This is a genomic window from Saccharopolyspora griseoalba (assembly GCF_042665275.1).
GTDB classification, from domain to species: domain Bacteria; phylum Actinomycetota; class Actinomycetes; order Mycobacteriales; family Pseudonocardiaceae; genus Saccharopolyspora; species Saccharopolyspora griseoalba.
The window spans coordinates 1-56,048 of the sequence record NZ_JBHTCJ010000001.1 but is presented as its reverse complement, the minus strand read 5'-3'; the positions used below and the strand labels follow the sequence as shown (position 1 = coordinate 56,048).

The 56,048-nt window shown below is 72.4% G+C and carries 54 protein-coding genes (1 of these 54 running past the window's edge); 19 read left to right on the top strand and 35 right to left on the bottom strand.

Annotated elements, in window-relative coordinates:
* A protein-coding gene (locus ACFQRI_RS00270; RefSeq protein WP_380662710.1) for a Gfo/Idh/MocA family protein crosses the window boundary here: on the bottom strand, positions 1-760 show its 5' portion. Its footprint begins 260 nt before the window's first position; only the first 760 of its 1,020 coding nucleotides appear in the window; the start codon lies at positions 758-760; its stop codon lies off the left edge, out of view.
* Positions 761-816: 56 nt separating this feature from the next.
* Between ACFQRI_RS00270 and ACFQRI_RS00265 the strand changes: the two genes are divergently transcribed.
* The 3 genes from ACFQRI_RS00265 to ACFQRI_RS00255 all read left to right on the top strand — a co-directional run bounded on the left by ACFQRI_RS00265 (position 817) and on the right by ACFQRI_RS00255 (position 3,781).
* A complete protein-coding gene (locus ACFQRI_RS00265) occupies positions 817-1,860 on the top strand; it encodes an ROK family transcriptional regulator (protein ID WP_380662708.1) in 1,044 nt (347 codons plus the stop codon).
* A gap of 347 nt (positions 1,861-2,207) precedes the next feature.
* The gene (locus tag ACFQRI_RS00260) at positions 2,208-2,612 is read left to right on the top strand and encodes a hypothetical protein (protein ID WP_380662706.1); all 405 of its coding nucleotides are present in this window, start codon (positions 2,208-2,210) and stop codon (positions 2,610-2,612) included.
* Positions 2,613-2,836: 224 nt separating this feature from the next.
* Positions 2,837-3,781: an endonuclease/exonuclease/phosphatase family protein gene (locus ACFQRI_RS00255; RefSeq protein WP_380662704.1), complete on the top strand. Its 945-nt coding sequence runs from the start codon at positions 2,837-2,839 to the stop codon at positions 3,779-3,781.
* Positions 3,782-3,953: 172 nt separating this feature from the next.
* Here the strand turns inward: ACFQRI_RS00255 and ACFQRI_RS00250 are convergent, their stop codons facing one another.
* The 13 genes from ACFQRI_RS00250 to ACFQRI_RS00190 form a co-directional block, all read right to left on the bottom strand.
* Complete coding sequence (locus ACFQRI_RS00250; RefSeq protein WP_380662702.1) at positions 3,954-5,336, bottom strand: MFS transporter; 1,383 nt, start codon at positions 5,334-5,336, stop codon at positions 3,954-3,956.
* 137 nt (positions 5,337-5,473) lie between these two features.
* On the bottom strand, positions 5,474-6,145 hold the full coding sequence (locus ACFQRI_RS00245; RefSeq protein WP_380662700.1) for a dienelactone hydrolase family protein: 672 nt from the start codon (positions 6,143-6,145) through the stop codon (positions 5,474-5,476).
* A 13-nt stretch (positions 6,146-6,158) separates the two neighbouring features.
* Positions 6,159-7,790 carry a thiamine pyrophosphate-binding protein gene (locus ACFQRI_RS00240; RefSeq protein ID WP_380662698.1) on the bottom strand — a complete coding sequence of 544 codons (1,632 nt, stop codon included), beginning with the start codon at positions 7,788-7,790 and terminating at the stop codon, positions 6,159-6,161.
* A gap of 17 nt (positions 7,791-7,807) precedes the next feature.
* Positions 7,808-8,584 carry an SDR family oxidoreductase gene (locus ACFQRI_RS00235; RefSeq protein WP_380662696.1) on the bottom strand — a complete coding sequence of 259 codons (777 nt, stop codon included), beginning with the start codon at positions 8,582-8,584 and terminating at the stop codon, positions 7,808-7,810.
* An 11-nt stretch (positions 8,585-8,595) separates the two neighbouring features.
* The gene (locus ACFQRI_RS00230) at positions 8,596-9,345 is read right to left on the bottom strand and encodes a 3-oxoacyl-ACP reductase family protein (RefSeq protein WP_380662694.1); all 750 of its coding nucleotides are present in this window, start codon (positions 9,343-9,345) and stop codon (positions 8,596-8,598) included.
* Complete coding sequence (locus ACFQRI_RS00225) at positions 9,342-10,130, bottom strand: alpha/beta fold hydrolase (protein WP_380662692.1); 789 nt, start codon at positions 10,128-10,130, stop codon at positions 9,342-9,344. Before ACFQRI_RS00225 ends, ACFQRI_RS00230 begins: the two co-directional genes overlap by 4 nt.
* Positions 10,127-10,909: an aspartate dehydrogenase domain-containing protein gene (locus tag ACFQRI_RS00220; RefSeq protein ID WP_380662690.1), complete on the bottom strand. Its 783-nt coding sequence runs from the start codon at positions 10,907-10,909 to the stop codon at positions 10,127-10,129. Before ACFQRI_RS00220 ends, ACFQRI_RS00225 begins: the two co-directional genes overlap by 4 nt.
* The gene (locus ACFQRI_RS00215; protein ID WP_380662688.1) at positions 10,906-11,841 is read right to left on the bottom strand and encodes a VOC family protein; all 936 of its coding nucleotides are present in this window, start codon (positions 11,839-11,841) and stop codon (positions 10,906-10,908) included. Before ACFQRI_RS00215 ends, ACFQRI_RS00220 begins: the two co-directional genes overlap by 4 nt.
* A 13-nt stretch (positions 11,842-11,854) precedes the next feature.
* Positions 11,855-12,904: a Rieske 2Fe-2S domain-containing protein gene (locus ACFQRI_RS00210; RefSeq protein WP_380662686.1), complete on the bottom strand. Its 1,050-nt coding sequence runs from the start codon at positions 12,902-12,904 to the stop codon at positions 11,855-11,857.
* On the bottom strand, positions 12,901-13,131 hold the full coding sequence (locus ACFQRI_RS00205) for a recombinase-like helix-turn-helix domain-containing protein (RefSeq protein ID WP_380662684.1): 231 nt from the start codon (positions 13,129-13,131) through the stop codon (positions 12,901-12,903). The genes ACFQRI_RS00210 and ACFQRI_RS00205 overlap by 4 nt, the downstream gene beginning before the upstream one ends.
* A 29-nt stretch (positions 13,132-13,160) precedes the next feature.
* Positions 13,161-13,427, bottom strand: a complete 267-nt coding sequence (locus ACFQRI_RS00200; RefSeq protein WP_380662682.1) for a hypothetical protein — start codon at positions 13,425-13,427, stop codon at positions 13,161-13,163.
* 12 nt (positions 13,428-13,439) lie between these two features.
* Positions 13,440-14,384 carry a PDR/VanB family oxidoreductase gene (locus ACFQRI_RS00195; protein WP_380662680.1) on the bottom strand — a complete coding sequence of 315 codons (945 nt, stop codon included), beginning with the start codon at positions 14,382-14,384 and terminating at the stop codon, positions 13,440-13,442.
* Positions 14,385-14,406: 22 nt separating this feature from the next.
* Positions 14,407-14,925, bottom strand: coding sequence for a cupin domain-containing protein (locus ACFQRI_RS00190; protein ID WP_380662678.1), 519 nt, complete (start codon positions 14,923-14,925; stop codon positions 14,407-14,409).
* Positions 14,926-15,145: 220 nt separating this feature from the next.
* On the opposite strand from ACFQRI_RS00190, the gene ACFQRI_RS00185 reads away from it, so the two are divergent.
* Entirely contained in the window at positions 15,146-16,624 is a 1,479-nt protein-coding gene (locus tag ACFQRI_RS00185) for an aldehyde dehydrogenase (RefSeq protein ID WP_380662676.1), read from the top strand.
* Positions 16,625-16,675: 51 nt separating this feature from the next.
* Here ACFQRI_RS00185 and ACFQRI_RS00180 read toward each other — a convergent pair whose 3' ends face one another.
* Positions 16,676-17,212, bottom strand: coding sequence for a MarR family winged helix-turn-helix transcriptional regulator (locus ACFQRI_RS00180; RefSeq protein ID WP_380662674.1), 537 nt, complete (start codon positions 17,210-17,212; stop codon positions 16,676-16,678).
* Between the two features lie 264 nt (positions 17,213-17,476).
* Entirely contained in the window at positions 17,477-18,382 is a 906-nt protein-coding gene (locus ACFQRI_RS00175; protein WP_380662672.1) for an SDR family oxidoreductase, read from the bottom strand.
* 129 nt (positions 18,383-18,511) lie between these two features.
* On the opposite strand from ACFQRI_RS00175, the gene ACFQRI_RS00170 reads away from it, so the two are divergent.
* Together ACFQRI_RS00170 and ACFQRI_RS00165 are read left to right on the top strand one after the other, a co-directional pair.
* A complete protein-coding gene (locus ACFQRI_RS00170) occupies positions 18,512-19,252 on the top strand; it encodes an enoyl-CoA hydratase family protein (RefSeq protein WP_380662670.1) in 741 nt (246 codons plus the stop codon).
* A 48-nt stretch (positions 19,253-19,300) separates the two neighbouring features.
* The gene (locus tag ACFQRI_RS00165) at positions 19,301-20,356 is read left to right on the top strand and encodes an NAD(P)H-dependent flavin oxidoreductase (protein WP_380664542.1); all 1,056 of its coding nucleotides are present in this window, start codon (positions 19,301-19,303) and stop codon (positions 20,354-20,356) included.
* A gap of 49 nt (positions 20,357-20,405) precedes the next feature.
* Here the strand turns inward: ACFQRI_RS00165 and ACFQRI_RS00160 are convergent, their stop codons facing one another.
* Genes ACFQRI_RS00160 through ACFQRI_RS00150 form a run of 3 tightly spaced genes read right to left on the bottom strand, consistent with a single transcriptional unit; the run spans position 20,406 to position 23,597 of the window.
* Entirely contained in the window at positions 20,406-21,569 is a 1,164-nt protein-coding gene (locus ACFQRI_RS00160; protein WP_380662668.1) for an acetyl-CoA C-acetyltransferase, read from the bottom strand.
* 40 nt (positions 21,570-21,609) lie between these two features.
* The gene (locus ACFQRI_RS00155; protein WP_380662666.1) at positions 21,610-22,419 is read right to left on the bottom strand and encodes an SDR family oxidoreductase; all 810 of its coding nucleotides are present in this window, start codon (positions 22,417-22,419) and stop codon (positions 21,610-21,612) included.
* The gene (locus ACFQRI_RS00150; protein ID WP_380662664.1) at positions 22,416-23,597 is read right to left on the bottom strand and encodes an acyl-CoA dehydrogenase family protein; all 1,182 of its coding nucleotides are present in this window, start codon (positions 23,595-23,597) and stop codon (positions 22,416-22,418) included. Before ACFQRI_RS00150 ends, ACFQRI_RS00155 begins: the two co-directional genes overlap by 4 nt.
* A gap of 103 nt (positions 23,598-23,700) precedes the next feature.
* On the opposite strand from ACFQRI_RS00150, the gene ACFQRI_RS00145 reads away from it, so the two are divergent.
* From ACFQRI_RS00145 to ACFQRI_RS00120, 6 genes are all read left to right on the top strand, one after another.
* Positions 23,701-24,591, top strand: coding sequence for an enoyl-CoA hydratase (locus ACFQRI_RS00145; protein ID WP_380662662.1), 891 nt, complete (start codon positions 23,701-23,703; stop codon positions 24,589-24,591).
* Positions 24,588-25,772: an acyl-CoA dehydrogenase family protein gene (locus ACFQRI_RS00140; RefSeq protein WP_380662660.1), complete on the top strand. Its 1,185-nt coding sequence runs from the start codon at positions 24,588-24,590 to the stop codon at positions 25,770-25,772. The genes ACFQRI_RS00145 and ACFQRI_RS00140 overlap by 4 nt, the downstream gene beginning before the upstream one ends.
* The gene (locus ACFQRI_RS00135; protein ID WP_380662658.1) at positions 25,769-26,749 is read left to right on the top strand and encodes an acyl-CoA dehydrogenase family protein; all 981 of its coding nucleotides are present in this window, start codon (positions 25,769-25,771) and stop codon (positions 26,747-26,749) included. Before ACFQRI_RS00140 ends, ACFQRI_RS00135 begins: the two co-directional genes overlap by 4 nt.
* Entirely contained in the window at positions 26,746-27,852 is a 1,107-nt protein-coding gene (locus tag ACFQRI_RS00130) for an acyl-CoA dehydrogenase family protein (protein ID WP_380662656.1), read from the top strand. The genes ACFQRI_RS00135 and ACFQRI_RS00130 overlap by 4 nt, the downstream gene beginning before the upstream one ends.
* A gap of 124 nt (positions 27,853-27,976) precedes the next feature.
* Positions 27,977-28,849, top strand: coding sequence for a CoA transferase subunit A (locus tag ACFQRI_RS00125; RefSeq protein WP_380662654.1), 873 nt, complete (start codon positions 27,977-27,979; stop codon positions 28,847-28,849).
* Positions 28,846-29,646 carry a CoA-transferase subunit beta gene (locus ACFQRI_RS00120; RefSeq protein WP_380662652.1) on the top strand — a complete coding sequence of 267 codons (801 nt, stop codon included), beginning with the start codon at positions 28,846-28,848 and terminating at the stop codon, positions 29,644-29,646. Before ACFQRI_RS00125 ends, ACFQRI_RS00120 begins: the two co-directional genes overlap by 4 nt.
* A gap of 199 nt (positions 29,647-29,845) precedes the next feature.
* On the opposite strand, the gene ACFQRI_RS00115 is transcribed toward ACFQRI_RS00120, so the two are convergent.
* The 3 genes from ACFQRI_RS00115 to ACFQRI_RS00105 form a co-directional block, all read right to left on the bottom strand.
* Positions 29,846-30,466 (bottom strand): TetR/AcrR family transcriptional regulator, encoded by a 621-nt coding sequence (locus tag ACFQRI_RS00115; RefSeq protein ID WP_380662650.1) that lies wholly within the window; start codon positions 30,464-30,466, stop codon positions 29,846-29,848.
* Positions 30,467-30,737: 271 nt separating this feature from the next.
* Positions 30,738-31,508 (bottom strand): SDR family oxidoreductase, encoded by a 771-nt coding sequence (locus ACFQRI_RS00110; RefSeq protein WP_380662648.1) that lies wholly within the window; start codon positions 31,506-31,508, stop codon positions 30,738-30,740.
* A 180-nt stretch (positions 31,509-31,688) separates the two neighbouring features.
* Entirely contained in the window at positions 31,689-32,336 is a 648-nt protein-coding gene (locus ACFQRI_RS00105; RefSeq protein WP_380662646.1) for a GntR family transcriptional regulator, read from the bottom strand.
* Between the two features lie 82 nt (positions 32,337-32,418).
* Here ACFQRI_RS00105 and lhgO point away from each other — a divergent pair, with 82 nt between their 5' ends.
* Positions 32,419-33,663 (top strand): L-2-hydroxyglutarate oxidase, encoded by a 1,245-nt coding sequence (lhgO, locus tag ACFQRI_RS00100; protein ID WP_380662644.1) that lies wholly within the window; start codon positions 32,419-32,421, stop codon positions 33,661-33,663.
* A 111-nt stretch (positions 33,664-33,774) separates the two neighbouring features.
* Here lhgO and ACFQRI_RS00095 read toward each other — a convergent pair whose 3' ends face one another.
* Together ACFQRI_RS00095 and ACFQRI_RS00090 are read right to left on the bottom strand one after the other, a co-directional pair.
* Positions 33,775-34,869, bottom strand: coding sequence for an acyl-CoA dehydrogenase family protein (locus tag ACFQRI_RS00095; protein WP_380662642.1), 1,095 nt, complete (start codon positions 34,867-34,869; stop codon positions 33,775-33,777).
* The gene (locus ACFQRI_RS00090; protein ID WP_380662640.1) at positions 34,866-36,044 is read right to left on the bottom strand and encodes an acyl-CoA dehydrogenase family protein; all 1,179 of its coding nucleotides are present in this window, start codon (positions 36,042-36,044) and stop codon (positions 34,866-34,868) included. The genes ACFQRI_RS00095 and ACFQRI_RS00090 overlap by 4 nt, the downstream gene beginning before the upstream one ends.
* Positions 36,045-36,323: 279 nt before the next feature.
* Between ACFQRI_RS00090 and ACFQRI_RS00085 the strand changes: the two genes are divergently transcribed.
* The 3 genes from ACFQRI_RS00085 to ACFQRI_RS00075 all read left to right on the top strand — a co-directional run bounded on the left by ACFQRI_RS00085 (position 36,324) and on the right by ACFQRI_RS00075 (position 39,875).
* Complete coding sequence (locus tag ACFQRI_RS00085; RefSeq protein ID WP_380662638.1) at positions 36,324-37,106, top strand: enoyl-CoA hydratase/isomerase family protein; 783 nt, start codon at positions 36,324-36,326, stop codon at positions 37,104-37,106.
* Positions 37,107-37,185: 79 nt separating this feature from the next.
* Positions 37,186-38,841, top strand: a complete 1,656-nt coding sequence (locus ACFQRI_RS00080; RefSeq protein ID WP_380662636.1) for a class I adenylate-forming enzyme family protein — start codon at positions 37,186-37,188, stop codon at positions 38,839-38,841.
* Complete coding sequence (locus tag ACFQRI_RS00075) at positions 38,838-39,875, top strand: phosphotransferase family protein (RefSeq protein ID WP_380662634.1); 1,038 nt, start codon at positions 38,838-38,840, stop codon at positions 39,873-39,875. Before ACFQRI_RS00080 ends, ACFQRI_RS00075 begins: the two co-directional genes overlap by 4 nt.
* Before the next feature lie 260 nt (positions 39,876-40,135).
* Here the strand turns inward: ACFQRI_RS00075 and ACFQRI_RS00070 are convergent, their stop codons facing one another.
* Positions 40,136-40,690 (bottom strand): GNAT family N-acetyltransferase, encoded by a 555-nt coding sequence (locus tag ACFQRI_RS00070; protein WP_380662632.1) that lies wholly within the window; start codon positions 40,688-40,690, stop codon positions 40,136-40,138.
* Between the two features lie 256 nt (positions 40,691-40,946).
* Between ACFQRI_RS00070 and ACFQRI_RS00065 the strand changes: the two genes are divergently transcribed.
* Both ACFQRI_RS00065 and ACFQRI_RS00060 read left to right on the top strand, forming a co-directional pair.
* Positions 40,947-41,954, top strand: coding sequence for an NAD(P)-dependent oxidoreductase (locus ACFQRI_RS00065; RefSeq protein WP_380662630.1), 1,008 nt, complete (start codon positions 40,947-40,949; stop codon positions 41,952-41,954).
* Positions 41,951-43,033, top strand: a complete 1,083-nt coding sequence (locus ACFQRI_RS00060) for a DUF1015 family protein (protein WP_380662628.1) — start codon at positions 41,951-41,953, stop codon at positions 43,031-43,033. Before ACFQRI_RS00065 ends, ACFQRI_RS00060 begins: the two co-directional genes overlap by 4 nt.
* A 51-nt stretch (positions 43,034-43,084) precedes the next feature.
* Here ACFQRI_RS00060 and ACFQRI_RS00055 read toward each other — a convergent pair whose 3' ends face one another.
* From ACFQRI_RS00055 to ACFQRI_RS00035, 5 genes are all read right to left on the bottom strand, one after another.
* Entirely contained in the window at positions 43,085-43,960 is an 876-nt protein-coding gene (locus ACFQRI_RS00055) for an NAD(P)-dependent oxidoreductase (protein WP_380662626.1), read from the bottom strand.
* A gap of 127 nt (positions 43,961-44,087) precedes the next feature.
* On the bottom strand, positions 44,088-45,425 hold the full coding sequence (locus ACFQRI_RS00050) for a GntP family permease (RefSeq protein WP_380662624.1): 1,338 nt from the start codon (positions 45,423-45,425) through the stop codon (positions 44,088-44,090).
* Positions 45,426-45,552: 127 nt separating this feature from the next.
* On the bottom strand, positions 45,553-45,807 hold the full coding sequence (locus tag ACFQRI_RS00045) for a hypothetical protein (RefSeq protein WP_380662622.1): 255 nt from the start codon (positions 45,805-45,807) through the stop codon (positions 45,553-45,555).
* 283 nt (positions 45,808-46,090) lie between these two features.
* A complete protein-coding gene (locus ACFQRI_RS00040; protein WP_380662620.1) occupies positions 46,091-47,242 on the bottom strand; it encodes a damage-control phosphatase ARMT1 family protein in 1,152 nt (383 codons plus the stop codon).
* A gap of 175 nt (positions 47,243-47,417) precedes the next feature.
* On the bottom strand, positions 47,418-48,395 hold the full coding sequence (locus tag ACFQRI_RS00035) for a class I fructose-bisphosphate aldolase (RefSeq protein ID WP_380662618.1): 978 nt from the start codon (positions 48,393-48,395) through the stop codon (positions 47,418-47,420).
* A 464-nt stretch (positions 48,396-48,859) separates the two neighbouring features.
* Between ACFQRI_RS00035 and ACFQRI_RS00030 the strand changes: the two genes are divergently transcribed.
* Positions 48,860-49,495, top strand: a complete 636-nt coding sequence (locus ACFQRI_RS00030; protein WP_380662616.1) for a TetR/AcrR family transcriptional regulator — start codon at positions 48,860-48,862, stop codon at positions 49,493-49,495.
* A 110-nt stretch (positions 49,496-49,605) separates the two neighbouring features.
* Here the strand turns inward: ACFQRI_RS00030 and ACFQRI_RS00025 are convergent, their stop codons facing one another.
* The 5 genes from ACFQRI_RS00025 to ACFQRI_RS00005 form a co-directional block, all read right to left on the bottom strand.
* The gene (locus ACFQRI_RS00025) at positions 49,606-49,947 is read right to left on the bottom strand and encodes a LytTR family DNA-binding domain-containing protein (RefSeq protein ID WP_380662614.1); all 342 of its coding nucleotides are present in this window, start codon (positions 49,945-49,947) and stop codon (positions 49,606-49,608) included.
* A 362-nt stretch (positions 49,948-50,309) separates the two neighbouring features.
* Positions 50,310-51,995, bottom strand: a complete 1,686-nt coding sequence (locus tag ACFQRI_RS00020; RefSeq protein ID WP_380662612.1) for a PQQ-dependent dehydrogenase, methanol/ethanol family — start codon at positions 51,993-51,995, stop codon at positions 50,310-50,312.
* A gap of 14 nt (positions 51,996-52,009) precedes the next feature.
* Complete coding sequence (locus ACFQRI_RS00015; RefSeq protein ID WP_380662610.1) at positions 52,010-52,471, bottom strand: MSMEG_3727 family PQQ-associated protein; 462 nt, start codon at positions 52,469-52,471, stop codon at positions 52,010-52,012.
* Between the two features lie 780 nt (positions 52,472-53,251).
* Complete coding sequence (katG, locus tag ACFQRI_RS00010) at positions 53,252-55,477, bottom strand: catalase/peroxidase HPI (protein WP_380662608.1); 2,226 nt, start codon at positions 55,475-55,477, stop codon at positions 53,252-53,254.
* 30 nt (positions 55,478-55,507) lie between these two features.
* A partial coding sequence (locus ACFQRI_RS00005) for a LytTR family DNA-binding domain-containing protein (RefSeq protein WP_380662606.1) occupies positions 55,508-56,048 on the bottom strand: 541 nt, incomplete at its 5' end.

Below are 56,048 nucleotides of genomic sequence, written 5' to 3'. Positions count from 1 at the left end.
CCTCGCTGACGTAGGCCGACCGGGAGCCCAGCACGCGGAACCGCGGTCCGCTCTGCGCGGCGGTGGAGCTGCCCCACAGGTGCGACCGGACCCCGCTGCGGTGGGTCAGCGCCACGAACACGTCGTCGTCGACCTCGACGCCGGGGCGCCGCCGGTCCACTTCGGCGTACACCCGCGCGACCGGGCCGAACAGCTCGACGGCCTGGTCGACGAGATGCGCGCCGAGGTCGTAGAGGACGCCGCCCGCCTCCTCGGGCGCGCCGAACTCGCGCCAGTTGTCCCAGACGTCCGGCATCCACCGCTCGAAGCGGGACTCGAACCGCGCGACGTCGCCCAGCGCGCCCTCCTCGATCAGCGCGCGGACGGTGCGGAAATCGCTGTCCCAGCGCCGGTTCTGGAACACGGTCAGCGGAACGCCGGCCGATTCGGCGGCTTTCCGGACGCGCTGCGCGTCCTCGACCGTCGCGGCGAACGGCTTGTCCACCACGACCGGGACGCCGGCCTCGATCGCCTCGAGGGCGAACCGCACGTGCGTGCTGTTCGGCGTGGCGATCACCACCAGGTCCAGCTCGGCGGCGAACAGGTCGGCGGCGCTGTCGAGCAACCGCGCCTCGGGATGAGCGGCCCGCGCGTGCGCGCGGCGCTCGGCATCGCGCGTGACGATCGCCGACAGCTCCAGGCCCGGCGTCGCTTCGATCAGCGGCGCGTGAAACACCCGCCCGGCGATCCCGTAGCCGAGCAGTCCAGTCCGAAGGGTCATGGCGGCGAAATTACGCAACAGTGTTTCGTAATGTCAAACCGTGCCATAATCCGCCCGTGCCGAACTTGCGCTACCTGCGCGGCTACAACGACGCCGTCGTCCTGGAGCACGCCCGGTCGGGCTCCCTGACGCGGGGCGAGCTGGCCGAGCGCAGCGGACTGACACCGCAGGCGGTCTCCAAGATCGTCAACCGCCTCGTCGCCGACGGGCTGCTCACCAGGTCCGGCACCCGCAACGTCGGCGTCGGCAAACCCCGCACCCTGCTGTCGCTGGTCCCCGACAGCAGGCTCGCGCTCGGAGCGCAGGTGGAGCGCGACGAGCTGCGCGTCGTGCTCACCGACCTCACCGGCGCGATCGTCGAAAGCGCCACCGCGCCGCTACCGCCGTCCTTCGACCCGGAGACCTTCGTCGACGTGCTCGCCGAGCTCGTGGACAAGCTGGGCGCCGACGACCGCGTCCTCGGCCTCGGCATCGGGTTCCTCGGGCCGCTCGACCACCGCACCGGGGTGGTCCACTACCCGACCAACCTCGCCGGCTGGCAGGACGTCCCGCTGCGCGCGCTGGCCGAGCAGCGCCTCGGGCTGCCCGTGGTGGTCGACAAGGACACCACCGCCGCGGTCGTCGCCGAGAGCTGGCGGCGAGGCGAGCAGCTGCGCGACGCCGCGCTCGTCTTCGTGGGCACCGGCATCGGCATCGGCCTCCTGCTCGACGGGAGGGTGCACCGCGGCCAGCGCTCCAACGCCGGCGAGCTCGGGCACACCACGGTCCAGCTCGACGGTCCGCCGTGCGCGTGCGGCCGCAACGGGTGCGTGGAGGCGGTCCACAACCGCGCGGTCGCCGACGGCGAGCCGGCGTTCGCGGCCTCGGTCCTGGCGACGGCCGTCGCGGACCTGGTGCAGCTGCTCGACATCGACCACGTCGTCCTGGCGGGCCGAGCGGTGCTGGCCGCGCCGGAGCTGTACCTGACCAGCGTGCGCGCGACGACGACCCAGGACGCGCGCCCGCCTGCCGAGATCGAGGTCACCGCGCTCGGCGACGACCTCGTCGCCGCAGGTGCCGCGATGCTGGTGCTCAACGAGTTCTACGGACGCCCGCGCTGAAGGGGCGAACCCCTCGGGTGTTTCGGGGCGCCTCTCGCGATCGGTGAGCACCAGCCGGTTTCGAACCACCTTCGTCCGCTTCGGCCGACTTCCGAGCGGCGGACTGCCGCCGCAGCTCAAGCGGAATCGATGATTCCGAATCGGACGGTCGGGAACACCTGGCCCGTCACGACTTTCGCGCACCTTCCTGCCGACCCGCCGCCAACCGAACTGCCAGCAATGTCCGAAATGTAACGCTGCTCGCCTCCCGAGCGATGAGCCCATCGCAATGATCACGCCGGCGGATCGGGCGGTCGGACCGACCTCCGCCCGAGCTCGCCGGCCTTTCCAATCGGGAGCACCCAACGATGAGCAGCTTGAGCTTCGACAGCCAGACCAGCGCCCGCGCCGACTTCAGCGCGGACGCTGATTTCGATGCCGAAGCACTCGCCCGCGCCGCTTCCTCGGTCGAGGCCGGGGACGACTCCGAGGTTCGGCTGACGAGCGCTTCCGAGAGCGACTTCGAGGCCGAGGCGAACGCCACCGCCGACGCCGAGTTCGAGGCCTGCGCCGCGGGTTCCGGCGACGCGGTGTTCGGCACCGCCGAACCGATCATCGCCGACGGCGACCTCCAGGGCGATGTCGCCGGCGGCGCGGGAACCGAGTTCGACGGCGGCAGCGAGCTGAGCGACTTCGGCGAGTCCGCGGTCGCCGGCAGCGCTGACTTCGCCGCGGAGGGGACGGCGGACGCCGACGCGTTCCTCCTCGTCTGACGCGGCGCCGACCGCCCGCGCTGCGCCCCGCTTCCACTCGCGCAGGAGCGGGGCGCAGCGCTCCTCGGCCGGTCGAGCGCACGCGCGGCACGGCGATCCGGAAGGATTTCCACCGCACGAGATGCGGCAATTCAGCTGATGTTTCCCCGGCATCCCTTGGTCCGCCCCGCCCCGGCTCCTAGCGTGGCTCGCGAACGCCGTCGGCGAGGTTGAGGAGCCGTGCCGTGGTCAGAGTGGCGACCTGGAACCTGGAGAACCTGTTCCGCCCGGGCGGCGAATCAGGGCCGGACACCGACCAGCAGTACCAGGAGAAGCTGCGGTCCCTGGCCGGCACGATCACCACGATGAACCCGCAGGTGCTGGCCGTGCAGGAGGTCGGCGACCCCGATGCCCTGGACGACCTCGTCGGCCGGCTCCCGGGGCGGTGGCACACCGCGCTGGCCGCACCCGACGGGCGCGGCATCCGCGTCGGGTTCCTCTCCCGGTCACCGCTGGCCGACGCCGAGGAGGTCGCCGAGTTCCCCGCGGAGCTGCCCGACGTGCAGATCTCCGATGACGGCGAGACCACGCGCCGGATGAGCCGACCGCTGCTGCGGGCCCGCGTCGAGGTGGACGGCGCCGAGCTGACGCTGATGACCTGCCATCTGAAGTCAAAGCTCCTGACCTACCCCGGTGGCCGGTTCACCCCGCGCGACGAGGGCGAACGCGCGCGCTCGGCCGTCTACGCGCTGAACCGCCGCGCGGCCGAGGCCGCCACCGTGCGCACCGACGTCAACGCCGTCCTGGAGGGCCGCGGCCAGGACCGAGCCGCGATCGTGCTCGGCGACCTCAACGACACCCAGCACGCGGCCACCACCGCGCTGCTGCAGGGCCCGCCCGGCTCCGAGATCGGCACCGGCGGCTTCGAACGAGCCGACGACGGCGACGGCGCGCGATTATGGAACCTCGCCCCGCTGATCCCCGAGGGCGAACGCCACTCCCGGACCTACCGCAGCCGGCCCGAGCTCATCGATCACATCCTGGTCAGCCACGCGCTGGTCACCTCCGTCGAGACCGTGCGCACCCTCGACACCGAACCGGGGTCGGTGACCGACCGCCCCGGCGAACGCCGCAACGAACCGAGCTCCGATCACCGCCCGGTTCTCGCCGACTTCACCCCGCCCGCCTGACCCGGCGCCCTCGCCGCACCGCGCCCCGAGCTGCCGGGCTCGGGGCGCGGCCGATCGCCGGTCGGGATCCGTCCGAGGACGCGGCCCGGCCGCCGTTCCAGGTGCCGGGCTCAGCTCGCACCGCCGCGGGTTCGGCCGAGCAGCGCAGTTCCCCGAACGGCTCCCGAGGCCGTCAGGGCGAGAGCTCCTCCAGCGTGCGGCCCTTGGTCTCCTCGGCGAACAGCAGCGTGACCACCGTGCCGATCAAGGTGATCCCGCCGATGGTGAAGAAGACCGCGGACAGGTCCGTTCCCCCGGCGTAGAGCGCACCAACCAGGATCGGACCGGTGATCAGGCCGAGGCGGTTCAGCACGCCGCCCATGCTGCAGCCGAACGCCCGGCTCCGCGTCGGGTACAGCTCCGGCGTGTACAGGTAGAGGCTGATGTTCACCGCGAAGTTGAACAGCGCCACGATCGCCGACAGCACCGCCAGCTGCGGCGCCGTGGCGGCACCGAGCGCGGCCAGGACCAGCAGCGGAACCGTGGTCAGGCCCAGCCCGACGCCGAGCACGATCCGGCGGCCCAGCTTGTCGATGGTGAGCGCGGCGATGAGGCAGCCGACCACCCCGGTCACCGACGCCGAGGTGCTGAACCACAGCGCGGTGCCGATCGGCAGGTGGTAGACGTTCTTGTACAGCGTAGGCAGCCAGGACGTGATCCCGTAGTTGGACAGGTAGCCGACGAACCAGATCGTCCAGACCACGAGGGTGCGGCGGCGGTAGCGCCCGGTGAACAGCTCGCGGAGCATGCCGGTGCGCTGCGTCGAGACCGGGATGGAGGACGCGGGCGCCGGGGCGGGCAGCTCCTGCCCCGTCGAGCGGCGCACCCGCTCCTCGATGTGCTCGACGTTGCGCAGCGCCTGCTCGGTGCGGCCCCGCTCGGCGAGCCATCGCGGCGACTCCGGCACCTTCGACTGCACCACGATCGCGGCAACGCCGGGGACCGCGGCGATCAGGAACAGCGCGCGCCACCCGAGGTGCGGGATGATCCACGCCGACGCCAGCGCTCCCACGGCCAGACCGATCGGGAAGACCAGCTCGTAGAGCAGCACGAACCGCCCGCGGCCCTTGGCCCGGCTGAGCTCGCTGATGTAGGACGCCGCGGTCGGGACCTCACCGCCGATCGCCAGCCCCTGCACGAACCGCAGGATCAGGAACGGGACCAGCGCGGTGCTCAGCGCCATGCCCAGGCTGCACAGCGCCGTGACCGCCACGCACAGGGCGATCACCCGGACGCGGCCGATGCGGTCGGCCATCCATCCCGCGCCGAGGGCTCCCAGGAGCATGCCGATCGAGCCGACGGTGAGCGTGGTGGTGACGCCGGCCGCTGAGAGGCCCCACTCGCGCGAGATCTCCGGCATGGAGAAGGCGATCAACAGCTGGTCGAACGCCTCGAAGAAGGTGACCACCCCGATCACGAGCCGGACGGTTACGTGCCAGCGCGACAACGGCAGTCTTTCGAGGCGTGCTACGACTTCCTGCTGGGTCGTCGCATCCGATGAAGCAGCAGTCGTCATGCGTCCCTCCTTCCGGGGACGTCCATGCCGCATGGGAGTCAGGGTGGCATGGAACTGTGGTTACCTGGTGTCCGGCGGTCCGAGCCCGACCGGTGCGCGCTTCCTGCTGCAGGAGCGCGGTGCATCCCGCTGAGCGGTCAGGGGAGCCGTGCGTCGAGGAACCGGACGGCCTCGTCCCACCAGCCGTATTCCGGGCCGTGCGGTGGCACGACGACGTCCGGGCTGGCCAGCGCGAGCAGCGGAGCGCTCGCCCCGGGTGAGGCCAGGCCGAGCCACGGCGAGCGCAGCCGGTCGATCGCCTCGGCCACCGACGGCGCGCCGCGCCACGGCGCGGCCTGCACGCCGACCGGGTCGTGCGCGACGGCCGCGGCCAGCTCGTGCTCGCTGGCGGCCCACGTGGCCAGGTGACCGCCCATGCCGACGCCCAGCACGGCCGTCGACGCGGCGGGCACCCCCAGCCGCTCGCCCAGGTGAGCCAGCGCTGCGGTGATGTCGGCGGCGAGGTCGTCGGCGACCAGCAGCTCCATGGCCGCCCTCGCGGTCTCGGCGTTCTCCGGCCGGAACTCCTTCCCCCCGGTCTCGTAGTAGAGGAACGGTGCGATCGCGACGTACCCGAGTCGTGCCAGCGCCCGGCAGCGCTCCTCCGCGGACTCGGTCAGCCCGTGGACGTCGTGCAGCACGATCACCCCGGCGCGCGGTGGCCCGTCCGGGAACCGCACGAACAGCGGCGCCGCCGTGGGCAGGACGCGACGCCTCCGGTTGGCCGGTCCGTGCGCGTGGTGGTGGTGTTGGATCAGTTCGGTGGGCATCGCCGCCACTCCTTCAGCTCGGCACGTGCACCGGCGGCACGAACGGCACCGGGGTCGGCTCCAGCGCCGTCACGTCTACTTCGACCAGGTAGGGCCCGCGGTGGTCGACGGCCTTCGCGAAGACCTCGGCGAAGGCGTCGGAGCGGTTCACCAGGGCGTGCGGGAGGTCCAGCGCGCTCGCGAGGCGTCCGAAATCGGGGGTGAACAGGTCCACGCCGCTGCGCCGCCCGACGTGCTGGTCCTGCATGTTGCGCAGCACGCCGTAGCCGCCGTCGTTGAACACGACCACCACGAGCCACGGGCGTTCCTGGGTCAGCGTGCCGAGCTCGCCGAGGTGGACCGCGAGACCGCCGTCGCCGACGAGCAGCACCGCGGGCGCGTCGGGATTGCCGAGGGAAGCGCCGATTCCGGTGGCGAGCCCCTGGCCGATCCCGCCGCCTACCGGGAACACGTTGGTCTCCGGCCGGTCGATCTCCAGCAGCCGGTTCCCCCACTGGCTGGACGCGATCGTCACGTCCCTGGCCACCACCGATTCCGGCGGCAGGGTGTCGCGCAGGGCATCGCAGATCAGCGCGTACGGACCGATGGCGCCCCGGAGGTGCTCGCGCACCCGGGAGCGGATGCCGGTGACGCGGGCTCGCCAGCCCGCGTCGACACCGGTGCCACCGAGCTCGGTGTTGAGCCTGCGCAGCACGTCGTGCCCCTCGCCGACCACCCCGACCGTCGCCGGGTAAGCGCGCCCGATCGCGGCCGGATCGACGTCGATCTGCACGTGCTGCTCGGGCAGTTCCAGCGCGTAGTGCTTGGTCTCGTTGGAGCGGAAGTGGGTCCCGACGCTGATCAGCAGGTCGGCCTCGGCCAGCAGCGCGGCCGCCTCCGGGCTGGTGGCGAAGTTGCCGACCACGAGCTCGTGCTCCTCGGGCAGCGCCCCGCGTCCGGAGTTGCTGGTCAGCACGCCGGCGCCGAGCCGCTCGGCGAGTTCGCGCAGCGGCTCGCGAGCGGACCGCCCGCCGCCCCCGACCCACAGCAGGGGCCTGCGGGCCCGCCTGATGAGCTCGCCCGCGCGGCGCACGGCCTCTTCCGCGGCCGGTGCCGCCCGCTCCCCCCGCTCCGGCGCGGAGCGCTCGAAGCGCTGGCCGCCGTACTGCAGGTCGATCGGCCACTCGACGCTGATCGGACCGGTGGGCAGCGTCCGCGCCGCCCGAATCGCCCCGCGCAGCGCGGCCCCGGCCTCCTCGGCCGCGGTGATCGTGGTGGCGCGCTTGGACACCGCCGAGAGCATGCCCAGCTGGTCGCGGGTCTCGTGGATGACGCCGCGCCCCTGACCGAGGTACGGCGAGTCGATCTGCCCGGTCACGTGCAGCACGGGACTGCCCGCGGTCAGCGCCTCCACCATCGCCCCGGCGGCGTTCCCGGCTCCGGTGCCGGTGCTGGTGATCGCCACGCCGATGCCACCGCGAGCGCGGGCGTGGCCGTCGGCGGCGTTGACCGCGGCCGCCTCGTGCCGGACCGGCACGAATCGCAGTTCGCGCGAAACCGCCTCCACCAGCGGCAGGTTGTGCACGCTGACCACGCCGAAGGCGGTGTCGACTCCGTTGTCGCGCATGACCTGCACGAGCAGGTCACCGCCATTTCCCTGATGCATCGCAGTCCTTCGCAAGGTCAGACGTGGCGAGCGATACCGCCGCCGACGTCGAGGGACGAGCCGGTGATGTAGGAGGCGCGCGGGGACAGCAGCGACGCGATCGCGTAGGCGACCTCGTCGGCGGTGCCCAACCGCCCGAGCGGGATGCCCCGGTCGGCGGCCAGCTCGGCGCTCCAGGCCGCGAAGTCCGAGGTGGACTCCGAGCTCTCGTAGCGGCGCCGCCACTGGCCCGTGTCGATCAGCCCCAGGCACACCGAGTTCACCCGGACCGCGTCCGCGGCCAGGTCCGCGGCCAGCGTCTTGGTGAGGTTGAGCAGCGCGGCGCGGGCTGCCGACGTCGCCGCCAGCCGCGACTCCGGCTGGCGGGCCAGGACCGCGTTGACGTTGACCACCGCGCCCGCGTCGGACCGGCGCAGCCACGGCAGCGCCGCGCGGACCACGTGCAGGACGCTGAAGAGCTTCAGGTCCAGCTCGTCCCGCCACTGCTGCGCGTCGGTCTCGGCGATCCCGGCCATCAGCGAGCGCCCGGCGTTGTTGACCACGCCGTCCACGCCGCCGAACCGCTCCGCGGCCTGCTCGACGAACTCCCCGACGGAGATTTCGTCCAGCACGTCGCAGCCGGCGGTGTGCAGCTCGCCTTCCGCGCCGTCGAGTGCGCGATCGAGCCGGTCGCCGTCCCGCGCGCAGGCCGCGACGCGGGCGCCCTCGGCGAGCAGCATCCGCGTCGCCGCCAGGCCGACGCCGGAGCTCGCGCCGGTCACCACCACGGTGCGACCGGTGAATCCGAGATCCACGTTCCACCCTCCTATCTGCACACGAAGCCACCGTCGACCGCCAGGGTCTGCCCGGTGATGTAGGCGGCGTCGTCGGACAGCAGGAAGCGCACCGCCCCGACGAGGTCTTCCGGTTGCTGCGGCCGCTCCAAGGCGCGGTTCCGCCGGTAGAGGTCGTGCCGCTCCGCGGGAACGCCCCGAGTGGCCTCGCACTCGGTGATGCCGGGTGCGACCGCGTTGACGGTGATCCCGTCCGGACCGGCGTCGCGGGCCATCGTCCGCGTGAGCGCGACGAGCGCGCCCTTGGACGCGACGTAGTGCGCCAACCTGGGCGGGCCGTAGAAGGCCACGTCCGAGGCGACGTTGAGGATCCGCCCGTCTCCCCGAGCGCGCAGCTGCGGGTACAGCGCTCGCGAGACCAGCCAGGTCCCCCGCAGGTTCACCGACATGATGCGGTCGAACTCCTCGGGGGCGATCTCGTGGAAGGCCTTCCCGCCGACGCCGTCGGCGAGGGCCGCGTTGTTCACCACGCCGTAGGCGCCGCCGAGCGCGGTGACCCGGTCGGCCAGCCGCTGCACCGAATCCGGGTCCGCGACGTCGGTGTCCACCCGGTGCACCGGAGCGTCGTGCGCGCCGAGCTCGGCGACCGCCTTCGCCGCGAAGTCCGGGTCGCGCTCGGCGACCACCACCTGCGCCCGGGCAGCGGCGAGCTCGTGAGCGATCGCCAGCCCCAGGCCGCGGCCGGCCCCGGTCACCACGACGATCCGATCTTCCAGGCTCATCGAGCACCTCCGTCCACATCGGATAGGAATTGCCGGACCCGGCGGTTGAACTCCTCCGGCTTCTCCTGGTTGGCGGCGTGTCCCGCCCCGCGGATCACCTCGAACCGCGCGGCGGGGATGCCGTCGGCCAGCGCGCGGCTCTCGTCCACCCCGGTCACCCGGTCCTGCTCGCCCACGATCACCAGCGTCGGCGTGCTGATCGAGGCGAGCTGGGCGGAGTGGTCGGTGGCGGCCATGACGCCCGCGGCGTTGCGATATCCGGTCAGCCGCACCCGGGACATCAGGCCGACGACCTGCTCGACGGCGCGGGGGTCAGCGTCCGGTGCGGGCAGCCGCGGCCCGCGCTGCTCGGCGAAGGCGACCGCGCCCCGCCGGCGCAGCTCCTCGACCCGGGTCGCCATCGCCTTCCGCCCCCGGTCGGTGCGGCCGGATCCGCGCGAGGAATCCGCGAGCACCAGGGAACGCAGCACGTCCGGCGCCTCGAGCGCGACCCGCGTGGCGATCACGCCTCCCCAGGAGACGCCCAGCAGGTGGGCCGGGGCCGCGTCGAGCCCGCGCAGGATCGAGACGACGGTCTCGGCGTAGTCGTCGAGAACCGGCTCGCCCGGCAGGTCCGCCGAATCTCCGTACCCGGGCGCGTCCCAGGCGAGCGTCCGGTATCCGGGGAACCCGGACATCTGGGCGGCGAAGGCGTCCGCCGCACCACCGATGCCGTGCAGCATCAGCACCGGTGCGCCCGAGCCCGCCTCCCGGACGTCCGCGCCCGCCACCCGCACCCGGTTCATGCGAACACCCCGGTCCGGCGGGCCAGCCGGGCGACGGCCGAGAGGACGGCGTGCGGAACCACTCCGCTGGTCGTCGGGTTCTCCGGTGACGGCTGGTTGCAGATCTCGAACCGGTACCGCCCCGCGCTGCCTTCGGCGCTGATGACGTGGCTGGTCAGCGGCGCGTCCGGATCGGCGACCACGGTGGCCTCCACCTTGTTCCAGTCCCCCACCGCCAGCGCCACCGAGGCGGCGACGTTGGTGGAGCTCGGGAACGCGGCGGTGACCTCCCGCGCGGGGGCGCGCATCAGCTCCACCGGCCCGGTCGCGGTGCGGATGCGCTCCTGCTGCTCGGCATCCATCCACCGCTGGACCAGCGCCGGGGCCTTCTTGGTGGTCACGATCCGCACCGAGTCGAGACCGCCGCCGCGCGCGGTGGCCGCCAGCAGATCGAGCCCGCCGATCGCCCCGGTGCACAGGTGCAGGCCTCCCGGCCCGCTGTCGCGCAGCTTGTGCAGCAGGGCGTCGTCGGTCAGCGCTCCGACGGACACCACCAGGAGGTCCGCCGCGGATTCCACGACGGACGGGCCGAGCTCGGCCAACGCGCGCTGCCCCGCGCACTCGACGACCAGGTCAGCGACCTCCAGGGCGGTTCGGAAGTCCACCACCGGGAGGTCGGGCGGGTCGACCGGTTCGGCGTGCACCACGCCGACCAGCTCGGCCTCGGGTACGGCGCCGTCGCGGACCGCCCGCGCGACCACCCCGCCGATCGCGCCGCAGCCGATGATCGCCACCTTCATGCGCGCACCAGCTCCAGGTAGCCGGGATCGGGCTTGCCCGCCATGTGGGCGCGGGCGTCCTTCGACGGCGGGCCCGCGGTGCCCCACTGGTCGGACAGCTCCGGCGTGCGCCGCCACACCCGGCACAGCCAGGCGTCCTCGTCGATCTGCTCGACCTCCGAGGTGTACTCGCACACGAGACCCGCGGGATCGGCGAAGTAGGAGAAGGTGTTCGACCCCGGACCGTGCCGCCCAGGTCCCCACAGCGGGGTGATGCCGTTGTGCCGCAACCGCCCGATGCCCCGCATGAAGTGGTCCACGGTGGGCATCTCGTAGGCCACGTGGTTCACCGAGGTCCACTCGGCCTGGTTGAACGCGATCACGTGGTGATCGGAGTTGCACCGCAGGAACGCCATCTGGTGCTCGGACCAGTCGGAGATCCGCATGCCGAGCACGCCGGTGTAGAAATCGCAGGCCGCGTCGATGTCGGTCGTGTTGAGCACGACGTGCGCGACCTTGCGCGGCACCGCGGACAGCCCGTTCGGGTCCTGCGCGACGACGGCTTCGACGTTGCAGGAGAGCTCGACGAGACGCCCCTCCGGGTCGACGAACCGCAGCCCGTAGCCTCCCCCGATCTGATCGAGGCGACCTGGTTCGGCCAGCACGGGAACGCCCAGCTTCACCAACCGCCGGCCCGCTTCGTCGACCTCGGCCGGCGTGCCGACGGCGAACGAGATCTTGCCCAGCCCGTTGCGCTCGGCCTGCTGCAGCTCGATGATGTGGTGCTCCGGCCCGGAACCGCGCAACCAGGCCGCGTCGCGGTCCTTCTCCACCGGGGTGAGTCCCCAGATCTCGTGGTAGAAGTCGGCGGAATCGGCGAAGTTCTCGGTGCGCAGGCTCACCGCGCGCAGCGCGCGGAGCCTCGCCACCGGTTCTTCGGGACGTACGAGCATGACGACCTCCGGGTCAGCGAGTTGCCGGGACGCGGGCGGGGGTTTGCTGGGCGAGCACGTCGGCTTGGCGGGTCGCCTCGCGCCGGAGCACGCGCCGCAGCCGGACGAGGGCGATGTCGTGCTGGTAGAGGTTCTCCCGGGCCCAGGCGTCGTCGGGCATGGCTTCGGCCATCTCCCGGTCCTGCTCCAGCACCTCCCAGTGCCGCCGCTCGAGGCGGTTCTTGTACAGGAAGCGCCAGCTGTCCCGCTCCCACCCGCTGACCTCGCGGCAGCGCCAGAAGAACCCGGCGTGCTGGTGCTCGTCGATGGCGGTCACGCAGGCGACGATCGTGAACGGGCCGCCGGGCCCCGCGGTTTCCGGGTAGGGGATGTCCAGGGTGACCCACTGGAGCCCGCCGTGATCGACCCACTCGGACCAGTCGAAGTTCACCCCGGCCTGGTCGGTCTTCTCGAACACGAAGCCGGTGTCGGTGTCGCGGACCTGGAAGGCCGCCTCGCGCCGACCGCTGAACATCGTGTGGCTCTTGCGGTGCAGGAAGGCACCGTGCATCGGGTCCATCAGGTTGTCCAGCGAGAGCAGGTGGGAGCAGTCCCATTCCACGTAGCACAGGAACTCGTCCCACTCGCCCCCGGAAAGCGGTGCGGGGAGCTGGAACGGCGTCGGAGCGGCGTCCTCGTCGAGGCCGAACCACACGAAGATGGCGCCTGCGCCTTCCTCGGCCGGGAAGACGCGCAGGGCGCGCCGCCCCTCCAGCGCGCATCCGGGGCTGCCCGGCACGGATGCGACCACGCCGTCGGCGTCGAGCTGCACGCCGTGGTAGTTGCAGGCGATGCGATCGCCCATGTGGACTCCGAGGGAGAGCCGGGCACCGCGGTGCGGGCACCGGTCCTCCTGCACGTGGACCTGACCGGAGCCGTCCCGCCAAAGGAGCAGCTCCTCGCCGGCCCGGTCGAGCCGCACCAGCTCACCGCGGCGGACGTACCGGGAGGGGCACACCGCGTACCAGCGGTCGCGGAGCCCGAGCTTGAGCAGGTCGTCATCGGTGCGCACCTGCGCGGTCATCGGTTGGCCTCCTTCGCACCGAGGCGGGCGATCTCGCGGGTGAAGGCCTCTTCGGTCCAGTCCGCGCCGTCGGGCGGCCGCACACCGGTTTCGTTGAGGGCGGACACCACGCCCGCGAGGTCGTGGATCCCGCGTCCGTAGATGCCTTCGAGCTCGTCGGCGAACGCGTCCTCGTAGCTCGTGGTGGCGCCCGACCGGCTCTGCACCGGTTCGAGGTTCAGTGGCATGTCAGTTCGTCTCCCCGAGAGGGTTTCGGTCAGGCTCCGAGCGCGTCCCGCCCCGAAGCCGTGATGCCCGCCGCGACCAGTTGTCCGATGCCGGCCGAGGCCAGCGGGCAGATGAGTCCGGTGCGGACGAGGTCGCGCGCGCTGTGCTGGTCGCAGCACGGCAACCCGTCCACGTACAGGTCCGGTTCGCTGCTGCAGGTGATCTGCGAGCGACCACCGGCCACCGCGCGCAGCATCGCGCGCTGCCGGGGGTTGAGCCCCGCGTCGGCGGCGGTCGCCGGGTTCGTCGTGCTCATGGCCGTCACCGCTCACAGGTCCAGCACCAGCTCCGCCGAGCGGCACCGGGAAACGCAGATCATCATCGTGTTCCCGGATTCCTGCTCAGCAGGGCTCAGCACGAAGTCGCGGTGGTCGGGGCTTCCGCTGAGCACCTTGGTCTCGCAGGTGCCGCAGATGCCCTCCTGGCAGGAACTCGGCACCGCGACTCCCGCTTCGTCGAGGACCTCCAGCACCGATCGGTCGGCTCCCACCGGCACGCGAACTCCGGACGAAGCGCACACCACGTCGAACGAATCCGCGTCCGGCGCTGCCGCCGCGCTCCGCTCCGGCGCGCGGAAGCGCTCCACGCGCAGGTCCGCCGAGTCGGGAAGCGCCGCTTCCACCGCGTTGAGCAGCGGTTCGGGGCCGCAGCAGTACACCAGCGTTCCCGGAGCCAGGCCAGCCAGTTCGCCGGTCAGGTCCGGCGGACCCCCGTGCTCGTCGTCCGCGTGCACCCGGACCCGATGCCCGCCGAGTTCGGCCAGCTCGTCGACGAAGGCCATGCCCGAGCGCGACCGTCCGCAGTAGACCATGCGCCAGTCCGCGTCGTCGCCATCGAGTTGCCCCGCCATCGCCCGCAGCGGCGTCACGCCGATCCCGCCGGCGATGAGGAGATGGCGCTCGGCGCCCTCCAGCGCGAAGTTGTTCTGCGGCCCTTCGACCTCCACGAGGGTGCCCGCGGTCAACCGCTCGTGCACCCAGGCGCTCCCACCGCGGGAGTTCGGCTCGCGCAGCACCGCGACCGTCCACCTGTCCCGCTCGGCGGGGTCCCCGCACAGCGAGTACTGCCGCACCAGGCCGTTGCCGAGCCGCAGCGAGAGGTGCGCCCCGGGCTCCCACCGCGGGAGCTCGCCGCCGGCCGGATCGCGGAACTCGACCTGGACGACGCCCTCGGCCAACCACGTGGTGCTGCGCACCCGAACCGTGCGCGCCATGCTCCTCACCCCCGATCCGCTTTCAGTCCCGCGTCACGCCGTGCATCGGGGACGTCGGCGGGTAGGTCGGGATCTGGGGCTTCTGCGCACCGATGATCACGCAGAACAGCGCGTCCTGGTCGCCGACGGTGCGCAGGCTGCGCGGCACGCCCGCCGGGACCCGGACGAGGTCGCGGTATCCCAGCGTGCGGGTCGCGGTCTTCGTCCCGTCCTCCACGTCGTGGACGCTGACCTCCAGCTGGCCCTCCAGGACGAAGAACACCTCTTCGACGTCGTGGTGGGTGTGCTCGGGCCCGATCGCCCCGGCGGGCAGCTTCATGTTGGAGAACGTGAAGTGCTCCGAGGGCAGCGTTCGGCTGTCGCCGTCGTGGTTGCCGGTCGCGCCCGAGCCGATGTAGCGGATCTGCGCGCGCCGGAACTCGTCGCCGGCCTTCGCCTGGAACGCGAGGGTGTCCCAGTCCTCGTGCCGCGACTCCTTCGAGGCGATGCACGAGTCGATCAGGTCCTCCAGGTGTGCGTTCGTCGTCTGCGATGCGGTCATCGGGACCTCCCAAACTCTCTTACCGTTAAATGAGCTAGCGGTAAGCACTATCCCCAAGACCCTGTGACCTAAGCAACCCTGCATGGATTAAGCAGCGAAGATTTTTTCGTTTGTGCAGGTCATGACCTCGCTGAATCCGAGCGTCGCCCGAGGCTTGCGCGGAGCTATTACCTTACCCGTAAGGTATTGACTCCAACCTGGCGTGCTTTGGAGGTGCGGTGTGACCACTGCGGAGATCCCCGACTCGATCCACTTCGGCGGTCGCTGGCAACGCGGCCGCGGAACCCCGCTGGAGTGCGCGGACCCGGCCAGCGGCGAGGTGATCGCCAAGCTGACCGCGGCCTCCGCGGACGACGTCGACGAGGCCGCGCGCCTCGGCGCCGAGGCCGCCGCCCGGGAGTCCTGGCGCGATCTGCTGCCGCACGAGCGCGCCCGACTGCTGCACCGGGTCGGCGACCTCGTCGAACGCGACCTCGAGGAGCTGGCGCTGCTGCAAACGCGCAACACCGGCAAGACCTTGGGGGAAACTCGCGCGCTCGTGGCCAGCGCCGCGGGCACCTTCCGCTTCTACTCCGCCGCACTGGAAACCACCGAGACCTCGCTGACCCCGCAGCGCGGGGACTACCTCACGATGAGCGTGCGCGAACCCATCGGCGTGGTCGGGGCCATCACACCGTGGAACTCCCCCATCGCCAGCGACGCGCAGAAGATCGCGCCCGCGCTCGCCGCGGGCAACGCCGTCCTGCTCAAGCCGGCCGAGGCCACTCCCCTGGTCTCGCTCGCGCTGGCCCGGCTCGTCGTGGAAGCCGGGATCCCGCCCGCCCTGCTGTCGGTGCTGCCCGGCGCGGGTTCGGTGGTCGGCGACGCCGTCGTGCGCCACCCCCTGGTCCGGCGGGTTTCCTTCACGGGAGGCACGGATACCGGCCGCGCCATCGGGCGCGCCGCGGCGGACAAGATCATGCCGATCACGAGCGAGCTCGGCGGGAAATCGCCCACGATCGTCTTCCCGGACGCAGACCAGGACCAGGCGCTGGCCGGGGTCCTGTTCGGGATCTTCTCGTCGAGCGGGCAGAGCTGCATCGCCGGTTCGCGGATCTTCGTGCACGAGTCGATCTACGCCGAGTTCGCGGACCGCCTGGTGGCGGCGACCCGAGCGCTGCGCGTCGGCCCTGGCACCGCACCCGACACCCAGGTCGGACCGCTGGCGACCTTCGCGCACCGCGACCGGGTGGCGTCGCTGGTCGACCGCGCCCGCGCGGAGGGCGGCCGAGTGCTCTGCGGCGGCCGACGCCCCGAGGACCCGGGGCTGGAGCACGGCGCGTACTACCTGCCGACCCTGATCGACGGCCTGCCCAACGACAGCACCACCTGCCAGGAGGAGATCTTCGGCCCCGTCGGCGTGGTGTTGCCCTTCGGCGACGAGGACGACCTGGTGGCCAGGGCCAACGACACCGTCTACGGGTTGGCCTGCGGCATCTGGACCTCCGACTACCGCCGCGCCTGGCGGGTGGCCCGCCGCGTCGAGGCGGGCACGGTGTGGGTCAACACCTACAAGCGCTTCAGCATCGCCACCCCGTTCAGCGGCACCAAGGACAGCGGGCTCGGGACGGACAAGGGGCGCGACGGCATCCTGCAGTACACCCGCCAGAAGAGCATCTACTGGGGACTCGACGAGAACGAGCGCCTCTGGCGGATCTGAACCGCCCGGAGGCCACCGCGACGACGTCCGCGGTGGCCTCCGGGGCGAGCTTCACTGCTCGGCGCGGTGCTGCGCGGCCGCGTGGTCGAGCGAGTTCTCGAGCCTGCTGAGCAGGTCGGCCAGCCGGTCGCGCTCGGTGGCGGTCAGGCCGCTGAGCATCCGCTTCTCGTTGTCGAAGTGGGCGGCGCCCACGTCCTCGACGAACTTCACCCCCTGCTCGGTGAGCTGCACGTAGACCACCCGCCGGTCCTCCGCGTCGCGCTCCCGGACCACCAGGCCGGCCTGCTCCAGCTTGTCCACGCGCTGGCTGATGCCGCCGGTCGTGACCAGGGCCGCGTCGGCCAGCTCGCCGGCGGTGCGGCGGTACGGCGGCCCCGCCCGGCGCAGCGACGCCAGGATCCCGAAGCCGTTGATCGTCTGGTCGAACTCCCCGAACACCCGGGTCAGCTGATCCTGATAGCGCTGGTAGGCGCGGTGCAGCCGGCCGAACACCGCCATCCCGGAGGCGTCCAGGTCAGGACATTCCCGCTCCCACTCGGCGAGCATGTAGTCGACCGCATCAGGCCTGGAGCGGCTGCGTCGTGCCACGAGAACCTCCTGCCCCGCAGAAATTATCTTCTCACTAAGAATAACCACCTTAAGACAGTCTATCATCACGACCCACCCCGCGACTCGGTCTCCGAGCCGGGAACGCCCGCCCCGCACGCGACTCCGCGTCGATCCACGACCTGCTGCCCCCTGCGCCGTTCGACGGCGCGGCCGGACCCGGCCCGCGCCGCCTGATCAGCGCAGGCGACGACTCGAAGGCGCGCACCTCCGCGACGGATCAGCCGGCGCCGACACCGCCTCGCCTCACGTCCCGTAGACCGGCTCGGGCTCGGCCGCCTTCGCCAGCAGACCTCGCACGGCGCCGCCGACGTCGGCGGCGCGCCACCGGCTCCCGAGGTCGACGCCCGGACCGTGCCGCCAGGCCTCCTCGACGCAGATCTTGCCGCCCTCGACTTCGAGCACCCGGCCGGTCAGGTCCGCCGCGTCCTCGCTCGCGAGCCAGGCGACCACCGGCGCGACGTTTCCCGGGTGCATGGCGTCGAAGCCCTCCTCGGGAGCGGCCATCGCATCGGCGAACGGCCCTTCGGTCATCCGGGTCCGGGCCGACGGCGCGATCGCGTTGACGGTCACGCCGTACCGCTCCAGCTCGGCCGCGGCGACCAGCGTGAGACCGGCGATGCCCGCCTTGGCCGCCGAGTACGCCCCCTGCCCGATGCTGCCCTGCAGGCCCGCGCCGGAAGTGGTGTTGACGACCCGAGCGGTGCGCGGACGCCCGGCCTTCGCCTCGGCGCGCCAGTAGGCCGCGGCGTGGCGCAGCATCGCGAAGTGCCCCTTGAGGTGCACGCGGACGACGGCGTCCCACTCGGATTCCTCGGCGTTGACCAGCATCCGGTCCCGGAGGAAACCGGCGTTGTTCACCAGGACGTCGAGGGCGCCGAAGGCGTCGACGGCCTGGTGGATCAGCGCGGCGGCCTGCTCGAAGTCCGCGACGTCCGCGCCGTTGGCGACGGCCTGCCCTCCGGCGGCGACGATTTCGGCGGCGACGGCTTCGGCGGGCGTCTCACCGGTCCCCTCCCCGGCGGGTGAGACGCCGAAGTCGTTGACGACCACCCTGGCGCCCTGGCTGGCGAGTTCGAGCGCGTGCTCGCGTCCGAGACCGCGCCCGGCGCCGGTCACGACGGCGACGCGGCCTTCCAAGATTCCTGCCATCGGTGCTGCTCCTCCGGATCTCCTGCGCTTGGTCGGCCCGGCACCGCGGCCCGATGCGGCTCGCGACGAGGGGTCGATCGGGCACGTTCGACTGCTACGATACCAAGCAAACGCTAGGTTAGGACGATCATGACTGTCACCACGGAATTCGTCGACGAGACCATCGCCGTCGTGACCATGGCGCACCCGCCGGTCAACGCCCTGCCCGTCGCGGGCTGGTACGCCGTCGCCGAGGCCGTGCGCGGCGCCGCCGAGCGGGGTGCCCACGTCACGGTGCTGCGCGCCGAGGGCCGCGGGTTCAACGCGGGCGTGGACATCAAGGAGATGCAGCGCACCGAAGGTTTCGACGCGCTGCTGGGTGCCAACCGGGGCTGCTACGAAGCGTTCAGGGCGATCTACGAGTCACCCGTGCCGGTCATCGCCGCCGTCCACGGCCACTGCCTCGGCGGCGGGGTCGGCCTGATCGGCAACTGCGACACGATCGTGGCCGCCGACGACGCCTACGTCGGCGTCCCCGAGGTCAACCGTGGCGCCCTCGGCGCGGCCACCCACTTGGCCCGCCTGGTCCCCCAGCACATGGTGCGGACCCTGTACTTCACCGCGCGCACCATCCCGGCGACCGAGCTGCTCGGGTTCGGATCGGTGCTCGAAGTCGTGCCCCGCGACGAGCTGGACGGGGCCGCCCTCGCGGTCGCCAGGGAGATCAGCGACAAGGACCCCCGCGTGATCCGGGCGGCCAAGGAGGCGCTCAACGGGATCGACCCGGTCGACGTGAACAAGAGCTACCGCTTCGAGCAGGGGTTCACCTACGAGCTCAACCTCGCCGGCGTCGCCGACGAACGCCGCGACGCCTTCGTCCGGAACGACTGAGCGCACCGCCGCAGAGCCAGGAGACAGACCGTGAGCACACCGCCTCGACTGCGCACCCCGCTGACCGAGCTCACCGGCGTCGACCACCCGATCGTCCAGACGGGCATGGGCTGGGTCGCCGGGCCCCGTCTCGTGAGCGCCGCGGCGCGTGCCGGCGCGCTCGGCGTCCTCGCCTCCGCCACGATGACCCTGGAGGAGCTGGAGAAGGCGATCCTCGAGGTCAAGGAGCGCACCGACCGGCCCTTCGGCGTCAACCTCCGCGCCGACGCCGGGGACGCCGCGCAGCGGGTCGACCTGCTCGTCGAGCACGGCGTCGAGGTCGCCTCGTTCGCGCTCGCCCCGAAACCCGACCTGATCGCCCGCCTCAAGGAGCACGGCGTCGTCGTGATGCCCTCGGTCGGAGCCGCGCGCCACGCCCAGAAGGTGGCCTCGTGGGGCGCCGACCTGGTGATGGTGCAGGGCGGTGAAGGCGGTGGGCACACCGGATCGGTTCCCACCTCGCTGCTGCTCCCGTCGGTGGCCGACGCCGTCGACATCCCGGTCGTGGCCGCCGGGGGCTTCTTCGACGGGCGCGGGCTCGCCGCCGCGCTGTCCTACGGGGCCGCCGGGATCGGCATGGGGACGCGCTTCCTGCTGACCAGCGACAGCGCCGTCCCCGAGGCGATCCGGCGCACGTACCTGTCCTTCGGACTGGACGGGACCGTGGTCACCACGCGCGCCGACGGGGTCCCCCACCGCTTGCTGCGGACGGACTTCGTGGCGCAGCTGGAGGAGGACAACGCCGCGAAGCGGCTGCTGGCCGCGGCTCGCCGGGCCGCGGCGTTCAAGCGCACCAGCGGCGTCAGCTGGCGGCAGTTCGTCCGGGACGGCTTGCGGATGAAGCGGGCCTCGGGTCGCACGTGGTCGCAGATGGCCTCGGCCGCGAACACGCCGATGCTGCTGCGCGCCGGGCTCGTCGACGGGGACACCGAGGCGGGCGTGCTGGCGGCCGGGCAGGTGGTCGGTGCGATCGACGATCTGCCGAGCTGCGAGGAGCTGGTCGACCGGATCATCGCCCAGGCCGTCGAGCGGATCACCGCGCGCGACGCGATGCTGCTCGGCTGAGCTCCGTCCACCCGCGGGCGGCCAGCGCTCCCGTCCGCGGGGCGTCGCGTCAGAGCCGCTCGACGATGGTCACGTTGGCCTGACCACCGCCCTCGCACATCACCTGCAGGCCGTACCGGCCCCCGCTGCGCTCCAGCTCGTTGAGCAGGGTGCTCGTCAGCCGAGCGCCGGTGGCGCCGATAGGGTGCCCCAGCGCGATGCCGCCACCGTTGACGTTGACCTTCTCGTGCGGGGCGCCGACCTCCTGCATCCAGGCGAGGACGACGGAGGCGAACGCCTCGTTGCACTCGAAGAGGTCGATCTCGTCGATGCCCATGCCGGCGCGCGCCAGGGCGTGCCGGGTCGCCGGGATCGGCCCGGTGAGCATCCACACCGGATCGTCCCCGCGCACGGTGAGGTGGTGCACCCGAGCTCGCGGCCGCAGCCCGTGCGCGGCGACCGCGCGTTCCGAGGCCACGAGCACCGCGCCCGCGCCGTCGCAGATCTGCGAGGAGACCCCGGCGGTGATCCGGCCGCCCGGCGCGAGGGGCGAGAGCTGGGCCATCTTCTCCAGCGAAGTCCGACGTGGACACTCGTCGGCGTCGAAAGCGCTGCCGTCGGCGAGGGCGAACGGCTCGATCTCCCGGGAGAAGCGCCCCTCGGCGATGGCGGTGCGGGCGCGCTCGTGGGAGGCGAGGGCGAACTCCTCCATCCGCTCCCGCGAGATGCCCCACCGCTCGGCGATCATCTCGGCGGACCGGAACTGGCTGATCTCCTGGTCGCCGTAGCGCTCGCGCCAGCCGGGCGACTCTGCGAACGGGGTGGAGAAGCCGTACTGCTGACCGACCAGCATGGCCGCCGAGATCGGGATGGCGCTCATGTTCTGCACGCCGCCGGCGACCACCAGGTCCTGGGTCCCCGACATCACCGCCTGGGCCGCGAAGTGCAGCGCCTGCTGGCTGGAGCCGCACTGCCGGTCGATGGTCACTCCCGGCACCGACTCGGGCAGACCGGCGACCAGCCACGCGGTCCGGGCGATGTCACCGGCCTGCGAGCCCAGCGTGTCGGTGCAGCCGAGCACGACGTCGTCGACCGCGCCCGGGTCGACGCCGGTGCGCCGGACCAGCGCAGCCAGCACGCGGGCGCCGAGATCCGCCGAGTGGACATCGGCCAGGGCACCGCCGCGCTTGCCGACGGCGGTGCGCACCGCGTCGATGATGTAGGCCTCGGGCATGGGGCTCCTCAGTGGTCGTCGGGCGGGCTGAGCGCCGGGTTCAGGCGTGCTGGCTGCTCACCGAGAGGACCTCGCCGGTGAGGTAGGACGCGTAGTCGCTGGCGAGGAAGACCATCACGTTCGCGATCTCCCACGGTTCGGCCGCGCGACCGAACGCCTCCGCGGACTTGAGCTCGGCGAGCAGCTCGGGCGTGGTGACCTTCTCCAGGAACGGGTGCATGGCCAGGCTCGGCGAGACGGCGTTGACCCGGATGCCGTGCGGCGCGAGATCCATCGCCGCCGAGCGGGTCAGCGCCTTCACCCCCGCCTTGGCGGCGGCGTAGTGCGCCTGCCCTCCCTGGGCGCGCCAGCCGACCACCGACGAGTTGTTGACGACCACGCCCCGCTTGCCCGCCGCGACGAAGCGGTTGCCCGCCGCGCGGGTGCAGCGCATGGTCCCGGTCAGGGTGACGTCGAGGACCAGGTTCCAGCGCGCGTCCGGCATCTCGAGGATGTCGTCGGTGCCGCCCAACCCGGCGTTGTTGATCATCACGTCCACGCCGCCGAACGGCTCGGCGGCGTCGAGGAGGGCCGTCACCTGCGCCTCGTCGGTGACGTCGCAGAGCCGCGCGCCGACGCGCTCCGAGCCGAACTCCTCGGCGAGCGTCCGGCGCGCCTCCTCCAGGCGCCGCTCGTGGGCGTCGCCGAGGACGACCGCGCCCGCCCCCTCTTCGAGCACCTTGCGGGCAGCGGCCGCGCCGATCCCGGCACCCGCCGCGGCGGTGACCACCACGACCCGCCCGGCGAGCAGGTCGTGACCGCGCACGTACTCGGGGGCGGGCTGCTCCGGCGCGGCTGCCGGTCGAGTCATGGGCGAGGCTCCTTCGGTAGGCCGAGCACCCGCTCGGCGATGATGTTGCGCTGGATCTCGTCGGAACCGCCGTAGATGGTGTCGGCGCGGCTGAACAGGTAGAGGGCCTGCTGCTCGTCGAGCTCGTACGGCGGCTCGGCGACGGTGAGCGCGTCGGCGCCGCGCACGGCCATCGCCAGTTCGCCCAGGTCGCGGTGCCAGCGCGCCCACAGCAGCTTGCTGACCGAGGCCTCCGGCCCCTGGGCGCCGTCGGCGACGGAGCTCAGGGTGCGCAGGGCGTGGGTGCGGATCACGTCGAGACCGAGCCGGGCGCGGGCGATTCCGGCGCGGACGACCGGGTCGTCGAAGCTCCCGTTCGCGCGGGCGGTTTCGACGATCCCGTCGAGCTCCCTGGCGAAGCCGACCTGCTGGCCGATGGTGGAGACGCCGCGCTCGTAGCCGAGGGTCGCCATCGCGACGCGCCAGCCGTCGCCGGGCTCGCCGACGATCATCTCCGCGCCGGTGCGGGCGCCGTCGAAGAAGACCTCGTTGAACTCCGAGGTGCCGGTGAGCTGTTCGATCGGTCGGACCTGAACGCCCGGCTGATCCATCGGCACCAGCAGGTAGGACAGTCCGGCGTGGCGCGTCGCACCGGGATCGGTGCGCGCGACGGCGAAGCACCAGTCGGCGTGCTGCGCCAGCGACGTCCAGACCTTCTGCCCGTCGATCACCCACTCGTCGCCCTCGCGCCGGGCGCGGGTGCGCACGCCGGCCAGGTCCGAGCCCGCACCGGGCTCGGAGTACCCCTGGCACCACAGCTCGGTGACGTCGGCGATGCCGGGCAGGAAGCGCCGCTTCTGCTCCTCGGTGCCGAGCGCGATCAGGGTCGGACCGAGCAGCTCCTCACCGAGGTGGTTCACCCGGGCGGGGGCGTCGGCGCGGGCGTACTCCTCGTGGAAGATCACCTGCTGGAAGAGCCCGAGCCCGCGGCCGCCGAACTCGACGGGCCAGCCCAGGCAGGTCCAGCCGGCCTCGGCGAGGTGCCGGTTCCACGCGACGCGCTGCTCGTAGCACTCGTGCTCGCGCCCGGAGCCGCCTCGGCCCTTGAGCGAGGCGAACTCGCCGACCAGGTTGTCGGCCAACCACTGCCGGACCTCCTCGCGGAATGCCTCGTCCTCGGCCGAGTAGGTCAGGTCCACAGGTCCTCCTCGCCCGTTCGGTCGCCGCGGATCGACGCTACCAAACCAAGCACTTGTTTGGTAGCGTTCGCCACGGCACGCCCCCGGGGGACAGAGGAGCGACATGAGCCACGCGGATCCGACCACCGAGACGCCGGAGGACGACCAGGTCGTCGACTACGAGGTGCGCGGGCACGTCGCGCTGGTCACGATGAACCGGCCGGAGTACACCAACGCCCAGAACTCGGCGATGACCTACGCGCTCGACGCGGCGTTCACCCGCGCCGTCGACGACGACCAGGTGAAGGTGATCGTGCTGGCCGGTGCCGGCAAGCACTTCAGCGGCGGTCACGACATCGGCACGCCCGGCCGCGACGTCGACCGGACCTTCGAGCGCCGCGCCGTCATCCACTGGGATCACACCGACAAGGTCGGCGTGGAATCGAGGTTCGCGCGCGAGTCGGAGGTCTACCTCGGCATGTGCCGCCGCTGGCGCGAGATCCCGAAGCCGATGATCGCCATGGTGCACGGGGCATGCATCGCGGGCGGCCTGATGCTGGCCTGGTCCTGCGACTTCGTCATCGCCTCGGACGACGCCTTCTTCGCCGACCCGGTCGTCCGGATGGGCATCCCCGGCGTGGAGTACTTCGCCCACCCCTGGGTCATGAACCCCCGCGCGGCCAAGGAGTTCCTCTACACCGGCGACCGGGTGCCCGCCGCGCGCGCCGAGCAGCTCGGCATGGTCAACCACGTCGCCCCGCGCGCGGAGCTGGAGCGGACGGTCCTCGAGATGGCCGAGCGGATCGCCGCGATGCCGCGGCTCGGGCTCGCCCTCACCAAGAAGGCCGTCAACCAGGCCGAGGACGCCATGGGGATGCGCACCGGCATGGACTCGGTCTTCGGCCTGCACCACGCCGCCCACGCGCACAACGCCGAGACCGCCGCCGACTCCCTCGCCGGCCTCGACGCGAGCGCGATGGCGGAGGCGAACAAGACGACGGAGAACCGGGCATGACGACCGCGAACGACGGAATCGCCTCCGCCGGCCTGGAATTCACCGAGCAGGAGCGGCACTTCCGCGCCGAGGCCCGGTCCTGGCTGGCCGAGCACCACCCCGGCCGGCTGCCGTCGATGGACACCGAGCGGGGCGCTCGGGCGCACCGGGAGTGGGAGCGCACCCTGGCCGACGGCCGCTGGTCGGTGGTGGCCTGGCCCGCCGAGTTCGGCGGCCGCGACGCCACGCTCGCCGAGTGGGTCATCTTCGAGGAGGAGTACTACCTCAGCGGCGCACCGACCAGGCTCGCGCAGAACGGCATCTCGCTGCTCGCACCGATCATCTTCGCGCACGGAACGCCGGAGCAGCAGCGGCGCTTCCTCCCGGCCATGGCCGACGGCACCGAGGTGTGGGCCCAGGCCTGGTCGGAACCCGAGGCCGGCAGCGACCTGGCCGGCATCCGCAGCCGCGCCACCCGCGACGACGCGAGGGGCGGCTGGGTGCTCGACGGGCAGAAGATCTGGAGTTCGCGGGCACCGTTCGCCGACCGCGGGTTCGGGCTCTTCCGCAGCGACCCCGAGGCCGAGCGGCACCGGGGTCTGACCTACTTCCTGTTCCCGCTCGACGCCGAGGGCATCACGGTGCGTCCGATCGAGCAGCTCGACGGCGACGCCGGCTTCGCCGAGATCTTCTTCGACGACGTGTTCGTCCCGGACGCGGACGTCCTCGGCGCGGTGGGCGAGGGCTGGCGGGTCGCGATGAGCACCGCGGGCAACGAGCGAGGGCTCTCGCTGCGGGCGCCGGGACGGTTCTGCGCGGCCGCCGAGCGACTGCTGGAGCTGTGGCGGGAGCGGGGAGCCGCTGCGCCGCACCTGCGCGACCAGGTGGTGGACGCCTGGATCGGTGCCGAGGCCTACCGGTACTACACCTGGGGCGTCGTGGACAGGTTGCAGCGCGGCGGCGACATCGGGGCCGACGGCAGCGTCAACAAGCTGTTCTGGTCGCAGCTCGACGTCGACCTGCACGAGACCGCCCTCGACCTGCTCGGGTCGGAGGCGGAGCTGGCCGGTCCCTGGACCGAGGACTACCTGTTCTCGCTGGGCGGCCCGATCTACGCCGGCACCAACGAGATCCAGCGCGACATCGTCGCCGAGCGCGTCCTCGGGCTCCCCCGCGGCGACGGCAGGAGGGCCCGACGATGAAGTTCTCCCTCGACGAGGAGCAGCGCGCCTTCGCCTCGGCGTTGGACGAGATGCTCTCCGACGCCGACGTCCCGGCCGTCGTCCGCGCCTGGACCTCCGGCGAAACCAACGGTGCCCTCGAACTGTGGGAACGGCTCGCCGAACTGGGCGCGCTGGGCCTGTCGGTCCCGGAGACCGACGGCGGCGCCGGTGCGACTCCGGTCGACCTCGTGGTCGCCGCGGGATCGCTCGGGTGGCACTGCGTACCCGGCCCCTGGATCGAATCGGTCGCGGTCGCGCCCGTGCTGCTGGCGGGTGCGCGGAACGGCGAGCTGCTCGGCGAGATCGCGAAGGGCACCGCCCGCGTGAGCATCGCGGCACCGCCGGTCACCCCGTACGCGCTGGACGCCGCGACGGCCACCCACGTCCTGCTCGCCGGGGACGACGGACTGGCCGCGGCGGCGCCCGGACCCGGTCGCGGGTCGGTGGACCCCAGCCGGACCCTGCACCCGGTGACCGGGACCGGAGCGCCGACCCCGCTGCCCGACGGCACCCTCGACGCCGCCCTGGATCTCGGTGCGCTGGCCTGCGCCGCCGCTCTGGTCGGCGCCGCCGACCGGATGCTGGCGAGCGCGACCGAGCACGCCGGGCAGCGCCACCAGTTCGGTCGCGCGATCGGCGAGCACCAGGCGGTCAAGCACCAGCTGGCCGACGTGAAGGTGGGTCTCGACTTCGCCCGGCCGCTCGTCCTCGGCGCCGCCCGCGAGATCGCGGCCGGCTCCCCCACCGCGCGGCGGACGGTGTCGGCGGCCAAGGTCGCCGCGTCCACGGCGGCCCACCGCGCCGCCCGGACGGCTCTGCAGGTGCACGGCGCGATCGGCTACACGCGCGAGAGCGACCTGAGCACCTGCCTGCTGCGCACCCGCGCCCTGATCGGCGCCTGGGGCACGCCGGCCCACCACCGCGCCCGCGTGCTCGACGAGCTGGCGGCGGCATGACCATGCGGTTCGGTCTCACCGAGGAGCAGCAGGAGCTGATGGCCGCAGTCCGCCGGCTCGTGGAGCGCCGCGCCGGGGACCAGGACCTCCGCCGCGTCATCGCCGAGGAGCCCGGTTACGACGACGGCCTCTGGCGGGCCATGACCGAGCAGATCGGGGTCGCCGCCCTGGCCGTGCCCGAGCAGTACGGCGGCGCCGGCTTCACCTCCCTCGAAACCCACCTGGTGCTGGAGGTGCTCGGGGCCGCGCTGACCCCGTCACCGCTGCTGGGATCCGGGGTGCTGGCGACCCAGGCGCTGCTGCTGGCGGCGGAGCCCGGCGACTGCGAGCGGCTGCTGCCCGCTCTGGCGGCCGGCGAGCGCGTGGCCGCGCTGGCATGGGCGGATGCGGCCGGACGGTGGCGCCTCGACGGTTCCGACGTCCGCGCCACCGGGACCGACGACCGCTGGCGCCTCTCCGGCTCCGCGCGACTGGTGCTCGACGGGTCCGCGGCCGACGTGCTGCTGGTGGTGGCAACCACCCCGGCCGGGCCGGGGCTCTTCGAAGTCGCACCGGGAACCGCCGGGGTGACCCGAACCCCCACCCCGGCACTGGATCCGACGCTCCGGTTCGCCACCGTGGAGCTCGACGACGCCCCGGCGGCGGCGCTCGCCCTCGAGGCCCGGGCCGCGCTCGCGCGGCTGTCGTCCGTCGCCGCCGTCGCCGTGACCGCGCTCCAGGTCGGCGGCGCGCAGCGCGCGCTCGACGACACCGTCGCCCACCTCAAGGAGCGCGAGCAGTTCGGCCGCCCCCTGGGCTCCTTCCAGGCCCTCAAGCACCGGGTCGCCGACGTCCTGGTCTCGGTCGAGACCGCCCGCTCGGTCTCCTGGGCCGCCGCCTGGGCCGCGGCGCGGAACGCCCCGGACCTGGGCGAGGAGGCCGCCCGCGCCAAGGCGTGGTGCGGCGAGGCCTTCGAGCACGCGGCAGGCGAGATGATCCAGCTGCACGGGGGGATCGGCATCACCTGGGAGCACCGCGCCCAGCTCTACTTCAAGCGCGCCCACGCCACCGCCCACCTCTTCGGCTCGGCCCGGGAGCACCTGCGCGCCCTCGCCCCGATCTGATCCGCCACGCCCGCCGGAAGGGGGAGCAGCCGGAAGTCCTGGCGGGCGCAAGACCTCCGATCGCGCAACCCCGACCGGCAGGTCTCGCCCGAAACGAGCGCCGAGCCAACGAGGAGGTAGGAACATGAGCGACAAGACGATGCCGCTGACCGACCTGCCCCGGCACGTCGAATCCGGCATGACCGTCGGGATCGGTGGCTGGGGCTCGCGCCGCAAACCGATGGCCGCGGTGCGCGAGCTGGTGCGCAGCGACGTCACCGACCTGACGGTGGTGACGCTGGGAGGGCCCGACGTCGGGCTGCTGTGCGCGGCGGGCAAGGTGCGCAAGCTCGTCTACGGGTTCGTCTCGCTCGACAGCATCCCGCTCGACCCGCACTTCCGGGCGGCGCGGGAGTCCGGCCGCATCGAGACCTCCGAGTACGACGAGGGCATGTTCGTCACCGCGCTGCGGGCCGGGGCCAACCGGCTCTCCTTCCTGCCCACCCGGGCCGGGTTGGAGAGCGACGTGTTGACGATGAACCCGGAGCTGCGGACCGTCGCCTCGCCCTACGCCGACGAGGAGTACGTGGCGGTGCCCGGCCTGCGCATGGACGTGTCGCTGGTCCACCTCAACCGCGCCGACGCAGCCGGCAACGGCCAATACCTCGGCCCGGACCCGTACTTCGACGACCTGTTCGCGATGGCCTCGGAGAAGACCCTCGTGTCCGCCGAGAAGGTCGTGCCCACGCCCGAGCTCGGCGCGGGCGGGCCAGCGCAGTCGCTGCTGCTGAGCCGGATGTTCGTCAGCGGCGTCATCGAGGCCCCGAACGGCGCGCACTTCACCAGCTGCGAGCCCGATTACGGGCGCGACGAGGCGTTCCAGCGGCACTACGCCACCGCGGCCCGGGATCCCGAGAGCTGGCAGCGGTTCACCCGCACCTTCCTGACCGGCGACGAGGCCTCCTACCTCGCCGCCGTGGAGGAGTTCCACGCGTCCCACGAGGAGCAGGCATCGTGAACGTCAGCAGCAACACCCGGACGACCGGTGAGACGACCGCGACCGAGGCCACCCGCGCCGAGGTCTGCATCGCCGCGTGCGGCGACGCCTGGCGCGGCTCCGGCGAGGTCCTCGCGCACGCGGTGGGGATCGTTCCGACGATCGGCGCGCGCCTGGCGCGGCTGACCCACTCCCCCGACCTGGTCCTCAACGACGGCGAGTGCTTCTTCATGGCCGAACCGCCGCCGCTGGGCCGGACCGCCGCCGACGGCGGCGTCGTCGAGAGCTGGGTGCCGTTCCGCCTGATCTTCGACGTGCTCAGCAGCGGCAAGCGGCACAGCATGATGGGCGCCAGCCAGATCGACCGCTACGGGAACCAGAACATCTCCTCGATCGGCGACTGGCGCGCGCCCACCCGGCAGCTGATCGGCGTCCGCGGCGCACCCGGCAACACGGCCAACCACCGCACCGACTACTGGGTCGCCGAGCACAGCACGCGGATCTTCACCGAGTCGGTCGACGTGGTCTGCGGCGTCGGCAACGACCGTGCGCGCCGCCACCCGACGCGGAGCCTGCGGTTCCACGACCTGGGCGTGGTGGTCACCAACCTCGCCGTGCTGGGGTACGACGCCGAAGGGCACCTCGAGGTCCGCTCGCTCCACCCCGGTGTGAGCGCGGCGGAGGTTCGGGAGGCCACCGGTTTCGAGATCGACACCAGCCGCGCCGGGATCACGCGCCTGCCCGACGCCCGGGAGCTGGAGCTCATCCGCACCGTGCTGGATCCCGCGGGCGTGCGGGACCGCGAGGTGCGCGGCTGAGCGCCTCCCGCCCCCTGCTGGCCGAGCCGAGCTGAGTCAGGCGCTGTTGGGATGCTGCGGGACGGCCGTCCCAGGTGTGGGAATCGGCCCGCCCCGCAGCAGGTTCGGCGCGACGCCGCGCATCATGAGCGGCGCGCGGAGACCACCGAGCCGCGGAGGTTCTCCTACCCGGACCGCCGCGAAGCGGCTCGGACGAGCGCTAGTCGGCCAGCAGACCGGTGTGGAGGAGGAGCAGGCACTGCTCGGCGAGCGCGTCGTGACGCATCGTCCCCTCCGGGTTGTACCAGCGCACCGAGGACCAGACCGCGTCGCGGAGGAAGCGGTAGACCAGGGAGGGCTCCAGGTCCTCCCGGAAGTCGCCGGTTCGCCGCCCCTCCTCCAGGACGGCGATCCAGATCGACTCGACCCGGCGACTGCTCTCCTCCACGAAGCCGAAGTCGGGGAGTCGGCTGAGCAGCGCGATCTCGTTCTGGTACAGCGAGACCGCGGCCTGCTGCTCGTGGATGGCGGTGAACGAGTAGCGGACCAGTCCGTCCAGCGCCTCGCGCGGCGCCGCGGCCCCGGCGACGATCTCCTGGAAGCGCTCGAGCAGACCGTCCATGAAGGACCGGAGGATCTCCTCCAGCATCGTCTCCTTGGAGCTGAAGTGGTGGTAGAGGCTCCCGGAGAGGATCCCGGCCTCGTCGGCGATGTCGCGGACGGTGGTCTGCGCGTACCCCCTGGTCGCGAAGAGCTGGGCGGCGATCTCCAGCAACTCCGCTCGCCGCGCCGACCCGGCACCGCTGCCGGGGCGCTTGCGGGCCTTCTTCGTCGAGCTCACCGTCATCGCTGCTCCTCCTGCTGACCGATGCGCCGCCCGCCGCCGCGGACCGATCGCTCCGCAGCCCACCAGGACGGCCTCATCAGGGTACCGAACAAGCACTTGCTTCTTGGGGCCCGCGGCGGGCCCCGCGCACGTCGGAGGCTCCGCCGCGAGCGCGCGGCCAACTGGCCATCGGGGTCGTCCGGCGCCTCGCGGAGCCCGGTTCATCGTCGCACCTCGCGCCGCCCAGCTCGCCGTGGGCGACTTGGCGCTGGTCGTCGGCGGCCGGTCAGGAGTTCGGGGTGTGCTGGAGGAACGCGGGCCGTTCGCCGCCACCGTCGACGTCCAGCACGGCGCCGGTGATGTGGTCGGCGAGCGGGGAGGCGAGCAGCAGGCAGGCCTGTCCCACGTCCTGCGGAGCCGCGAAGACGCCGCGGGGAATCGTCGCCGCGACCCGGGCGGCCTGCTCGGCGCCGCCGTAGTGGTCGACGGACCCGGGAGTGGCGACGAGACCGCAGCTGACCGCGTTGACCCGCACCTCGGGCGCCCATTCGACGGCCAGGCTCGCGGTCAGGCTCTCCAGGGCGGCCTTGGCCGCCCCGTACACCGCCGTGCCCGGACTGGGGCGGCGCGCGGAGATCGACGTGACGCTGAGCATCACCCCGCTGCCGGACCGGCGCAGCAGCGGATGCGCCGCGTGCGCGAGGTGGACGGCACCCATGAAGTTGAGGTCGTTGACCTTGGCGTGGAAGCGGGTCGAGCCGTCGACGAAGTTCGCGAACGGCGCCCCACCGGCGTTGTTGACGACGACGTCCAACCGCCCCCGGCGGTCCTCGACGTCGGCGATCCAGTCGGCCACCTGATCGGCTTCGCGGACGTCGACCGCGGAGAAGCGCGCCCGGCGGCCGCCGATCTCGGTCGGACCCGCCGGTTCCCGGCGCCCGCAGATCTCCACGTGCGCGCCGGCGCGGAGGAACACCTCGGCGATCCCCGCTCCCACGCCGCGGCCGCCCCCGGTCACCAGGACCACCCGGTCGGTCAGGTCTATCTCGTACGCCACGAGTCCCCTTCCCCACGTCGGTGACCGCAGCATACCCAGATGCCCAAGCAAGCGCTAGGTTAATGTTGGCGCGCTGCCCCGCCAACGGACAGCACCGAGGTCCGAGCCCGCACCCGACTGCGGGCTCACCTGCACCGAGCGGAAGGGCGTGCGCACCCCGTGAGGGCTTCTCGCCCGCCCTTACGCCGGGTGGCGCGCCAGGACGTGGTCGCGGGCGCCCTCGACGTGCGCGGTGATCGCGCGGCGCAGCAGGTCGGCGTCGCGGGTTCGCAGCGCCTCGACCATCGCGGCGTGCTCGTCGTCGATGCGGTCGAGCTCGTCGCCGGAGCGGACCCAGCGGCGGCTGTAGGGCTCCACCTGGTGCAGCAGCTGGTCGATGAAGCGCAGCGCGAGCCTGCGCTCCGCCAGCTCGTAGATCCGCCGGTGGAACCGGTAGTTGCGCACCGCCCGCGCGCCGGCGTCGGCGCCCAGCGCGCGCATCTCGTCGGCGAGCGCCCGCAGCTCGTCGACATCGCGTTCGCGGCAGCCGCGAACGATCTCCTCGGCCAACCGCGGCTCCAGCTGCAGGCGCAGCTCGAAGAGCTCGGCGATGTCGTCGCGGCTGAGCTCGGCGACGTGCATCCCGCGCTGCGGCAGCACCTCGACGAGCCCCTCTGCGGCCAGCGCGTGCAGGGCCTCGCGCAGCGGGATGCGGCTGACGTCCAGCTCGGCGGCGAGCTTCTCCTGCACCAGGCGGGTCCCGGGCAGCAGCTCGCCGTGCCGGATCGACGCGCGCAACCGCTCGGCGATCACGCCCGCGCTGTTGTCGGTCTTGGCCGCTGAACCCACCGGGCGAGCCTATCCCCTGTACACCGCCGCTGCGAATGTATACAGTCGCTGCGATCCGCTGCCCAGCAGGAAGGTGCCCGAGATGCCGGAGGCCGTCGACGTCGCCGTGATCGGAGGTGGGGTGCTCGGCCTGGCCACGGCGAGGGCGATCCTGCACGCCGACCCGGCGCGGTCCGTGACCGTCCTGGAGAAGGAGGACCGCTGGGGCGCGCACCAGTCGGGCAACAACAGCAACGTCATCCACAGCGGCCTGTACTACCGGCCGGGCAGCCTCAAGGCGCGCATGGCCCGGGCGGGCGGCGAGGAGATGATCCGCTACTGCCAGGCGCACGACGTTCCCGTGCGGCGCACCGGCAAGCTCGTGGTGGCCACCTCCGAGGACCAGCTGCCCCGGTTGGAGCTGCTGGCCGAGCGGGCGGAGGCCAACGGGGTCACCGCGCGGCGGCTGGACCGGCGCGAGATCGCCGAGCGCGAGCCGAACGTCGCCGGGGTCGCCGCGCTGGCGGTCGCCGAGACGGCCATGACCGATTTCGGGGCGGTCTGCCGCGCGATGGCCGAGGAGCTGACCGGGCTCGGGGCGGTGCTGCGCGCGAACTCGCCCGCGCGGTCGTTCGCCGCCGGGGGCGACCGGACGGTCATCACCACCGACCGCGGCGAGATCCGGGCCCGCGTGCTGGTCAACTGCGCTGGGCTGCACAGCGATGCGATCGCCCGCGCGGCAGGCGATCGCCCCTCGGTGCAGATCATGCCCTTCCGCGGCGAGTACACCGAGGTGCGTCCCGGCCGCGCCGACGTCGTGACGAACCCCGTCTACCCCGTGCCCGACCCGGACCTGCCGTTCCTCGGCGTGCACGTGACGCCGATGCTCGACGGCTCGGTGCACGTGGGCCCCAACGCCGTGCCCGCCCTCGCGCGCGAGGGGTACCGGTGGCGCGACGTGGACCCGGGTCTGCTGGCGCGGCTGGCGCGCGATCCCGCGCTGCGCGGCCTGACCCGGCGCTACTGGCGCTACGGTCTCGCCGAGATGGCCCGCTCGCTGGTGTGGCGGCTCCACGTGCGCGAAGTCCGCAAGCTCGTGCCGACCCTCAACGGTGAGGACCTGCGCAGCTGCGGCAGCGGCGTGCGGGCGCAGGCGGTGCGCGACGACGGCGAGCTGGTCGACGACTTCGTCATCGACCGGACAGCCCGCGCGATCCACGTGCTCAACGCCCCCTCCCCCGCCGCGACGTCGAGCCTGCACATCGGAGCGCACATCGCAGCCGACGTCTTCGAGCACCTCGGCCAGGACGAGGTGGCCCGCGCCGTGCGCGCGAGCACCACGGCCTGATGCAGGCCCGGAGCACCGACGCGCACCGCGGGCGCTGATGATCGAGGACCTCCGGGGAGGCGGAGCCGCCCCGGAGGTCCTCGCTCGCCGACGCGGAGGTCGGCTAGGCGGTCACGCCGGGGCTCCGGGGAGGTCCACCAGCTCGGCGAGGCGGGCGCGATGGGCCCCGGGAGCGCCGAAGGCGAGTTGATCGGCCTTCGCGCGCTTGAGGTACAGATGCGCCGGGTGCTCCCAGGTCATCCCGATCCCGCCGTGCAGCTGCACGGCCTCCTCCGCGGCGGTCACCGCCAGATCTCCGCAGTAGGCCTGCGCGACGGCGGCGGCGACCTCGAAGTCCGGGTCCTCGGCGGCCGCGGCGGCGGCAGCGTTGCGGGCCGCCGCCGCCCCGGAGTCCACGCCGATGGCGACGTCGGCCAACCGGTGCTTGAGGGCCTGGAACCCGCCGACGACGCGGCCGAACTGCCTGCGCTGCTTGAGGTATCCGACGGTCTCCTCCAGGCACCAGCGGGCGATGCCGACCTGCTCGGACGCCAGCAGCGCCGCGCCGAGCCGCAGCGCGCGCCGCACCACCGGCTCGGCGTCGGCGATGACCTGCGTCCCGGCGACGTCGTTCAGGCCGATGTCGGCCAGCTGCCGGCTCATGTCCAACGACACCACCGGATCCGCGGTCACCTCGGTCGTGCGGACCGCGTGCACCGAGAGCCCGTCGCCGGTGGTCGCGGGCACCAGCAGGACGTCGGACTCCAGGGCGCCGGCCACGCTGCTGACGGTCCCGGTCAGCCGACCTCCGGCGGCCCGCACCGCCGGGATGGCGCCGTCCGGGGCGGTGGACAGCGGCACGGCCAGCGCCGCGGTCCGCTCGCCCGCCGCGAGCTGGTCGAGCAGGTCGCCGTCGGTGTCGGCCAGCACCGCGGTCGCCACGACCGCGCTGGTCAGGAACGGCACCGGTGCCACGGTGCGCCCCAGCTCCTCGAGGACGACCGCGGCTTCGCGGGCCGACGCGCCCGCGCCGCCCCGCTCCTCGGGCACCAGCAGTCCGGCAAGCCCCATGTCGACGGCCAGCGCCTTCCACAGCCCGTCGACCGCCGAACGCCCGTCGTAGGCCGCGGCCACGTCGGTCGGAGCGCACCGGTCGGTGAGCAGGTCGCGCACCGACGACCGCAGGTCGTCCTCGACGTCGGTGTAGAGCAGGTTCAGGTCGCTCATTTCTCGAGGTCCTTCCACGGGATGTCCTTGTCGGCGCGGGGTTCCGCGGGCAGTCCCAGGACCCGCTCGGCGACGATGTTGCGCAGGATCTCGGAGGTCCCGCCCTCGATGGAGTTGCCCTTCGCCCGCAGGTAGCGGTAACCGGCGTCCCGCCCGGTGAAGTCGACCCGCTCGGGCCGCACCATGGTCCAGTCCGAGTAGCGCAGGCCCTGCTCGCCGAGCAGCTCCACCTCCAGCCCGGACAGCTGCTGGTTCAGCCGGGCGAAGGTGACCTTCATCGCCGCGCCTTCGGGCCCGAGCCGGCCCTTGGCGAGCTTCTGCCGCACCTGCTGACCCGCCAGGCGGGCGACCTCGGCTTCCACCCACAGCCGCAGGAGCCGGTCGTGCAGCTCCGGGGTCCGCCGATCGGGGTTCTCGCGCCAGGTCCGCGAGACCACGCCGACCATCCCGCCTTCCCGGGGCGCCGCCCTGCCGCCGATGGCCACGCGCTCGTTGTTCAGCGTCGCGGTGGCCACCTTCCAGCCCTCGCCCAGCTCCCCGAGGCGGTGACCGTCCGGGATCCGGACGTCGTTGAGGAAGACCTCGTTGAACTCGGCCTCGCCGGTGATCTGCCGCAGCGGCCGCACCTCGACCCCGGGGTCGGTCATGTCGCACAGGAAGTACGTCAGACCCCGGTGCTTGGGCGCGTCCGGATCCGTCCGCGCGACCAGGATGGCGAAGCGGGCGTAGTGCGCGCCCGAGGTCCACACCTTCTGCCCGTTGACCACCCAGTCCTGGCCGTCCCGGACGGCCCGCGTGGCGAGCCCGGCGAGGTCCGAACCGGCGCCCGGCTCGCTGAACAGCTGGCACCAGATCTCCTCGCCCGTCCACAGCGGCCGGAGGAAGCGCTGCTTCTGCTCCTCGGTGCCGAAGGCGAGGATGGTCGGCGCCGCCATGCCCAGGCCGATGCCGTTGACCTGCGGGTTGTTGTCCGGTGCTCCGGCCTCGTGGAACAGCTCGTCCACCTCGAACTGCCAGGCCTGGGGAAGGCCGAGACCGCCGTGGCCCTCCGGGAAGTGCACCCAGGCCAGCCCCGCGTCGTAGCGTGCGCGCAGGAACTCCAATCGCTCGGTGCGCGCGGGATCGTTGCGGGCGAGGAAGTCCGCGATCCGCTGCCTCAGCTCGTCGATGGTCATCGTGCCGCCTTCCGCGCAGTGCTCCTGCGCCGCCGCTCCCGTCGGTGCGCCCGTGGCGATGTTCAGGACGGGCGTACCGATCTCGTGCCCGGCATCATCGCGATGCGTTCGCCGGTGGACAACCCACCACGTCCGAAGCGCTAGCGCGCGGTCGGCGAGATCGCCGTCCGCCCGCGGACGGTGACCTGCGGCCGTCCCGGGTGTTAGCTTGACGAACGATCACACCCGGTGGATCTTCCCGCCGATGTGCCTTTCGAAGATGAGAGGACGTGGACCGCAGTGGGCAGCGAGACCGTTCTGGTGCGGCGGGAAGGCCCGGTGCTGACCGTGACGCTCAACCGGCCCGACCGCAAGAACGCGATCGACGTCCCGACCTGGAGCGCGCTGCGGGAGGCGATTCGCGGCGCGGAGCTCGACGAGGACGTGCGCGCGGTGGTGCTGACCGGCGCGGGCGGTGATTTCTGCGCGGGCGCCGACCTGTCCGCGGGGCGCTCCGGGCATCCGCTGCCCCGGATGCACCGGGTCAACGACGTCGCCACGGCGCTGCACGAGATGTCCAAGCCGGTGATCGCCAAGGTGCGCGGCGTCGCCGTGGGCGCGGGCTGGAACCTCGCGCTGGGCTGCGACCTGGTGGTCGCCGCGCCGGAGGCCAGGTTCTCGCAGATCTTCGCCAAGCGCGGGTTGTCCCTGGACTTCGGCGGTTCCTGGCTGCTGCCCCGCATCGTCGGCCTGCAGCAGGCCAAGCGCCTCGCGCTGCTCGGCGAGGTCATCGGAGCCGCGGAGGCCCACGACCTCGGCCTGGTGACCTGGGTGAAGGAGGACGGCGAGCTGGACTCCTTCGTCGACGAGCTCGCGGGCGAACTCGCGGCCGGGCCGCCGGTGGCGATCGCGCAGAGCAAGGAGATGCTCAACGCCGCCGGGCAGCAGACCTTCCGCGAGGCCCTGGAGTCCGAGGCCCGGGCGCAGAGCGTCAACTTCGCCACCGCCGACGCCCCGGCGGCCTTCCGGGCTTTCGCGAACAAGACCGAACCGGAGTTCACCGGTGAGTGGGTGGTCGAGTGAGCGCTCCGGCCTGCGAGGCAGCGCCCGGAGGACCGCTGAGCGGAGGCAGGACACGATCGAGGAGCTGAGGGAGGCGGCGGTGCCCGACGATCTGCGGGAGCGCGTGCTGGGCGAGTTCATCGGCCCCGGCGGCGAGTTCGAGATGATCGACGCCGAAGTGCGCGGCGTCCCGATGCGGGTCTACGCGAAACCCCTGCGGACCCTGCGGGAGGTGGCGCTGGCGAGCGCGGCGCACGGGGACCAGGACTTCCTGATCTACGAGGACCAGCGCTGCACCTTCGCCGAGCACCACCGGATCGTCATCGGCCTGGCCAGGGCCCTGCGCGAGGAGTACGGGCTGGCCGCTGGTGACCGGGTGGCCATCGCGATGCGCAACTACCCGGAGTGGGTGCCGATCTTCTGGGCGATCCAGGTCGCCGGGCTCGTCGCGGTCCCCCTCAACGCATGGTGGACCGCGGGCGAGCTGCGCCACGGCATGACCGACAGCGGCGCGGAGGTCGTCTTCGCCGATGCCGAACGCGCCGCGCTCCTCGACCGCGAGGTCCCGGTGATCGAGGTGCGCGGCGGGAGGCCCGGCCCCGGCGTGCGCGCCTGGGCGGAGCTGGTGGCGAGCCTCCCCGCCGACACCCGGCCGCCCGAGGTCGCCGTCGATCCCGACGACGACGCCACGATCCTCTACACCTCCGGCACCACGGGCCGTCCCAAGGGCGCCGTGGCGACGCACCGCAACCACGTCACCAACCTGCTCAACACCGTCGTCAACCGCCGCGTGGAGACCGCGATCGGCAACGGGGGCGCGCTTCCGGAGCCCGATCCGGGCGCACCGCGGCCGGGTGCGCTGCTGGGCTTCCCGCTGTTCCACATCGCCGGGATCGCGGTGCTGTGCTTCGCCACCCTCGCCGGGGCGAAGCTGGCCACGATGTACCGGTGGGACCGCGAGCTGGCCGCGAAGCTCATCGCCGAGCACGGGCTGACCAGCGCCGCCGGGGTGCCCGCGATGATGCGCGACCTCGTCGAGCACGGCGACGCGGTGCGCGGCCTGGACGGGGTGAGCACGGGCGGCGCCCCCGTCCCGCCCGATCTGGTCCGGCGCATCGGTGGCCTGGGCAGCACCACCTCGGCGGGCTACGGGCTGACCGAGACCACCTCGACGGTGGTCGCCAACGCGGGCGAGGAGTACCAGCAGAACCCCGACAGCGTCGGCAGGCTGGTACCGGGCGCGGAGATCCGGGTCGTGGACCCGGCCACCGGCTCCGACCTCGGCGACGGCGAGGTCGGCGAGCTCTGGTTCCGCGGCCCGCAAGTCGTGCGGGGGTACTGGAATCTGCCCGAGGCCACCGCGGAGGCGTTCAGCCGCGGGTGGTTCCGCACCGGCGACCTCGGGTACACCGATCGCGACCGGGTCTACGTGGTCGACCGGCTCAAGGACGTCGTGATCCGCGGCGGCGAGAACGTCTACTGCGCCGAGGTCGAAGCCGTGCTGCACGAGCACCCGGCCGTCGACGACGTCGCCGTGCTCGGCCTGCCGCACCCCGGCCTGGGCGAGGAGGTCGCCGCCGTGGTGAACCTGGGAGCACCGGCCACCGCCGAGGAGCTCCGCGCGCACGTCGCGCAGCGGCTGGCGCCGTTCAAGGTCCCGGCGCGCGTGGTGGTGCACCACGACCCGCTGCCGCGCACCCCGACCGGCAAGGTCGTCAAGCGCCGGCTCCGCGAGCAGCTCGGCGAGCGGGGGTGAGCTCGGTGGGACCGCGCGGCATCGACCACGAGCGGACGACGCGCTGGCTGGCCGAGAACGTGCCGGGGCTGCGCCCGCCCGTGGAGTTCTCCCCGATCTCCGGTGGGCGCTCCAACCTGACCTACCGGGTCACCGACTCCGACGGCGCCGTGCGCGCCCTGCGGCGGCCGCCCACGGGCGGAGTGCTCAGCACCGCGCACGACATGAGCCGCGAGTGGCGGTTCATCTCGGCGCTGCACGGCACCGACGTCCCGGTTCCCGAACCGCTGGCCTACTGCGCGGACGCCGAGGTCACCGGTGCGCCGTTCTACGTGATGGGGTTCGTCGGCGGCGCGGTGCTCGCCGACGCCGACTCGGCGGCCCCGTTCTCCCGGTCGGCCCGGCACCGCGCGGGCATGGCGACCGCGGAGCGCATGGCGGCGCTGCACAACGTCGACCCGGACTCCGTCGGGCTCGGCGACGCGGCCCGGCGCGGCGGGTACCTGCAGCGGCAGCTGAGCCGCTGGCGGAAGCAGGTGCACGCCTCCGGGGCCCCCGACCTCGACCTGCTCGACGCGATCCACGACGCGCTCGCGGCCAACCTGCCCGAGCAGACGACCGGCATCGTGCACGGCGATTTCCGCCCCGGGAACCTCTCGTTCGGCCCCGACGGCGAAGTCCTGGCGGTCTTCGACTGGGAGCTGGCCACCCTCGGCGAGCCGCTGGCCGACCTCGGCTGGCTCATCGCCGCGTGGGAGGAACCCGGCGACGAGCACCCGCCGGTCACGCCCGGCCCCACCGCCGAAGGCGGCTTCCCGACCCGCGGGGAGCTCGTCGACCGGTACGTGGAGTTCACCGGCCGGGACGTCTCGGACCTCCCGCTCTACGTGGCGTTCCAGCGCTGGCGGTCCTGCTGCATCGGCGCGGGCGTGCGAGCGCGGTACCAGGCCGGGGTCATGGGCGATGACGACTACGCGGCCGGTGATCGCGCCGAGGCCGAGCTGCGCCAGGCGGAACTCGCGTGGCAGGCGGTCTCCGAGCTCGGCCTGGTCTAGGAGTTGTTCGGGAATTGCTTTGCTCGGCGGTGCGGGTGGCAGAACCTCCAGCGGCGGTGCGGACCGCGTCCCACACCTGAAGCAGCGGCTCCGCCGCATCCCTGAACAGCCCCTAGGCGCCACGCCGTGCGCTCCTTCCCCACCTCGGCCACGCGGGGAGTGGGCGCTGCTCGGATCGAACAACACCGCGAAACCGGCGGACGAGACCGGCTGCGCCGCGTCCGACCCGTCGGCGATGCCCGTCGGAGGCGGCGCGGCCGCTACTTGGCCCGCTTGGGGAGGAAGTCCTTCGGGGCGAAGACGAAGACGGTGTAGGCGCGGTCGTCGAGGGTGAACCGGGTGTGCTTCTTCATGCCCAGCGCGCGGTGGACCTTGATCGCGCGCTGGTTGGCGTCCTCGACGACGAGAGCGGCGCTGGGGTAGCGCTCGCCGAGCATCAGTGCCATGCCGGAGAGCAGGAAGCGGACCGCTCCGCGGCCCCGGAACTTCGGGGCGACCACGACGGGCCCGTAGAGCAGGACCGGCCCTTCCAACCTCCTGGTCGACTCGGCGGTGCGGCGAACCGCGGCGGGCAGCCCGGCCGCGTCCCCGTCGTCCGCGGTCACGACCACGCCGGCGAGCTCGTCCTTCTCCTCGGCCAGGAAGATGCCGGGGCCGCTCGCGACGGCCGCGAGCGCCTCCTCGTCCCACTCGCCCTGGACGAACCCCTTCTCCCCGCGCTCCTCCTCGGGCACCGCGTCCTCGTGCGCGGACCGCAGCAGCGCGAGGACCGCGGGCCGGTCCTCCTCGGTGGCAAGACGTACTGACATGGGCATGCGGCGAGCCTATCCACCCACTTCACCGGGCCTCCGCAGCAGCCCGGCGCGATGTGGCCGAGGCCCCGAACGGGGGTGTTGACGCGTTCGGAAGGTGGGCCCCACCATTGCGCCATAAGCAATCGGGTGCGCGATGAGCAACAACACCCCGTGCGGCGCGCTGCTGCCGGGTTGCGGGGTGCGCCAGCGGGCGGCGCCCCCGACACTGGTTCGTCCGACCCGGTTCGAGGTGTCCCGCACGAAGCTGGAGGGACCGATGAGGGTTCTGGTCGCCGACGCCTTTCCCGAGGAGCACCGCAACCGGCTCGCCGAGGCGCACGAGTGCGCCTACGAGCCGGACACGACCGCGGACCAGCTGCCCGCCCGGCTCGCCGGGTGCGAGGTGCTGGTCGTTCGCAGCACCCGCGTCACCGCCGAGGCGCTGCAGGCCGCCGACGCCCTGCGCCTGGTGATCCGGGCCGGTTCGGGAACCAACACCATCGACCGGGAGACCGCTTCCCGGCTGGGCGTCCACGTCTGCAACGTCCCGGGGCGCAACGCGATCGCCGTCGCCGAGCTGGCCTTCGCGCTGCTGCTGGCCATCGACCGCAACATCGCCGACAACGTCGCCGACCTGCGCGCCGGGCGGTGGGACAAGAAGCGCTACTCCCGGGCGCGCGGGCTGTTCGGCCGCGACGTCGGGGTCATCGGCCTGGGCCGGATCGGCCTCGCGTTCGCCGAGCGGGCCGCGGCCTTCGGCACGCGCGTGCACGCCGTGGCCAAGCCGGGCCGCGACGACGAGACGCTGGAACGCGCCAGGGCCATCGGGATCACCTTCGTCGACGACCTCGACGAGCTCGCGCGCACCTGCGACGTGCTGTCGCTGCACGTGCCCGCCGCCGACACCACCCGGCGCCTCGTGGACCGCGACCTGCTGGCGCAGGTCGGCCCCGGCACGATCCTGCTCAACACCGCGCGCGCCGACCTGGTCGACGAGGACGCGCTGATCGAGGCGATGGACGCCAAGGACGTGCGCGCCGGCATCGACGTCTTCGCCGACGAGCCCGGGTCCGGCACCGGAACCATCGAGTCGCGCCTGGCCGCGCATCCCAACGTCTACGGCACCCACCACATCGGCGCGTCGACCGAGCAGGCGCAGGACGCCGTGGCCACCGAGGTCGTGCGCATGATCGACGAGTTCGCCGCGGGCACCGTGCTGCACTGCGTCAACCCGGAGACGACGCGCGAGTTCGCGTCGTCCCTGCCGATCGGCGAGACGCCGTGAGCACCCCGCCGACCGAGGCCCCGGCCGGGGTGACCGCGCGCCTGCCGCGCGGCCTGGTCCTGGACCGCCGGTGGGGGGAGAGCCCCGGCGACGCGGCGCGCATCAGGGAGTCGTTCGACTCGGGCCGGTACCCGCTGCTGCCCGAACCGGCCGTCGTGGTCTACCGCATCGAGGAAGGGGATCACGCGCAGTCGGGCGTCGTCGTGGAGGTGGCGGTCGACGACTACCGGGCCGGGCGCGTCCGGCGGCACGAGGCGACGCAGCCCGAGCGGGAGCGGCTGCTCGACGAGTTCACCGAGCTCTCCGGCATCGAGCAGATGCCGGTGACGCTCGCCCACGCGCCCAGCGAGGCGCTGCGGTCGGCGACCGGGCGCATCACCTCCGCCGAGCCCGACGTGGACCTCACCTCCGGGGACGGCACCCGGCACACCGCGTGGGTCGGGCACGACCCCTGGCTGGCGCGGACGGTCGAGCTCGGGCTGACCGGGCTGGACGCCCTCTACATCGCCGACGGCCACCACCGGATGGCCGCGGCCGAGCACTACGCCGCGCGGCGGCACCACCTCGGCGCGCGCCACCCGGCCGCGTTCACGCTCGCCGCGCTGTTCCCCGCCGACGAGATGCGCGTGTTCGGCTACCACCGCTGCCTGCCCGCGTCCGGCCGCGCCGCGGCCTCGGTGCTCGAAGCGCTGCTGTCGCTGCCCGCGACCGCGTGGTGGGAGCGGTGCGCGCAGGCGATCCCGGAGCCTGGGGTCGTCGTGGTGCGCTTCGCCGACGAGTGCTACCGGCTGGGCCTGCGGCCCGCGGGCGCCAGCGGGCGCGAGTCGCTGGACGTGGTCGCCCTCGACGAGCAAGTGCTGCCCGAGCTCGGGATCACGCCGATCACGTGCGGCAACGGCTCGGCGGAGCACTGCAGGCACCCCTCCGGCGAGGCCGTGCTGTTCGACGTCCACCCGCCGAGCATCGAGCAGATCATGGAGGTCTCGGACGCCGGTCTGCTGATGCCGCCGAAATCGACGTGGTTCGCGCCGAAACCCACCGCCGGGCTGTTCCTGCGCGACCTGACCCGCCCGGGGTGATCCGCGCGCCGCACGCGCGCCTCGCCGCCGAAGCCCTCGCAGCCGCGGCGATCATTCGGCGAGGTAGGTCTCGATCACCCGCGAGTCGTCGCGGGCGAGCAGACCGGCCTCCGCGGCCTGGCGGTAGCGCTCGCGGGCGACGTCGAGCAGCGGGACGTGCGCTCCCGAGCGGCCGGCGGCGTCCGCCACGAGTCCCGAGTCCTTCACGAAGATCCCGATCGCGCTGGTGACGTCCACCTCGGTGCCCCGCAGCATGCGCGGACCCCGGTCGGAGAGCATCCAGGAACCCGCGGCACCCCGTTCGACCAGCGGCAGCACGGTCGCGGGATCCAGCTGGAGGCGGTCGGCCAGCGCGAGCGCCTCGGCGGCGGCGACGATGTGCACCGCGCAGAGGTGCTGGTTGACCAGCTTGATCGCCTGCCCGTCGCCGAGGCGTTCGCCGACCTGCCGCAGCGCGCCGAAGTGCTCCAGCACCTCGCGCAGCGCCTCGACGGCATCGGCCCCGCCCGCGGCGAACAGGGTCAGCTCGCCGGTGGTCGCCCCGGCAACGCCTCCGGTGACGGGACAATCCACGACGGTCGCGCCGGCTTCGGCGAGCCGCGAGCCCTGCTCGCGGACCGCTTCGGGCCCGACGGTGCTCATCACGACCCAGCGCTGCCCTTCCACCGAACCGGCCAGGGCCTCGGTCACGAGCTCGTCCAGCTGCACCGGCGAAGCGACCATGACCACGACGATCGACGCGGTCGGCACCTCGGCCAGGGATCGCACCGCGGGCACCCCGGCCGCGGCGGCCCGCTCGATCGCCTCCGGTGACACCTCGACGCCGGTGCTCGGGTACCCGGCGCCGACGAGGCGCTGCGCCATCGGCAGGCCGATGGCTCCCAATCCGATGAACGCGACCGACCGCTCGGCCGCCACCTCATCCATCACTGCCCCTCCTCGACTCGTCCTCGGTGGCAAGCAGCGGGCGAATGCCTTGCCGCGCGGCGATCTCGAACACCTCCGCGCGGCAACGGCGCGCTCGCGAACAGCTGGGCTCCCGGTGCGCGGGCGCTCAGGCGAAAGCGCTGGCACCCAGCACGAGCGCGAGCGTCACGACCGACAGGATCGACTGGGCGACGGTGTAGACCTGGAACGTGCCGCGGGTCGACAACCCGAGCAGGCTTCGGAACATCCAGAACGAGTTGTCGCTGACGTGCCCGCCGAAGGCCGCACCCGCACCCGCGGCCATCGCCACCAGCACCGCCGACGCGCCCAGCTGACCCATGATCGGCACCAGCAGCGTCGCCGCCGTGATCGCGGCCACCGACCCGGATCCCTGCGCCAGCCGCAGCAGCGCGGCGACCAGCCACGCCAGCAGCAGCGGGGACGCGCTGCTCGCGGTGAACATCCCGGCCACGATGTCGCCGACACCGGTCCGGCTGATGACCTCGCCGAGGGACCCGGCCACGCCGGTGAACAGCAGGATCGTGCCGCTGGTCGAGGCACCCCTGGTCAGCGCGCGCTCCACGGCGTCGCGGTCGAACATGTACACCGTGATCGCGCAGCCGAGCAGCAGCCCGACCAGCAGCGCCACGACGGGCTCGGCGAGGAACCCGATCCAGCCCAGCTCCAACCCGGCGGTCTCGCTGACCGTGCCGGCCACGATCAGCAGCAGCGGGACCAGCACCGGCAGCACGAGCACCGGCAGCGGCAGGTTCCGCTTCGGGGTCGCGTCACCGTTGACGGTGATGTCCTGCGCTCCGCTCTCGCCGAGCGCTTCGTCCTTGGCCGGGTTCCACGTGCGCCCCACCAGCTTCCCGTGCAGGAAGACGCTGATCACGATGGCCAGCACGCCGATGATCAGGCCGTTGAGCACCATCAGACCCGGCGAGACGCCGAACGATCCGCTCACCGCGACCGCGGCCGAGCCCGGCAGCACGAGCAGCAGCCCGACCTCGAGGCCGATCGCGAGCGCCCCGCCGACCGCGGCGACGCCCAACCCGGTGCGGGCCGCGACCGAGCGGGCGATCGGCGCCATCATCACCAGGGCCACGTCGAAGTAGATCGACGGGAACACCACACCGGCGGACAGGCCCAACGCGTACGGAGCCCGCTTGCCGCCGAAGGCGCGCAGGAACAGCTCCACGATCCGCTGCAACGTCCCGGTGGCCGACAGCAGCGCCCCCAGCAGGATCCCGAAGCCGATGATCAGACCGACCTCGGCCATGAGGTCGCCGAAGCCCTCGGTCACCGCCTCGGCCGTCCGGTCGAACCCGAGACCGGTCGCCAGCCCGAGGTACAGCGAGCCCAGCACCAGCACGATCACCGGGTTTATTCGCGCGGCGATGATCAGCAGGACGATCCCGACGACGGTGATCGCCGTGTGCATCAGGATGAGCGATTGAGCCATGTGGGTTCCGCATCGTTGAGGTGGCTGAGGACGGGGTGCGGTCCGAGACCGCGAGCCCGGCCGCTGGACTCCGAGGGTGCCGAGGCGTCGTCGCGGAGCTTCGCGAGGCGGGGACGCCCGAGGGGACTCAGCCGGTGTCGGCTTCGCCCCGCGCGACGACGCGCACCGCCGAGCGCTTCCGATGCGCGCATCGCACCGGCCCGGCGGGGCTCTCGACGGAGGGGAGGACCCCGATGATGCCGCCGGGGGCGCGGCCGGTGCCGCTCACCTCCGGCCTGCCAGGGCGGGCGACCTCGGCCGCACCGAGGGCACGCCCGGCCCGGACCTCCAGCTCAGCTGGAAGTCCCAGGTCAAGTGGCTTGCGCCGCGCCGGCCCGGCCATCGCGATCCTCCTCGATCGAGGGTTGACTGTTGAGTGTTAACAGTCAACGTTGGCAGCCATCTTCAGGTCGACCTCGGTGCAAGTCAAGGATTGATTTGGTCGCACCAGTCGCCCCGCTGCTCACCCGCCCGAAATCCGGAGCCAGGCACACGAGCGGAGCGCTGGCGACCGCTTTCGGTTCGGGCCGAAGGCGATCGATCAGACCCCGGCCCGGCGCGACGCCATCTCGATCAGCGACCGGCACACCGAGCCGACCACCTGCGCGACGCTCCCCCGCGGCGCGTCAGGAGCCCGGGCCGGTCTGGATCAGCGCGCGGGAGCCCTCGGTTCGCCAGGGCTCGCCGGAGGCGTCGAGCGCCGACGCGGTGCCGCGGTCGAGCCCGACGACGACCTCCGACTTCAACACGCGGAGCGCGGCCAGCGGGCCCGGGAAGTGCGAGACCGCGTCATCGAAGGCCAGGGTCGCCGGCCAGTGCCGGTCGCCGACGAGCCTGCGGTAGTTGAGGTCGCCCTTGAAGATCGTGACGGCAGCCGAGGAGAACTGGCCGCGCAAGTCCTCGGGCATCGCGCTGAAGTCCATCGGCGCGCAGAAGAACGGGTGCGCGCGCACCTCGATCTCGCCGGATCGCAACGCGTCCCGGACGCGGCGGCCGACTTCGCCCGCCTCCCCGGGCAGGCCCACCAGGTGGCCCAAGACCTCCAGCACGTCGTTCGGCGTGGCGTCGGAGACGTAGTACGGGTCCGGCTTGACGTGCAGGACGACCTGGTCGGCGCGCCCGGTCGCCAGCAGCCGGTCGACGAGCACCAGGTCCGCCGCGAGCTCGCCGGCGGCGTTGTCCGCTACGAGGTGGACCTGGCCGGAGGACTCGAACAGCGACCAGAACTCCTCCCCCGACCCCGCGATCAGGCCCGCGCGCGCGACATCCGCGCCCGCCGAGAGCTGGAAGGCCAGGTCGGCGCGGTTCCCCCACACCGCGGCCAGGACGACGGCCGCGTCCCGGTCCGCGGGGGACAGCCCCGCGAGGCCGTCGAGGGCCCCGAGGGTCTCCGCGGTCGAGGGGTTCGCCAGCTCCGCGCGCTTCATCGGCGCGAACGGGTCGACGCCGCGCCACGGACCCCGCGCGAAGTACCCGGTCGCCGCGAGCAGCTTGCGGAAGAAGTAGCTCTCGGCCCACAGGAACGACGACTCGGCCCACGGCCTGCCGATCCGCTCGGCCGTCCAGGCCTCCCAGCGGTCGTGATCCGGCGCGTCGTCGTCGAGCGGTTCGACGACGCCCGCGGTCGTCTCCCGCAGCAGCGCGTCGAGCCGCTCGCGCACATCAGGGCCGAAGGGGTGCGCCGCGCAGAGCTGCTCGACCATCGCCGGATGGCGCTCGTGGAACACCCGCCACCCGAACGACCCCGGCTCCTCGATGGTGATCAGCGGAGCGTCCACCACGTCTCCAGCCCCCTCGCGCTTCGACCTCGTCGGCGCCTTCCGCGCCGGCCCGATTGTCCGTCGAGCCCGAGCGCCCGCTGCCACCCCCTCCGACTCGGCGGCGCTTCGCCCGTCGACCGGTCGGATCGGCCGCGCGGCCGATCCGACCGGGCTCCTGCTGCGGGCCGCCTCCTCAGCGGGCCGCGGCGTTGGCGACGGCGCGCACGGAGAGCGCCCGCTGGGCGGCCCGCCAGTTGCCCTCGTCGCCCCACCACGTCTCCAGGGCCGGGCCGACCAGCGCTCGGCCGAACGAGTAGGTGAGCTCCCAGGGAAGCTCACCGCAGTTCTGCATCGCGCCGAGGTGCCGGGTCGCCAGCTCGGGGCTCTGCCCGCCCGAGAGGAAGGCGATGCCCGGCACCGACGGCGGCACGGTCTCGCGCAGCGTGTCCACCGTGGTCTGCGCGACCTCGTCCACCGCGGGCTGCTCCGGGCAGTCCTTCCCGGCCACCACCATGTTCGGCTTGAGGATGATCCCGTCGAGATCGACCTTCATCAGCGCGAGCTCGTCGAACAACGACCGCAGCACCGCTCTGGTCACCTGCTGGCACTGCGCGATCGAGTGGGCGCCGTCCATCAGCACCTCGGGCTCCACGATGGGCACCAGGCCTCCTTCCTGGCAGAGCCCGGCGTACCGCGCCAGCGCGTGCGCGTTCGCGCGCACCGAGCGCTCGCTCGGCCGACCGCCGCCGATGGTGAGCACCGCGCGCCACTTCGCGAAGGTCGCCCCGAGGCGCACGTACTCGGCGACGCGCTCGCGCAGGCCGTCGAGCCCTTCGGTCACCTTCTCCTCGGAGGCCCCCGCCAGCGGCTTGGCCCCGGTGTCGACCTTGATTCCCGCGAGGATCCCGATGTCCGCGAGCGCTTCGGGAAAGGTGCGCCCGTTCGACAGCCTCTGGCGGAGGGTGTCGTCGGCCAGGATGATGCCGCTGACCGAATCGACGAGATCGGGGGTCGTGACGATCAGTTCCCGATAAGCGCGCCGATTCTCGTCGGTCGGTTCCACTCCGACGCCTTCCAGTCGAGCGGACATCGTCCCGATGCTCTCGTCGGCGGCGAGAATGCCTCGCCGGTCGGAAACGAGCGCGTGGGCGACTTCAGCCAAGGTAGCCATTTGTCGTTACGCCTCCTAGCGTGCTGCATTGCGGCCGGTTGACCGGTTCGCGATTTCGGACTTGCGAGCGATCGAGCGAAGATTGTTGCGACCGATTCCGGGGCCGATCACCTCTCGGCGGAGCCGACCGCCGACCGCGAAACCGGCCGATCAGGTCGGGTCACCGCGCCCCGAGGTTGACCGTTCCACGTGCCCCTGCCCTGCGGTTCTCATCCACAGCTAGGACGCATGCCGAGTTTCCAGGCTGCACGGATCGGTACGTCTGGTCAACGAGTTCGGCACGAAGCGATACCGGCGGAGCACGAACGGTTCTCAGGATCGACCGGACGGATCCGCTCCCCCGAGACCGCGATGCCGACCGCGGACGCGAAACAAGCCGAGTTTCAGGATCATCGGGCGCGGGCCGAGATCGCGACCATTGCGCCGGAACCACCCCGCGGCTATTCTGAAGCGGATCATCAGAAATGCAGCTCCAACTCCGATCAGGGGTGCTTTTCGTGACACCAGCGGAGCGTGCTGAGACCAAACGCGATCTCATCGTCGAGGAAGCCTCGCGATTGATGTACGAGCGCGGCACCGGTTTGGGGGTGGACACGCTCGTCAGCGAGATCGGCGTGGCCAAGATGACGCTGTACAAGCACTTCCCGACCAAGACCGACCTCATCGTCGCGTGCCTGGAACACCTCGACGACTGCCATCGCGCGCGCTTGAGCGGGCAGGTCGACTGGTCCTCGTCGCCCGCGGAGCGGCTCCTCTCGGTCTTCGACTCGCTCCGCGAGTGGTTCGCCATGCCGTCGTTCCGCGGTTGCGCCTTCGTCAACGCGACCGTCGAGCTCGCCGACACCTCGCCACCGGTGCGAAACGCGGTGCGCGAGCACAAGAACGCCATGCGCGCATGGGTGGTCAAGCTGGTGGAGGAGTGCGAACTGCCGAACGCGAACTTCGTCGCGAGCCAGATCGCCCAGCTGATGGAAGGCGCGACCACGACCGCCCTGCTCGAACGCGACCCCGCGGTCGCCGACGTCGCGCAGGCCACGGCCTTGCAGGTGCTGGACAAGGCCAAGGCGTCCACGGGGGCCTCCGCCCCGCTGCGGCGGTGAGGTCCACCCGCCGGCCCGGCGAGCGCACGCCACCACCGGGCGGGCGCGCGCAGCCCGATCCGAGCCGCGGCGCGGTGGGCGACCGGGGCTCGGATCGGTGCCTGCTGGGCTCAGAGCCCCAGCGCCTCCGTGACGAACTTGGCCCGCCGGCGGGACACCGGGACCACGCCGCCGTAGTTCTCGACGGTGAGCTCCAGCTCGCCCCCGTCCTTCCGGGACACCTCGCGGACCCGGTTCAGGTTCACCAAGTAGCTGCGGTGAACGCGCACGAACCCGCACTCGGCGTACTTGTCGTCGATGTTGTCTATCCCGTCCGTCGCGCACCGGAAGCGCCCGAGGTCGGTCTTCAGCCAAACGGCCCTTCCGACAGCCTCGGCCACGATCACCTCGGCGATGTCAAACAGGACCTGCCGGTCCCCCTTGATCCCGACAACACGTCGCGTCGACCCCAATGCATCCTCCCGTAGCATTGTTCTCGGAAGCCACTCGGTCGTTCGGCTCCGCCCCGGGGCGCGCCCGGACCTGCCCGATCAACGGTGTTTCCGCGGTGTTCCTCAGGTTCTGGCGGCCGGACCCGACGCTCGTCGTCCGCGGTCCGCCGCCCGGGCCTCGCCAGATGAGAAGGCGCTGCGAGCGGGTGATTAACGCCTCCGCCATCGAAGATGCCGGGCCCGCGGGGTAGGAGTGCTGATCAGTGCGGGAGACCTCCGGCCGGGTGGAACGGGCGTCGTGCGCTCGTCACCCGACCGGAGGTCTCCGGGCTTCACGCCGCCGCGTCGTCGTCCGCGACGCGGCCGGTTGTTCGGCTCCCCGGTCAGTCCGGCAGCGCGAAGACGATCAGCGCGCTGCCGTGGCCGGCGCCGAGCATGCCGGGGATGATGCCCTCCAGCCAGCCGCCCCAGCCGACCGGCACGGCGACGTACTGCTTGCCGTCGACCATGTAGGTCATCGGGCTGCCGTGGTGGCCGCTACCGCACTGGAACTTCCACAGCTCCTCGCCGGTGCGGGCGTCGAGCGCGAGGAACTCGCCCGTCGGGGTTCCCGCGAACACCACGTCCCCCGCGGTGACGAGCACCGAGGCGGCCATCGGGTGCTGGTTGCGCCAGCGCCACTTCTCCACGCCGTGGGTGTCGAAGGCGCTGACCGAACCGGCCATGTCGTCGATGTCCACCTGGACCGCCGCACCCCAGTACGGCATGCCCTCCTTGAACTCGCGACGCCGCCGGGTCGCGGTGGCACCCACGTCGGCGACCGGCACGTAGAACATCTCCGTGCGCGGGCTGTAGGCCGCGTGCGTCCACTCCTTCGCCCCGGCCGGGCCGGGGTAGAAGTGGACCGGCTCGCCCTCCTTGTCCGGGTACTTCCTGGGGGTCACCTTTCCGTCGCGGGTGATGGTTCCCCAGTCGATCCGGTCCACGTAGGGCGTGACGTGCTGCAGCTCGCCGTTGGTGCGGTCCAGCACGAAGAAGTACCCGTTCTTGTCGAAGTGGCCGAGCAGCTTCTTGCCGTCCCGCTCGAACAGGGTCATCTCCATGGTGGAGTCGTAGTCCCACAGGTCGTGCGGCGTGAACTGGTAGTGCCACTTGATCTGGCCGGTGTCCACGTCGACCGCGACGACGCTGTCGGTGTAGAGGTTGTCGCCCTCGCGGACCGCGCCGTCGAAGTCGGGTGCCGGGTTGCCGGTGCCCGCGTAGTACAGGTTGGTCTCCGGGTCGTAGGTACCGGTGACCCAGTGGTTGGCGCCGCCGCGGGCCCAGCTCTCGCCGTCGGCCGGCCAGGTCTCGGAGCCCGGCTCGCCCGGCTTGGGGACGGTGTAGCAGCGCCAGCGCTGCTCCCCGGTCTCCAGGTCCCAGCAGTCGATGTGCCCGCGCACGCCGAACTCGCCGCCCGCGCTGCCGGTGATGACCGTGTCCTTGACGACCAGCGGGGCCAGCGAGGCGCTCTCACCAGCGCGCACGTCACCGATGGTCTTCTCCCAGACCTTCTTGCCGGTGGCCGCGTCGAGCGCGAGCAGGTGGGCGTTGGGCGTCACGAAGTAGACCTTGCCGTTGGCCACCGCGCAGCCCCGGTTGACGTTCCCGCAGCACAGCGAGACGTCGAACGGAACCGCGTGCTTGTAGCGCCAGAGCTGCTCGCCGGTCTTGGCGTCCAGGGCCCAGAACCAGCCGTCCCAGCCGGTGACGTACATGACCCCGTCGACGACCATGGGGCAGGTCTCGAACGCGTAGGTCGAAGCGCCCGCGATCTGGCCGGAGGTGCCCGCCTGGAAGATCCAGGCCGGTCCCATGCGCTTGACGTTCCCGGTGTGGATCTGGTCCAGCAGGCTGTACCGCTTGCCGTCGTAGTCGCCGTAGTAGGTGATCCAGTTGTGCGATTCCGAGCGCGCGTTGCGGATGCGGTCGTAGTCGATGTTGTCCGTCACCGCGGGGGCGCTACCGGAGACAGCGCTGAGCGCACCGTGGTCGATCGCCTCGCCGGCATCCACGTATTCGACTGTCATCAGTTCGTTCCCTTCTACTGGCGCGGCTGGTCGGGGCGGTCGAGACGGGCTTCCGGCGGTACCTCTCCGAGCACGACGATGGCGGCGGTCAGCCCGCGTCCCTCGTCGTTGCCGCCGGGCGAGCTGTACCAGTAGTAGCCGGGTCCATCGAGGTTGAGCTTGGCCCTGCCCTTCGAGTGGTTCAGCAGCCAGATGAACTTCTTGTCGCCGTTGCTCGGCAGCAAGCAGGCGTGCGTGTTCTTGTCGTCGTTGATGATCGTCAGCTCGACGTCACCACCGTGCGGCAGGACCAGGATCGCGGGATCCCAGGCGATCTCGTCCTCCTTGATCCGGATGGTCGCCTCCATCGTGCCGTCGGGCCGCTCGGTGGCCCGCGCGATGCTGCCGGTCCCGAGGACTCGACCGATCGCCGCGCTGTTCTGCGCGTCCAAGCCGAGTTCGCTCAGCAGGTCTTCGCGCTCCTGAGTCGTCGTCATCGGACTTCACCTCCCGTTTTTCGAATCCCTGTCCGGGTCGCTCGGTCTGGGCTGCTCACGAATGGGTGCGCCGCGAGTTCGGACGCTCGTCTTCCCTTGATCGATGCCTCCTCAGACGCTTCCGCTCAACTGGAAGGAGCCGGCCCGCGCGCGAACGCGCAGAAGCTGCCGACAGCTGCCGTGATCATCGAGCAGAAGGAGACGGAACACCAGCCGCGGAAGTCGTTCTCCGCGCGCCGGATTTCGATTCCCTCCCACAGGCTCGGACTCGTGCGGCAATCGGCGGTTCGAGCATTCTTGCCGCCAGTTCCGATTACCGATCGATCAACCTGTGATGCTAGTAACTTTACGTCGGTTCCAGCGGCACCGGAAGGGCGAACCGCTAACCGGGCCAGCCGTACCGCTCGCAGAGAATTGGCTACCGCCCAACCGCCCTGACCTGGCACGGCGCGCCTGCGCCGACCGCTCCACGCCCGCTCGAAAACGCCCGAGTGGAGCAAACCCGCTGGAAAACGGGTGACTTCCGCGGAAAGCGCGGCGCCGATCCGGGATCGGCGCCGCGCCATGGACCCACCCGGACGCCGGACTGGACGGACGAATCGCACCGCTTCCGGCGAACGGCGGCAATTGCCGGGACGCGGATCATCCGGGGAATCGGATTCGAATCCGATCCGAGGGCGCGGAGATACCCGCACCGCGCTTCCCGCGAAAAGCACCGGTCGACCGATCCCGATCGCCGGGCGCATTCGTTCCGCGGGAATCGCGCGAACGAGCAGGCGGTCAGCTCAGGTCGAACCGGTCCAGGTTCATCACCTTCTCCCAAGCGGCCGCGAAATCGCGCGCGAACGCCTCCGGTTCGGAGGCGTAGAACTCGGACAGGGCGCGCAGCTCGGAATGCGAGCCGAACACGAGATCCACCCGGCTCGCGGTCCACCGCACCTCCCCGGTTTCGCGATCGCGCCCTTCGAAGGTGCCGCGCGGTGCGCGGTCGGGCGAGCTCGCTACCCATTCGGTGTTCATGTCGAGCAGGTTGGTGAAGAAGTCGTTGGTCAGCACGCCGGGGTTCTCGGTCAGCACGCCGAGCCGGGACCGCCCGACGTTCGCGTCCAGCGCGCGCAGCCCGCCGACCAGCACCGTCATCTCGGGTGCGCTGAGCGTCAGCAGGTTCGCCCGGTCGACCAGCAGGTGCTCGGCAGGCAACCGACCGCCCTCGCCCAGGTGGTTGCGGAACCCGTCCGCGCGGGGTTCGAGCGCTGCGAACGACTCCGCGTCGGTCCACTCCTGGGTCGCGTCGGTGCGCCCCGGGGTGAACGGAACCTCGATGTCGTGACCCGCCAGCGCCGCGGCGCGCTCCACCGCGGCGCACCCGCCGAGCACGACGAGATCGGCCATCGAGATCGACTGCTGGTGCTCGGCGTTGAACCGCTCGCGGATCTCGTCGAGGACGTCGAGCGCCGTGACGAGCACCGCCGGATCGTTGACCGGCCAGTCGCGCTGCGGTGCCAGCCGGATGCGCCCGCCGTTGGCCCCGCCGCGCTTGTCGCTGTCGCGGTACGTCGAAGCCGCCGCCCACGCGGTGAACACCAGCTCCGGGATCGACAGCCCCGAGTCGAGGAGGCGGCTCTTGAGCTCGGCCACGCCGGCCGGGCCGACGAGCTCGTGATCGACCTCGGGGACCGGGTCCTGCCAGAGCATCCGCTCGGCGGGCACCAGGGGGCCCCGGTAGCGCTCGACCGGTCCCATGTCGATGTGGGTCAGCTTGAACCAGGCGTGCGCGAACGCGTCGGCGAGCTGGTCGGGGTTCTCCAGGAAGCGCCGGGCGATCTGCGCGTACGCGGGGTCGGCCTGCAGCGCGAGATCGGTGGTCAGCATCGTCGGCGTCCGGCGCGCGTCCGGATCGTGCGGGTCGGGCACCGAACCCTCCCCCGCGCCGTCCCGCGGCACCCACTGCCACAGCCCCGCGGGGCTGAGCACCACGTCCCACTCGTAGGCGAACAGCGTCTCCAGGAAGGAGTTGTCCCACCGGGTGGGGGTGGGCGTCCAGATCCCCTCGAGGCCGCTGGACACGGCGTCCGGGCCCGTGCCGGTCCCGTGGCGGTTGCGCCAGCCCAGGCCCTGCTCCTCCAGCGGAGCGCCCTCGGGATCGGCGCCGAGGCTGCTGACGTCCGCGGCACCGTGGGTCTTGCCGAAGGTGTGCCCGCCGACGATCAGCGCGACCGTCTCCTCGTCGTTCATCCCCATGCGCCGGAAGGTGGTCCGGATGTCGCGAGCCGAGTTGACCGGGTCGGGCAGCGTGGCCGGGCCCTGCGGATCGACGTAGATCAGCCCCATCTCGTCCGCCGCCAGGGGCTCCTCGAGGTCCCGGACGCCGGTGTGCCGCTCGTCGCCGAGCCAGGTCCGCTCCGGGCCCCAGTAGACGTCGTCGTCCGGCTCGAAGACGTCGGCCCGGCCGCCCGCGAAGCCCAGGGTGCGGAAACCCATCGTCTCCAGCGCCCGGTTGCCCGCGAACACCATCAGATCGGCCCAGGAGATGCTGCGGCCGTACTTCTGCTTGACCGGCCACAGCAACCGGCGCGCCTTGTCCAGGTTGCGGTTGTCCGGCCAGCTGCTGGTCGGCGCGAAGCGCTGCATCCCGGCAGCCGCGCCCCCGCGCCCGTCGCCGACGCGGTAGGTGCCCGCGTTGTGCCAGGCCATCCGCAGCACCAGCGGCCCGTAGTGCCCGAAGTCGGCGGGCCACCACTCCTGCGAGGTCGTCAGCACCTCGTCGACGTCGCGCGCCAGCTCGTCGAGATCGAGCCTGCTGAACTCGGCGGCGTAGTCGAAGTCCTCGCCCAGCGGATTCCTCGCGGGGTGGTGCTTGGCCAGGATCCGGAGGTCGAGGCGGCGCGGCCACCAGTCGCGGTTGTCGCCGCCGGCGGCCGGGTGGTCGCGGACGCGCTCGGTCGGCCGCCGGACGCTCTGGTCGTAGTTGCGGATGATCGCCACGGCATCGGGATTCTCGGGCATGGAAGCTCCTCCCAGCGTCTCAAGGCACCCTCAGATGCCCAGGGCCCGGCGCACCGCCGCGGCGTTGCGCCGCGAGACCGGGACCATCGTGCTCGCCTCGTCGTCCATCACCAGGGCCAGCTCGCCCTTGAACCCGCGCTCGACCTCCCGGATCCGGCCGAGGTTGACCACGTACTGCCGGTGCACCCGGAGGAATCCGGTCTCGCCCAGCTCCCGTTCGAGCTTGTCGAGCGCCGGCGTCGCCGCGCGGAGGCGGCCCTGGTCGGTGGACAGCCACACGTCGTTGCCCTCGGACTCGGCGAAGGAGACCTCGGGCCGGCGCAGCAGCACCATGCGGTTCTCCCGGGTCGCCACGATCCGGGGAGTTCTGCCTTGCTGGTGGCCGGTGCCGCCGCCGCTGTCGGCGTGCGGGAGCTGTTCGCCTTCGGTGGCGCCGAAGGAGATGAGGGTGCCGACGAGGTTTCCGGACAGGAACACCGGTCGCATGCTGACCGGGGTGGGTTCGTCGGCGAGGTGGGTGAAGATCTGGGTGGTGCCGACCCAGGAGGGGTTGTGCGAGGCCTGCTTGGCG

Coding starts and splice junctions, on each gene's coding strand:
- ACFQRI_RS00260 (WP_380662706.1), top strand. CDS start 2,208: ATGAGCAGCTTGAGCTTCGACAGCCAGACCAGCGCCCGCGCCGACTTC.
- ACFQRI_RS00250 (WP_380662702.1), bottom strand. CDS start 5,336: ATGACGACTGCTGCTTCATCGGATGCGACGACCCAGCAGGAAGTCGTA.
- ACFQRI_RS00245 (WP_380662700.1), bottom strand. CDS start 6,145: ATGCCCACCGAACTGATCCAACACCACCACCACGCGCACGGACCGGCC.
- ACFQRI_RS00240 (WP_380662698.1), bottom strand. CDS start 7,790: ATGCATCAGGGAAATGGCGGTGACCTGCTCGTGCAGGTCATGCGCGAC.
- ACFQRI_RS00230 (WP_380662694.1), bottom strand. CDS start 9,345: ATGAGCCTGGAAGATCGGATCGTCGTGGTGACCGGGGCCGGCCGCGGC.
- ACFQRI_RS00225 (WP_380662692.1), bottom strand. CDS start 10,130: ATGAACCGGGTGCGGGTGGCGGGCGCGGACGTCCGGGAGGCGGGCTCG.
- ACFQRI_RS00220 (WP_380662690.1), bottom strand. CDS start 10,909: ATGAAGGTGGCGATCATCGGCTGCGGCGCGATCGGCGGGGTGGTCGCG.
- ACFQRI_RS00215 (WP_380662688.1), bottom strand. CDS start 11,841: ATGCTCGTACGTCCCGAAGAACCGGTGGCGAGGCTCCGCGCGCTGCGC.
- ACFQRI_RS00210 (WP_380662686.1), bottom strand. CDS start 12,904: ATGACCGCGCAGGTGCGCACCGATGACGACCTGCTCAAGCTCGGGCTC.
- ACFQRI_RS00205 (WP_380662684.1), bottom strand. CDS start 13,131: ATGCCACTGAACCTCGAACCGGTGCAGAGCCGGTCGGGCGCCACCACG.
- ACFQRI_RS00200 (WP_380662682.1), bottom strand. CDS start 13,427: ATGAGCACGACGAACCCGGCGACCGCCGCCGACGCGGGGCTCAACCCC.
- ACFQRI_RS00195 (WP_380662680.1), bottom strand. CDS start 14,384: ATGGCGCGCACGGTTCGGGTGCGCAGCACCACGTGGTTGGCCGAGGGC.
- ACFQRI_RS00190 (WP_380662678.1), bottom strand. CDS start 14,925: ATGACCGCATCGCAGACGACGAACGCACACCTGGAGGACCTGATCGAC.
- ACFQRI_RS00175 (WP_380662672.1), bottom strand. CDS start 18,382: ATGGCAGGAATCTTGGAAGGCCGCGTCGCCGTCGTGACCGGCGCCGGG.
- ACFQRI_RS00170 (WP_380662670.1), top strand. CDS start 18,512: ATGACTGTCACCACGGAATTCGTCGACGAGACCATCGCCGTCGTGACC.
- ACFQRI_RS00160 (WP_380662668.1), bottom strand. CDS start 21,569: ATGCCCGAGGCCTACATCATCGACGCGGTGCGCACCGCCGTCGGCAAG.
- ACFQRI_RS00155 (WP_380662666.1), bottom strand. CDS start 22,419: ATGACTCGACCGGCAGCCGCGCCGGAGCAGCCCGCCCCCGAGTACGTG.
- ACFQRI_RS00145 (WP_380662662.1), top strand. CDS start 23,701: ATGAGCCACGCGGATCCGACCACCGAGACGCCGGAGGACGACCAGGTC.
- ACFQRI_RS00140 (WP_380662660.1), top strand. CDS start 24,588: ATGACGACCGCGAACGACGGAATCGCCTCCGCCGGCCTGGAATTCACC.
- ACFQRI_RS00135 (WP_380662658.1), top strand. CDS start 25,769: ATGAAGTTCTCCCTCGACGAGGAGCAGCGCGCCTTCGCCTCGGCGTTG.
- ACFQRI_RS00130 (WP_380662656.1), top strand. CDS start 26,746: ATGACCATGCGGTTCGGTCTCACCGAGGAGCAGCAGGAGCTGATGGCC.
- ACFQRI_RS00125 (WP_380662654.1), top strand. CDS start 27,977: ATGAGCGACAAGACGATGCCGCTGACCGACCTGCCCCGGCACGTCGAA.
- lhgO (WP_380662644.1), top strand. CDS start 32,419: ATGCCGGAGGCCGTCGACGTCGCCGTGATCGGAGGTGGGGTGCTCGGC.
- ACFQRI_RS00095 (WP_380662642.1), bottom strand. CDS start 34,869: ATGAGCGACCTGAACCTGCTCTACACCGACGTCGAGGACGACCTGCGG.
- ACFQRI_RS00090 (WP_380662640.1), bottom strand. CDS start 36,044: ATGACCATCGACGAGCTGAGGCAGCGGATCGCGGACTTCCTCGCCCGC.
- ACFQRI_RS00070 (WP_380662632.1), bottom strand. CDS start 40,690: ATGCCCATGTCAGTACGTCTTGCCACCGAGGAGGACCGGCCCGCGGTC.
- ACFQRI_RS00065 (WP_380662630.1), top strand. CDS start 40,947: ATGAGGGTTCTGGTCGCCGACGCCTTTCCCGAGGAGCACCGCAACCGG.
- ACFQRI_RS00055 (WP_380662626.1), bottom strand. CDS start 43,960: ATGGATGAGGTGGCGGCCGAGCGGTCGGTCGCGTTCATCGGATTGGGA.
- ACFQRI_RS00050 (WP_380662624.1), bottom strand. CDS start 45,425: ATGGCTCAATCGCTCATCCTGATGCACACGGCGATCACCGTCGTCGGG.
- ACFQRI_RS00045 (WP_380662622.1), bottom strand. CDS start 45,807: ATGGCCGGGCCGGCGCGGCGCAAGCCACTTGACCTGGGACTTCCAGCT.
- ACFQRI_RS00035 (WP_380662618.1), bottom strand. CDS start 48,395: ATGGCTACCTTGGCTGAAGTCGCCCACGCGCTCGTTTCCGACCGGCGA.
- ACFQRI_RS00030 (WP_380662616.1), top strand. CDS start 48,860: ATGCAGCTCCAACTCCGATCAGGGGTGCTTTTCGTGACACCAGCGGAG.
- ACFQRI_RS00020 (WP_380662612.1), bottom strand. CDS start 51,995: ATGACAGTCGAATACGTGGATGCCGGCGAGGCGATCGACCACGGTGCG.
- ACFQRI_RS00015 (WP_380662610.1), bottom strand. CDS start 52,471: ATGACGACGACTCAGGAGCGCGAAGACCTGCTGAGCGAACTCGGCTTG.
- katG (WP_380662608.1), bottom strand. CDS start 55,477: ATGCCCGAGAATCCCGATGCCGTGGCGATCATCCGCAACTACGACCAG.